At 60.8% G+C, this 57,671-nt stretch carries 46 protein-coding genes (2 of these 46 cut by a window edge); 10 read left to right on the top strand and 36 right to left on the bottom strand.

Annotation, left to right across the window (positions count from 1 at the left end; translation table 11 throughout):
• The 20 genes from ureA to AC1DIS_RS00405 all read right to left on the bottom strand — a co-directional run.
• Window positions 1-136: the 5' portion of an urease subunit gamma gene (ureA, locus tag AC1DIS_RS00500; RefSeq protein WP_007937143.1), read on the bottom strand. 167 nt of this gene lie to the left of the window's left edge; the window shows 136 of its 303 coding nt (coding positions 1-136); the start codon lies at window positions 134-136; its stop codon lies beyond the left edge, outside the window.
• A gap of 48 nt (window positions 137-184) precedes the next feature.
• Window positions 185-1,024 carry an urease accessory protein UreD gene (locus AC1DIS_RS00495; protein WP_477780704.1) on the bottom strand — a complete coding sequence of 280 codons (840 nt, stop codon included), beginning with the start codon at window positions 1,022-1,024 and terminating at the stop codon, window positions 185-187.
• Between the two features lie 31 nt (window positions 1,025-1,055).
• Entirely contained in the window at window positions 1,056-1,754 is a 699-nt protein-coding gene (urtE, locus tag AC1DIS_RS00490; RefSeq protein WP_477780703.1) for an urea ABC transporter ATP-binding subunit UrtE, read from the bottom strand.
• A gap of 57 nt (window positions 1,755-1,811) precedes the next feature.
• Window positions 1,812-2,681: an urea ABC transporter ATP-binding protein UrtD gene (urtD, locus tag AC1DIS_RS00485; RefSeq protein WP_477744188.1), complete on the bottom strand. Its 870-nt coding sequence runs from the start codon at window positions 2,679-2,681 to the stop codon at window positions 1,812-1,814.
• On the bottom strand, window positions 2,678-3,757 hold the full coding sequence (gene urtC, locus AC1DIS_RS00480) for an urea ABC transporter permease subunit UrtC (protein ID WP_105340429.1): 1,080 nt from the start codon (window positions 3,755-3,757) through the stop codon (window positions 2,678-2,680). The genes urtD and urtC overlap by 4 nt, the downstream gene beginning before the upstream one ends.
• Window positions 3,757-5,259: an urea ABC transporter permease subunit UrtB gene (gene urtB / locus AC1DIS_RS00475; protein ID WP_230174522.1), complete on the bottom strand. Its 1,503-nt coding sequence runs from the start codon at window positions 5,257-5,259 to the stop codon at window positions 3,757-3,759. Before urtB ends, urtC begins: the two co-directional genes overlap by 1 nt.
• A 190-nt stretch (window positions 5,260-5,449) precedes the next feature.
• Window positions 5,450-6,715, bottom strand: a complete 1,266-nt coding sequence (urtA, locus tag AC1DIS_RS00470) for an urea ABC transporter substrate-binding protein (protein WP_007937152.1) — start codon at window positions 6,713-6,715, stop codon at window positions 5,450-5,452.
• Window positions 6,716-7,123: 408 nt separating this feature from the next.
• On the bottom strand, window positions 7,124-7,495 hold the full coding sequence (locus AC1DIS_RS00465; RefSeq protein ID WP_477744187.1) for a DUF6124 family protein: 372 nt from the start codon (window positions 7,493-7,495) through the stop codon (window positions 7,124-7,126).
• A 402-nt stretch (window positions 7,496-7,897) separates the two neighbouring features.
• Window positions 7,898-8,908 carry a FecCD family ABC transporter permease gene (locus AC1DIS_RS00460; protein WP_477744186.1) on the bottom strand — a complete coding sequence of 337 codons (1,011 nt, stop codon included), beginning with the start codon at window positions 8,906-8,908 and terminating at the stop codon, window positions 7,898-7,900.
• Window positions 8,905-9,852: an ABC transporter substrate-binding protein gene (locus AC1DIS_RS00455; protein WP_477780702.1), complete on the bottom strand. Its 948-nt coding sequence runs from the start codon at window positions 9,850-9,852 to the stop codon at window positions 8,905-8,907. The genes AC1DIS_RS00460 and AC1DIS_RS00455 overlap by 4 nt, the downstream gene beginning before the upstream one ends.
• Window positions 9,849-10,637 (bottom strand): ABC transporter ATP-binding protein, encoded by a 789-nt coding sequence (locus AC1DIS_RS00450; protein WP_064616049.1) that lies wholly within the window; start codon window positions 10,635-10,637, stop codon window positions 9,849-9,851. Before AC1DIS_RS00450 ends, AC1DIS_RS00455 begins: the two co-directional genes overlap by 4 nt.
• A gap of 245 nt (window positions 10,638-10,882) precedes the next feature.
• Window positions 10,883-12,262 carry a PepSY-associated TM helix domain-containing protein gene (locus tag AC1DIS_RS00445; protein ID WP_477748565.1) on the bottom strand — a complete coding sequence of 460 codons (1,380 nt, stop codon included), beginning with the start codon at window positions 12,260-12,262 and terminating at the stop codon, window positions 10,883-10,885.
• Window positions 12,263-12,415: 153 nt separating this feature from the next.
• On the bottom strand, window positions 12,416-14,533 hold the full coding sequence (locus AC1DIS_RS00440) for a TonB-dependent copper receptor (RefSeq protein WP_477744184.1): 2,118 nt from the start codon (window positions 14,531-14,533) through the stop codon (window positions 12,416-12,418).
• A 225-nt stretch (window positions 14,534-14,758) separates the two neighbouring features.
• Window positions 14,759-15,226, bottom strand: coding sequence for a DUF2946 domain-containing protein (locus AC1DIS_RS00435; protein ID WP_138866709.1), 468 nt, complete (start codon window positions 15,224-15,226; stop codon window positions 14,759-14,761).
• Between the two features lie 21 nt (window positions 15,227-15,247).
• Entirely contained in the window at window positions 15,248-15,727 is a 480-nt protein-coding gene (locus AC1DIS_RS00430) for a copper chaperone PCu(A)C (protein ID WP_477744183.1), read from the bottom strand.
• Window positions 15,728-15,775: 48 nt separating this feature from the next.
• Window positions 15,776-16,174 (bottom strand): DUF2946 domain-containing protein, encoded by a 399-nt coding sequence (locus tag AC1DIS_RS00425; RefSeq protein ID WP_018928437.1) that lies wholly within the window; start codon window positions 16,172-16,174, stop codon window positions 15,776-15,778.
• A 48-nt stretch (window positions 16,175-16,222) separates the two neighbouring features.
• On the bottom strand, window positions 16,223-16,534 hold the full coding sequence (locus AC1DIS_RS00420; RefSeq protein ID WP_018928436.1) for a hypothetical protein: 312 nt from the start codon (window positions 16,532-16,534) through the stop codon (window positions 16,223-16,225).
• Window positions 16,535-16,787: 253 nt separating this feature from the next.
• The gene (locus tag AC1DIS_RS00415) at window positions 16,788-17,510 is read right to left on the bottom strand and encodes a cobalt-precorrin-6A reductase (protein ID WP_064616053.1); all 723 of its coding nucleotides are present in this window, start codon (window positions 17,508-17,510) and stop codon (window positions 16,788-16,790) included.
• A complete protein-coding gene (locus AC1DIS_RS00410; protein ID WP_111455273.1) occupies window positions 17,507-18,604 on the bottom strand; it encodes a cobalt-precorrin-5B (C(1))-methyltransferase in 1,098 nt (365 codons plus the stop codon). Before AC1DIS_RS00410 ends, AC1DIS_RS00415 begins: the two co-directional genes overlap by 4 nt.
• Window positions 18,597-19,808: a bifunctional cobalt-precorrin-7 (C(5))-methyltransferase/cobalt-precorrin-6B (C(15))-methyltransferase gene (locus AC1DIS_RS00405; RefSeq protein WP_019582259.1), complete on the bottom strand. Its 1,212-nt coding sequence runs from the start codon at window positions 19,806-19,808 to the stop codon at window positions 18,597-18,599. The genes AC1DIS_RS00410 and AC1DIS_RS00405 overlap by 8 nt, the downstream gene beginning before the upstream one ends.
• Before the next feature lie 143 nt (window positions 19,809-19,951).
• Here AC1DIS_RS00405 and cobG point away from each other — a divergent pair, with 143 nt between their 5' ends.
• The 5 genes from cobG (at window position 19,952) to AC1DIS_RS00380 (ending at window position 31,846) form a co-directional block, all read left to right on the top strand.
• On the top strand, window positions 19,952-21,253 hold the full coding sequence (gene cobG / locus AC1DIS_RS00400) for a precorrin-3B synthase (protein WP_477744182.1): 1,302 nt from the start codon (window positions 19,952-19,954) through the stop codon (window positions 21,251-21,253).
• Complete coding sequence (locus tag AC1DIS_RS00395) at window positions 21,246-21,872, top strand: precorrin-8X methylmutase (protein WP_007937188.1); 627 nt, start codon at window positions 21,246-21,248, stop codon at window positions 21,870-21,872. Before cobG ends, AC1DIS_RS00395 begins: the two co-directional genes overlap by 8 nt.
• Window positions 21,872-22,603, top strand: coding sequence for a precorrin-2 C(20)-methyltransferase (locus AC1DIS_RS00390; RefSeq protein ID WP_018928431.1), 732 nt, complete (start codon window positions 21,872-21,874; stop codon window positions 22,601-22,603). Before AC1DIS_RS00395 ends, AC1DIS_RS00390 begins: the two co-directional genes overlap by 1 nt.
• A complete protein-coding gene (cobJ, locus tag AC1DIS_RS00385; protein WP_477744181.1) occupies window positions 22,603-24,303 on the top strand; it encodes a precorrin-3B C(17)-methyltransferase in 1,701 nt (566 codons plus the stop codon). Before AC1DIS_RS00390 ends, cobJ begins: the two co-directional genes overlap by 1 nt.
• Window positions 24,304-24,778: 475 nt before the next feature.
• Window positions 24,779-31,846, top strand: coding sequence for a TcdA/TcdB pore-forming domain-containing protein (locus tag AC1DIS_RS00380; protein ID WP_477748802.1), 7,068 nt, complete (start codon window positions 24,779-24,781; stop codon window positions 31,844-31,846).
• A 119-nt stretch (window positions 31,847-31,965) separates the two neighbouring features.
• Here AC1DIS_RS00380 and AC1DIS_RS00375 read toward each other — a convergent pair whose 3' ends face one another.
• From AC1DIS_RS00375 to gcbA, 16 genes are all read right to left on the bottom strand, one after another.
• Complete coding sequence (locus tag AC1DIS_RS00375) at window positions 31,966-32,562, bottom strand: MarC family protein (RefSeq protein ID WP_018928428.1); 597 nt, start codon at window positions 32,560-32,562, stop codon at window positions 31,966-31,968.
• An 82-nt stretch (window positions 32,563-32,644) separates the two neighbouring features.
• Entirely contained in the window at window positions 32,645-35,419 is a 2,775-nt protein-coding gene (locus AC1DIS_RS00370) for a hybrid sensor histidine kinase/response regulator (RefSeq protein WP_018928427.1), read from the bottom strand.
• Window positions 35,420-35,518: 99 nt separating this feature from the next.
• Window positions 35,519-36,814, bottom strand: coding sequence for a phosphoribosylamine--glycine ligase (gene purD / locus AC1DIS_RS00365; protein WP_064616059.1), 1,296 nt, complete (start codon window positions 36,812-36,814; stop codon window positions 35,519-35,521).
• Between the two features lie 189 nt (window positions 36,815-37,003).
• Window positions 37,004-38,611: a bifunctional phosphoribosylaminoimidazolecarboxamide formyltransferase/IMP cyclohydrolase gene (gene purH, locus AC1DIS_RS00360; protein ID WP_018928426.1), complete on the bottom strand. Its 1,608-nt coding sequence runs from the start codon at window positions 38,609-38,611 to the stop codon at window positions 37,004-37,006.
• An 81-nt stretch (window positions 38,612-38,692) separates the two neighbouring features.
• A complete protein-coding gene (fis, locus tag AC1DIS_RS00355; protein ID WP_007907419.1) occupies window positions 38,693-39,013 on the bottom strand; it encodes a DNA-binding transcriptional regulator Fis in 321 nt (106 codons plus the stop codon).
• Window positions 39,010-40,020: a tRNA dihydrouridine synthase DusB gene (gene dusB / locus AC1DIS_RS00350; protein ID WP_018928425.1), complete on the bottom strand. Its 1,011-nt coding sequence runs from the start codon at window positions 40,018-40,020 to the stop codon at window positions 39,010-39,012. Before dusB ends, fis begins: the two co-directional genes overlap by 4 nt.
• 185 nt (window positions 40,021-40,205) lie before the next feature.
• Window positions 40,206-41,444 carry a DUF3426 domain-containing protein gene (locus AC1DIS_RS00345; RefSeq protein WP_138866715.1) on the bottom strand — a complete coding sequence of 413 codons (1,239 nt, stop codon included), beginning with the start codon at window positions 41,442-41,444 and terminating at the stop codon, window positions 40,206-40,208.
• A gap of 30 nt (window positions 41,445-41,474) precedes the next feature.
• On the bottom strand, window positions 41,475-42,353 hold the full coding sequence (prmA, locus tag AC1DIS_RS00340; protein WP_018928423.1) for a 50S ribosomal protein L11 methyltransferase: 879 nt from the start codon (window positions 42,351-42,353) through the stop codon (window positions 41,475-41,477).
• 325 nt (window positions 42,354-42,678) lie between these two features.
• Window positions 42,679-44,037: an acetyl-CoA carboxylase biotin carboxylase subunit gene (gene accC / locus AC1DIS_RS00335; RefSeq protein ID WP_477780701.1), complete on the bottom strand. Its 1,359-nt coding sequence runs from the start codon at window positions 44,035-44,037 to the stop codon at window positions 42,679-42,681.
• Window positions 44,038-44,054: 17 nt separating this feature from the next.
• On the bottom strand, window positions 44,055-44,519 hold the full coding sequence (gene accB, locus AC1DIS_RS00330) for an acetyl-CoA carboxylase biotin carboxyl carrier protein (protein ID WP_111455267.1): 465 nt from the start codon (window positions 44,517-44,519) through the stop codon (window positions 44,055-44,057).
• Between the two features lie 48 nt (window positions 44,520-44,567).
• Window positions 44,568-45,020, bottom strand: coding sequence for a type II 3-dehydroquinate dehydratase (aroQ, locus tag AC1DIS_RS00325; protein ID WP_007937215.1), 453 nt, complete (start codon window positions 45,018-45,020; stop codon window positions 44,568-44,570).
• Between the two features lie 132 nt (window positions 45,021-45,152).
• Window positions 45,153-46,895, bottom strand: coding sequence for a protein-disulfide reductase DsbD (locus AC1DIS_RS00320; protein ID WP_477780700.1), 1,743 nt, complete (start codon window positions 46,893-46,895; stop codon window positions 45,153-45,155).
• A 200-nt stretch (window positions 46,896-47,095) separates the two neighbouring features.
• Window positions 47,096-47,560, bottom strand: coding sequence for a hypothetical protein (locus AC1DIS_RS00315; RefSeq protein WP_086944043.1), 465 nt, complete (start codon window positions 47,558-47,560; stop codon window positions 47,096-47,098).
• The gene (locus tag AC1DIS_RS00310; RefSeq protein WP_086944042.1) at window positions 47,538-47,876 is read right to left on the bottom strand and encodes a polymorphic toxin type 44 domain-containing protein; all 339 of its coding nucleotides are present in this window, start codon (window positions 47,874-47,876) and stop codon (window positions 47,538-47,540) included. The genes AC1DIS_RS00315 and AC1DIS_RS00310 overlap by 23 nt, the downstream gene beginning before the upstream one ends.
• A gap of 195 nt (window positions 47,877-48,071) precedes the next feature.
• A complete protein-coding gene (locus AC1DIS_RS00305) occupies window positions 48,072-50,018 on the bottom strand; it encodes a methyl-accepting chemotaxis protein (RefSeq protein WP_477779360.1) in 1,947 nt (648 codons plus the stop codon).
• 51 nt (window positions 50,019-50,069) lie between these two features.
• A complete protein-coding gene (gene gcbA / locus AC1DIS_RS00300; RefSeq protein ID WP_096481248.1) occupies window positions 50,070-51,740 on the bottom strand; it encodes a diguanylate cyclase GcbA in 1,671 nt (556 codons plus the stop codon).
• A gap of 290 nt (window positions 51,741-52,030) precedes the next feature.
• On the opposite strand from gcbA, the gene AC1DIS_RS00295 reads away from it, so the two are divergent.
• The 5 genes from AC1DIS_RS00295 to AC1DIS_RS00275 form a co-directional block, all read left to right on the top strand.
• Entirely contained in the window at window positions 52,031-53,098 is a 1,068-nt protein-coding gene (locus AC1DIS_RS00295) for a DUF2333 family protein (RefSeq protein ID WP_064616066.1), read from the top strand.
• Window positions 53,099-53,101: 3 nt separating this feature from the next.
• Complete coding sequence (locus AC1DIS_RS00290; protein WP_018928416.1) at window positions 53,102-53,659, top strand: NUDIX hydrolase; 558 nt, start codon at window positions 53,102-53,104, stop codon at window positions 53,657-53,659.
• 175 nt (window positions 53,660-53,834) lie between these two features.
• The gene (locus AC1DIS_RS00285) at window positions 53,835-54,206 is read left to right on the top strand and encodes a translation initiation factor Sui1 (protein WP_477780699.1); all 372 of its coding nucleotides are present in this window, start codon (window positions 53,835-53,837) and stop codon (window positions 54,204-54,206) included.
• 220 nt (window positions 54,207-54,426) lie between these two features.
• Entirely contained in the window at window positions 54,427-56,340 is a 1,914-nt protein-coding gene (gene speA / locus AC1DIS_RS00280; RefSeq protein ID WP_018928415.1) for an arginine decarboxylase, read from the top strand.
• Between the two features lie 233 nt (window positions 56,341-56,573).
• Window positions 56,574-57,671 carry the 5' portion of a contractile injection system protein, VgrG/Pvc8 family gene (locus AC1DIS_RS00275; protein WP_477744177.1) on the top strand. 225 nt of this gene lie beyond the right edge of the window, so the window shows 1,098 of its 1,323 coding nt (coding positions 1-1,098); its start codon is at window positions 56,574-56,576; the stop codon falls past the right edge of the window.

The following is a 57,671-nucleotide window of genomic DNA, read 5'->3' as shown; positions in this document are numbered from 1 at the left end:
CTTCGAGCAGCGCCGCGGAAATGTAGGCCATGGCCTCCGGGTAATTGAGTTTCACGCCGCGAGCCAAACGCCGCTCGGCCACGAGGCCGGCGGTGAAGATCAGCAGCTTGTCTTTTTCGCGTGGGGTCAGGTCCATCGTAGAAATCCATAATCGGCAGTTAAAAAGTCTTCTGTAGGAGCGTATTCAGGTGGCCCATATTCTGGGCGGAACGGCTTCGCGGCCGAGCAACGCAGGCCGGAGCAATCGCCACAATTCAATTAGCCAACCCCGTGCCAACAACGCCTCGCTGGCCAGGCACCGGGCGACCAACAGCCCCGGTAGCTGCGTCAGATCCCCGCGCACCTCATTGGGCAGCGAGCGGCACTTCTCCAGCAATTCACTATCAATCTCTCCGGTCACCAGCAACGTCGCAAACACCGGTTGCCCATCCAGCCCGATCGGCGAGTCCAGCAAACCGTCATCCCCGGTAATGCGCTGGCGTTCGTGCCAGAGCAACTGGCCGTCGCGGCGGATATCCAGGTGGGCCTGGAAGTGCCCGAGGTCGAAGCGCTCGCCACTGGCCGGACGCCCCAGCGCGACCACGTCCCAGTAGAACAACCGGGCATCGCCCTCAAGATCAATGCTCGTGCTGAGTTCAGCCTGAGCGGCGCTGAAGATAATCGTCTCTTGCGGCAGCCACTCCAACGTAGCACCGGCGGYAACGTGCAAGTCGAGTTTCTGATATGCCGGCCCGGCCGCGCGATACCACTTGGCGGCGCCGGGGCTGGTGATTTGCGCCCAGGCGTGCGTGCCGACGCTGGCCGATATATCCAGCCGATCACCGCCGGCAATCCCCCCCGGCGGGTGGACGATGATGTGCTGACACACCTCGGGGCCTTCGGCATACAAGTGCTTCTGCACCCGCAGCGGGCCTTGATGACGGCGCTGTACCGGGCGGGTGCTGGCGCCGAAACGGGCGTAGCCCAGCTCCAGCTCGGCATGCCAGCTCGGGGTAAACAGCGCAGTGGGGAGAGGTAAATTCATATCGTCTAATTTATCGTCAGAAGGCTGCAGGTTAGATCGTAACCAGCCCGCGCACACCTTCGGCTTCCATATTTTCGCCACGACCCTGCTGCACGATCTCGCCCCGGGACATCACCAGGTACTGATCGGCCAGCTCGGCGGCGAAATCGTAGAACTGCTCCACCAGCAAAATCGCCATGTCGCCACGGGCTGCGAGCTTTTTGATTACCGCGCCGATTTCCTTGATCACCGACGGCTGGATGCCTTCGGTGGGCTCATCGAGAATCAGCAGCCGTGGACGACTGGCCAATGCCCTGCCGATCGCCWGCTGCTGTTGCTGACCGCCGGACAAGTCACCGCCACGCCGTTGCTTCATTTGCAGCAGCACCGGGAACAGCTCGTAGATGAACGCCGGGACTTCCTTGGCCTCGGAGCCAGGAAACCGCGACAGGCCCATCAGCAGGTTTTCTTCCACGGTCAGCCGGCCGAAGATTTCCCGGCCCTGAGGCACGTAGGCGATACCGGCATGCACCCGTTGGTGCGGCTTGAACGTGGTGATCGGTTTACCTTCCCAGTTCACCGCGCCCTCCTTGGCCGGCAGCAAACCCATCAGGCATTTGAGCAAGGTGGTCTTGCCCACGCCGTTGCGCCCGAGCAGGCAGGTGACTTCGCCGACCTTCACCTCAAACGTCAGGCCCCGCAGGATGTGGCTACCGCCGTAGTACTGGTGCAGCTTGTCGACTTGCAGCATCTTCAAATTCCCCCTGTGATCGTTCCCACGCAGAGCGCGGAATCGATCAATTGCTCATCAGCGGCCGAGGTAGACCTCGATCACCCGCTCATTGTCCTGCACCTGCTCCAGCGACCCTTCGGCCAGCACGCTGCCCTGGTGCAACACGGTGACGTGGTCGGCGATCGAGCCGACGAAGCCCATGTCGTGTTCCACCACCATCAGCGAATGCTTGCCGGCCAGGCGCTTGAACAGCTCGGCGGTGAATTCGGTTTCGGCGTCGGTCATGCCCGCCACCGGCTCGTCGAGCAACAGCAGTTGCGGGTCTTGCATCAGCAGCATGCCGATTTCCAGAAACTGCTTCTGCCCGTGAGACAACAACCCTGCCGGGCGATTGACCGAACTGGTCAGGCGAATGGTTTCCAGCACTTCACTGATGCGATCTTTTTGTTCACCACTCAGGCGAGCCCGCAAACTGGCCCACACCGACTTGTCGGTTTTCTGCGCCAGCTCCAGGTTTTCGAACACGCTCAGGGCTTCGAACACGGTTGGTTTCTGGAACTTGCGACCGATACCAGCCTGGGCGATTTCCACTTCGCTCATCTGCGTCAGGTCCAGGGTTTCACCGAACCAGGCCTTGCCGTGACTGGGGCGAGTCTTGCCGGTGATCACGTCCATGAGCGTGGTTTTGCCCGCGCCGTTGGGGCCGATGATGCAGCGCAATTCGCCGACGCCGATGTACAGGTTCAGATTGTTGAGGGCCTTGAAACCATCGAAGCTGACGCTGATGTCTTCCAGGGTCAGGATGGTGCCGTGCCGCGTATTCAGGCCGGGGCCGACGCGTTGGCCGAGGCCAATGGCATCGCGGCTGCTGCCGGCATCCTTGTTGGGCTGCGGTGGGAAAAAGGCCGGTTCGAGCATGAATTCAGCCGTTGCAGTGATCCTCATTGTTCACCCCTTTTCTTCAGCAGCCCGATCACACCCTTAGGCAGGTACAGCGTCACGACGATGAACAGCGCGCCGAGGAAGAACAGCCAGTATTCCGGAAACGCCACGGTGAACCAGCTCTTCATCCCGTTGACCACACCGGCACCCAGCAGCGGGCCGATCAGCGTGCCGCGCCCCCCCAAGGCAACCCAGACCGCCGCTTCGATCGAGTTGGTCGGCGACATTTCGCTCGGGTTGATGATCCCGACTTGCGGCACATACAACGCCCCCGCCAGGCCACACAACACCGCACTCAACACCCAGACAAACAGCTTGAAGCCGCGCGGGTCGTAGCCGCAAAACATCAGGCGGTTCTCGGCATCGCGCAACGCGGTCAGCACCCGGCCGAACTTGCTTTGCGCCAGCCGCCAGCCGATGAACAGGCTCGCCACCAGCAACAGTACCGTGGCGAAAAACAACACCGCGCGAGTCCCCGGTTCCGTGATGCCAAACCCGAGAATGCTGCGGAAGTTGGTGAAGCCGTTGTTGCCGCCAAACCCGGTTTCGTTGCGGAAAAACAGCAGCATCCCGGCGAAGGTCAGGGCTTGGGTCATGATCGAGAAATACACGCCCTTGATCCGCGAGCGGAAGGCGAAGAAACCGAACACCAGCGCCAGCAATCCCGGCGCCAATACCACCAGGCACATGGCCCAGAGGAAGCTGCTGGTGCCGGTCCAGTACCACGGCAATTCGGTCCACGACAGGAACGTCATGAACGCCGGCAAGCCGTCACCCGAGGCTTGGCGCATCAGGTACATGCCCATCGCATAACCGCCGAGGGCGAAGAACAGACCGTGGCCCAGCGATAGCAAACCGGCGTAGCCCCAAACCAGATCGAGGGCCAGGGCGACGATGGCGTAGCAAAGGATTTTGCCCACCAGCGTCAATGTGTAGGCCGAGACGTGAAAAACGCTGACGGGCGATAACAGCGACAGCAGCGGCAACGCCAGCAGCAAAACGAGAATCACCGCGCCAACAGCGATGGTGACTTTGGGGCCGGCCTTTTGTGTAGCCGTGAGCATCAGGGGCTGATTCATCAGTCGATCACCCGTCCTTTCAGTGCGAAGAGGCCTTGCGGACGTTTCTGGATGAACAGAATGATCAACGCGAGGATCAGGATTTTGCCCAGCACCGCACCGATCTGCGGTTCGAGAATCTTGTTGGCGATGCCCAGGCCGAATGCAGCCAACACGCTGCCGGCCAATTGACCGACACCGCCGAGCACCACCACCAGGAACGAATCGATGATGTAGCTCTGGCCGAGGTCCGGGCCGACGTTGCCGATCTGGCTGAGCGCCACGCCACCGAGGCCGGCGATGCCCGAGCCTAAGCCGAAGGCGAGCATGTCGACACGCCCGGTCGGCACCCCGCAGCACGCCGCCATGTTGCGGTTCTGGGTGACGGCGCGCACGTTCAAGCCAAGGCGCGTCTTGTTCAACAGCAGCCAGGTCAGCACCACCACAAACAAGGCAAACGCGATGATCACGATGCGGTTGTATGGCAGCACCAGGTTGGGCAGTACCTGGATCCCGCCCGACAACCACGCCGGGTTGGCCACTTCGACGTTCTGCGCACCGAACACCAACCGCACCAACTGGATCAGCATCAGGCTGATGCCCCACGTGGCGAGCAGGGTTTCCAGCGGGCGGCCGTAGAGGTGGCGAATCACCGTGCGCTCCAGCGCCATGCCGATGGCGGCGGTAACGAAAAACGCCACCGGCAGCGCAATCAGCGGATAGAACTCGATGGCTTGTGGGGCGAAGCGCTGGAACATCAGCTGCACCACGTACGTCGAGTACGCGCCGAGCATCAGCATCTCGCCGTGGGCCATGTTGATCACCCCGAGCAGGCCGAAGGTGATCGCCAAGCCCAATGCCGCGAGCAGCAGAATCGAACCCAGGGACATGCCACTGAAGGCCTGGCCGAGCATCTCACCGATCAGCAGTTTGCGTTTGACCTGGGCCAGGCTGGTTTCGGCGGCGGTGTGCACACTGGCGTCGGCTTCGACGCCGGGTTCGAGCAAGCCTTCGAGGCGGGTGCGGGCCAGCGGGTCGCCGGTTTCGCCGAGCAAACGCACGGCGGCGAGGCGCACGGCGGGGTCACTGTCGACCAGTTGCAGATTGGCCAAGGCCAGGCTCAGGGCGGCGTGAACGGTTTCGTCTTGTTCGTTAGCCAGTTGCTGGTCGAGGAATTTCAGCTGCGCCGGTTTGGCGCTTTTCTGCAATTGCTGCGCGGCGGCCAGACGGGTTTTGGCGTCGGCGGCGAGCAATTGGTGGCTGGCCAAAGCGGTGTCGATCAGACCCCGCAGGCGATTGTTCAGGCGCAGGGTTTTCGGTTGGCCATCGATGGTCAGCTCGCCTTGTTGCAGGGCGTTGATCAGTTCGATACGGGCCGGATCGGGCTGCGCGGCCCAGGTTTCCAGAAGCTTGGCTTGCTGCACGGGATTGGCCGCGACGAAGTCTTCGGCGTCGCCGGCGTGGGTGACCATCGGCAGTAACAGTGCGATGGCAAGGATCAAGCGGTAAAAGGCAGTGGGCATGTCAGTGTCCTTGCGCGGACTAAGTGTGGGAGCAAACTTTGTGGCGAGGGAGCTTGCTCCCGCTGGACTACGCAGTAGTCCCGTTTTTTGGGGCCGCTTCGCAGCCCAACGGGGGCAAGCCCCCTCACCACAAAGCCCGCTCACACAGGAGTTGTGTCGGGCCTGAGCTCCATGCTCAGGCCCCAGTGGCTCAGTTGCTCTTCACCGCATACTCCGGCTTCTTGTCGTTACCCGGGATGAACGGGCTCCACGGTTGGGCGCGGATCGGCCCTTCGGTCTGCCACACCACGTTGAACTGACCGTCGGCCTGAATCTCGCCGATCATCACTGGCTTGTGCAGGTGGTGGTTGGTCTTGTCCATGGTCAGGGTGTAGCCGGACGGTGCGGCAAAGGTCTGGCCGGCCAGGGCTTCGCGGACTTTGTCGACGTCGGTGGATTTGGCCTTCTCGGCGGCTTGCGCCCACATGTGGATGCCGACGTAAGTGGCTTCCATCGGGTCGTTGGTCACCGCTTTGTCGGCGCCCGGCAGGTTGTGTTTCTTGGCGTAGGCTTTCCAGTCATCGACGAACTTCTTGTTCACCGGGTTTTCCACCGACTCAAAGTAGTTCCACGCCGCGAGGTTGCCCACCAGCGGTTTGGTGTCGATGCCGCGCAATTCCTCTTCACCCACGGAGAACGCCACGACCGGTACGTCGGTGGCTTTCAGGCCCTGGTTGGCCAGCTCTTTATAGAACGGCACGTTGGAGTCGCCGTTGACGGTGGAGATGACCGCCGTCTTGCCACCGGCKGAGAATTTTTTGATGCTGGCCACGATGGTCTGGTAATCGCTGTGGCCGAACGGGGTGTAGACCTCTTCGATATCCTTGTCCGCCACACCTTTGGAGTGCAGGAACGAGCGCAGAATCTTGTTGGTGGTGCGCGGGTAGACATAGTCGGTGCCGAGCAGGAAGTAGCGCTTGGCGCTGCCGCCTTCTTCGCTCATCAGGTATTCCACTGCCGGAATCGCCTGCTGGTTGGGCGCCGCGCCGGTGTAGAACACGTTCGGCGACATCTCTTCGCCTTCGTATTGCACCGGGTAGAACAGCAGGCCGTTGAGCTCTTCGAACACCGGCAGCACCGATTTACGCGACACCGAGGTCCAGCAACCGAACACCACCGCCACCTTGTCCTGGGTCAGCAGCTGCCGGCCCTTTTCGGCGAACAGCGGCCAGTTCGATGCCGGGTCCACGACCACAGGCTCCAGCATCTTGCCGTTCACGCCGCCCTTGGCGTTGATTTCGTCGATGGTCATCAACGCCATGTCTTTGAGCGAAGTTTCAGAGATCGCCATGGTCCCGGACAACGAATGCAGAATACCGACCTTGATGGTCTCGGCGGCCTGGACAGTCCAGGTCATGCCCATCGCGGCAATGCTTGCCGTGAGTGTGAAAGCCTTGATCAAACTGCGACGCTTCATTGTGCGATCTCCATGAACGTTAAAGTTTTTTATGGTTGGCAGATGCGGACGACTGAAGGCTGTTTTGCAAGGGCTGTGCCCGGTCGGGGACGGGCAAGGAAATGTCGTATTAGAGTGGTAGCGGGGTTTGCGTGACGCACCATGAAGGGACGGGGCTGGCGCGTTGGTGCGAGAAGATGCGCCACATTGGGGCGAAGAATTGCCCCAATGCCGGTCAGTTAAGGTAAAGGCGCTGTGAATACAAAACCTGTGGCGAGGGGGCTTGCCCCCGTTGGGTCGCGAAGCGGCCCCAAAACCTGCAACTGCGGTGTATCGGGTGCACCGCGTGCAATGGTTTTACGACTGCTTCGCAGCCGAACGGGGGCAAGCCCCCTCGCCACAAAGGCTCGTTCCCAAAGAGTGGGGGGGCTATGCCGGGTCGACGTTATCCAGCGCCCGGTTTACCGCCAGCTCCGCCAGCATGATGCTCTGTTGAATCGCCAGCGCCGTGTAGCGCTGCGGGGCGGTCAGGTCGTTGGCGAAGTCGCTGGCCAGGACACTCGCCGTGGCTAACGATTCACAGGCGTGGGCCAGCAGGCTTTCGGTATCCATATTCGGGGCGACGATGAACATGGTGCTGGGGCGGCGGGGTTTTTCGGTGTAGGGCGCCGGGGGATCGAGATAGTAGTCGAGGGCGCGTTTTATGGCTTCGCGGTCTTTGAGCAGGTCTTCAGCGCGCAAGGTTTCGGGGTCGGGAGTGCTGGTGTTGACGGGTGGATCGGGAACAATTTTTTTATTCATTAGGGGCACCAAATCAAATGGAGCCACCACTTATCGTTTCTCACGCGATGAAGGGGTGGCAGCTATGTGCGGAGTGAGAAACCGGTCGTACCCCAAACCCGGCCGGACCGAAGTCCGCCCGCACACAGCCGCCATAGAGCATTGCACGCAGCGGTAAGCTGGCGGCAATTATGGTGGTACTGATGTTGGATTAACAGGGCTACCGGGTTCTCACGCCCGATCGCTGAGTTGTCAGCGACAGCCAAAGACTAGAGAGCCCGCTTCCGACGGACAACCTGAAAGATGCGTGGGAAAGGTCTGAGTTCTGATACATCCGTTAAACATTCAAAGCGGAACGCGGAGCGTCCCTGGCGGCATTCCCACGCAGGAGCGTGGGAACGATCACCCTGTGGGAGCGGTGAGTCAGCGCCGGCGCATAAGACCGATGAAGAACAGCCCGCCAATCGCGGCGGTGGCGACGCCGATGGGCAGGTCTTCCGGGGCGATCAGGGTGCGTGCGGCCACGTCGACCCAGACGAGGAACAGGCTGCCCAACAACACGCACACCGGCAGCAACCGCCGATGCTCGGCACCCACCAATCGCCGGGCAATGTGCGGCACCATCAGCCCGACAAAACCAATCGAGCCGCTGATGGACACCAGCACCCCGGTCATCAGCGAGGCAATCAAAAACACCCGCAGCCGTACGGTGCGGGCATTGAGGCCCAGGGTCACGGCGGTCTGTTCACCGGCCATCAACGCATTCAACGGCCGGGCCATGCCCAGCAACAACACCAACCCGAGCAACACACTCGCGGCGGGCACGGCAAGCAATTCCCAACGCGCCAGCCCGAGGCCGCCGAGCATCCAGAACATCACCGCCGAACTGGCGCGATGGTCACCGAGAAACAGCAGCAGGTTGGCAATCGCCATCATCACGAACGACACCGCGACACCGCACAGCAGCAACCGATCACTGTCCAGCCGCCCATGACGGTTGGCGATCATCAGCACGATCAGCATGCTCAACAGCGCGCCGATAAACGCCGCGATGGGCAAGGTCAGCAGGCCGACGATTTCACCGACATGCAACACCACGATCACCGCGCCGAGGGTCGCGCCGGAGGTCACGCCCAACAAGTGCGGATCGGCCAATGGATTGCGCGTCACCGCTTGCAGCACCGCACCGATCAGCGCCAGGCCGGCGCCCACCAGCGCGCCGAGCAACATGCGCGGCACGCGGATCAGCCAGACGATGTGTTCCTGGCCGGCCGTCCAGTTCTGCTCGCCAACACCGAGCGCCTTGTGCAGCAGAATCCGCCACACCACGTCCACCGGCACCCGCGCCGGGCCAAAACCCAGCGACACCACACACGACATCAGCAACAGCACGCCGAGGCCGATCAGCAACAAGGCATAGCGACGGTCGATCATTCGCCGTGGAAACCCTTGGCCAGGGTTTCGACCGCCAGCACGTTGTCGATCCCCGGGGTGGCCTGTACGTAAGGAATGACGATGAAGCGCTGGTTCTTGATCGCGTCCACCGATTGCAGGGCCTGGTTGTTCAGCAAAAACTGCTCCTTCTGTTCAGCGGTGACTTCGCCGTAATCGACGATCACGATCACCTGCGGATTACGCTCGACCACGTTTTCCCAGTTGACCCGGGTCCAGCTCGCCTCGACGTCATCGAGAATGTTGCGCCCGCCGGCCGCGTCGATCAGCGCCTGCGGCATGCCCAGGCGCCCGGAGGTCATGGCCCGGTCTTCACCGCTGTCGTAGAGAAATACCMGAGGCTTGTCCGCTGGCAGATCCTGGCGCACCTCGGCGACTTGCGCCTGCATCCGGGCGATCACGGCGTTGGCGCGATCCTGCACGTCGAAGATTTTGCCGAGGTTGCGCAGGTCGTTATAGGTGTCATCCAGGCTGGCCGGTGGGCGCTTCATCACGAACGCGCAGGACTCGGTGAGTTCGTAGACGTTGATCCCCAGTGGTTGCAGGGTTTGCGGCGTGAGGTCACCACCGACGCGCATGCCGTAGTCCCAACCGGCGAAGAAGAAATCGACGTTGGCGTTGAGCAGGGTTTCCACCGACGGATACTTGGCTGCCAGCTCCGGCAAGCCATCGAGGATGGTCTGCATCTGGGGCGTCACCGATTTCCAGCCGGTCACGCCGCTGTAGCCGGCCATCCTGGGTTTGAGACCGAGGGCGAGCATCATCTGAGTCATGTTGATGTCATGGCTGACCGCGTGTTTCGGCGCTTGCTTGAAGGTCACTGCGCGGTTGCAACTCTGGACAGTCAGCGGGTATTTCGTGGCCTCGGCGAAGGCATGGGCACTGCCCAGCAACAACGCGACGCAAAGCAGGGAACGCAAAGTCATGGTTGGGTTATCCAGGTGATTCGTGGGTAGCCGTGCAAGGGATGGTCATCGATCAGGGCGTCGACGCCGAACACGTTGTGCAAAAGGTGTGTGGTCAGGACTTCTTTGGGGGTGCCACTGGCCACGATGCGACCGTGATGGATCACGTACAGCCGATCGCAGAAGGCTGCCGCCAGATTGAGGTCGTGGATGCTCGCCAATGTGCCGATCTGCAGGCGTTTGACCAGTTGCAGCAGTTCCAGTTGATAGCGCGGGTCGAGGTGGTTGGTCGGCTCATCGAGGATCAGCAATTGCGGTTGCTGGGCCAGGGCGCGGGCGAGGATCACGCGCTGCTTTTCACCGCCGGACAGGGTGGCGAAGGCGTGGTCTTCGAAGCCCTTGAGGCCGACTGATTCCAGGGCGTGGGCCGCGAGGTTGCGGTCGTGCACGGTGTCGCCGTCGAACAGTCCTTTGTGCGGCGTGCGGCCCATGGCGACCACTTCATCGACGGTCAGGCCGAAGGCGTCGGGAAATTCCTGCAACACCACGGCGATGCGTTGCGCACACCAGCGTGAGGACTGCTTCCAGACGTTGTGATGGTCGAGTTTTATCTCGCCATGTTCCGGTTTGCTGAAGCGATAAGCGCACCGCAGCAGGCTGGTTTTACCGCTGCCGTTGGGGCCGATCAACCCGACGAACTCACCGGCTGCCACGTGCAAGGAGGCGTCACGCAGCTGGAACTGGTGATGGCAGTGGCCGTGGCCCAGGGGTGTCCAGGCGAGGTTGGTGAGGTTCAGCGAGGTCATTTCATTCCTGATGATCGTTCAAGCCAGCACACACCTGTGGCGAGGGAGCTTGCTCCCGCTCGGCTGCGCAGCAGTCGTAAAACCCTACAACGCGGTATCCCCTCAGAAACCGCGGCGTCAGGTTTGGGGTCGCTGCGCAACCCAGCGGGAGCAAGCTCCCTCGCCACAAAAACTTGGCGGTTTGCCAAGGACTCAATGCTGGCCCGCATTGTATTGGCTTTACGCGTACGCGTATCTCGCCTGTTTCATGATGAAGGTGAGGTGGATTCAATTTGCCGGCCCAGGCGCGACAGCAGCCCCCAATCCAATAGCCACACGACAACCAGCGAAGCCCCCACCAACGGAAACATCACCGCCAGGGCGAGCATGATGACCATTGCGGTTTTCCATTTCGGCAGGTCGTGACGCAACGGTGGCACACCGAACTTGCCCTGTGGCCGACGCTTCCACCAGATCACCACGCCGCTGACGGCGCTGAGCAAAATCATCAGGCAGATCAGCAGCACGATGATCTGATTGAACGGGCCGAACATCTTGCCTTCGTGCAGCATCACGCCGACTTCCGTGGCGCGGGCGACGTTGCTGTAATGCTGCCAGCGCACGTCGGCGAGGACGTCGCCGGTGTACTGGTCGACGTGCAGGGTGGCGTCGTTGCGCGGGTCGTCGGCGAACACCGCGATGGTGAACACGCCGGTGGCGGTGGTCGGGAAGGTGATGCTGTAGCCGGGCTCGACCTTGCGCTGCACGGCAATGTTTTGCACGTCTTGCAGGCTGATGGTCGGCGCCGCCGGGCCGGCTTGCGTGCTGGCGTGAGCCATGTGTTCGGCATGGTCGCCAGACATTGGCATCGGCGTGTTTTCCATGGCCCACGGCACGGTCTGGCGTGTGGCGCTGTTGAGGCTGCGGGCCTCGACGTCGGACTTGGGCACGTCATTCCACATGGCGACCGGAAAGCGGTTCCAGAGGTCGGCGTATTGCTTGCCCCAGAAGCCGGTCCAGGTCATGCCGCTGAGCAGCATCACCAGCAAAAGCGCCGAGCCCCAGAACCCGGTCACTGCGTGCAAGTCACGCCACAGCACACGTCCGCGACGGCTGAGGCGCGGCCACAGCACGCCGGCGTACTGACCACGCGGCCACCACAAAAATACCCCGGAGACCACCAACACCACACCCCATCCGGCGGCCAGCTCCACCAGCCGATCACCGACGGTGCCGATCATCAACTCGCCGTGAATCGAGCGTGCGAGCGCCTGCAGATTGTTCTTCGCGTCTTGCTCGCCGAGGATATCGCCGTGGTACGGATCGATGAACACGTTCAGTTCATGACCTTCATTGATCACCACGAATTGCGCGCTGCGTTCGGCGTTGACCGGCGGCAGGTATTGTTTGATCCGGGCTTGTGGATACGCCTCTTTCACCCGTTTGAGCAGGTCGTCGGCGGCCACGGTGTGATGACCGGCCGGGATGTTCATCAGGCTGCCGTACATCAATGGATCGAGTTGCGGTTTGAACAGGTAGACGATGCCGGTCAGGGCCAGCATCACCATGAACGGCGCGACGAACAGGCCGGCGTAGAAATGCCAACGCCAGGCCAGGTTGTAGAAATTCGGTTTGGGCTGTTTCACTTCGAGTGCTCCGCTAGGCTTGGATCTTTTGTAATTGTCTGGTGACTGCTGCGCAGTCGTTCGCGGGCAAGCCTCGCTCCTACAGGTTCAGGTTGTTCGCAATAACCACATCCGACACAAACCCTGTAGGAGCGAGGCTCGCCCGCGATGCTCTTAGAAGCTCATGTCGACCTTGGTCCAGAGCGTGCGCCCCGGTTCGTTGATGGCTTGCGGATCATTGGCCGGGAAGCCGAAACCGGCGTTACCGGCCAGGTTCAGGTGTTCGGCGTAGGCCTTGCCGAACAAGTTGTCGACGCCGCTGCTGACCTTCCAGTTCTTGTTGATCCGGTACGCGCCGTTGAGCGAGAACACGCCGAACCCCGAGCTTTTGTCGAAGTCTTTGCCGACCACGTTGCCCTTGTTCCGGTCGATGCGGTTTTGCGCCGCGACCACCCGCCACAAGGCGCCGGCGCTCCAGTTGTCTTCGCTGTAGGTCAGGCCGAAACGTGCATCCAGCGGTGGCATTTGCGGCAGGGCAGTGCCGTCGCTGCTGTTCTTGCCCCAGGCATAGGCCAGGGTCGCATCGGCTTTCCAGTTGGCCGTCAGTTTGTAGGCTGCACCGAGTTCGCCGCCCATGATTCGCGCGTCGATGTTCTCGGCTTGCGAGGTCATGCCCATCATTCCCGGCGTGTAGTTGAACAGGATGTAGTCACGCACCTGCCCGACATATCCCGAGGCCCAGGCTTCGAGGTCGGCGGTCTTGTATTGCAGGCCGAAGTCGAGCTGGGTGGTTTTCTCCGGCTTGATCGCGTCGAACGCATTCACCGAACCGGCAGGGCCGGACTTGGGTGAAAACAGCTCCCAGTAATCCGGGAAACGCTGGGCATGGCCGAGGCCCGCATACAGCGTGGTCGGGCTGTCGGCCAGGTCATGCTCGTAACGCACGAAACCGCTGGGCAGGGTATCGGCGCGGGTGTCGTCGGCGGTCGGGTTGGGGCGGGCCATCATCCCGGAGCCGATGGTCTGCCGATAATCCTTGGCCGAAGCACGGTCCAGTCGTGCGCCAGTGATCAGCCGATCACGGTCGGCGGCGTACCAGGTCAGTTCGCTGAACACGCCGTAGTTGTGGAAGTCGGCGTCCTTGTTGCGCGGCACATCCTTGTAGGCGTCGACGCCCATGGCGCTGCGTTGGCGGTGTTCGTTGGTTTGCGCGTCCAGGCCACTGATCAGTTGCACATCGGCCCAGCGCCAGGTGGCTTTGATCCGCGCGCCGAGGGTTCGGCGATCGACATTGGAGGCCATGGGACCGGCCATCATCCCGGTGCCGGACGGCGTGCGCAGGGTGTAGTTGTCCATCACGTGGTCGGCGTAGTTGTAGTAGACCTGCGCCTCGACCTTATCCAGCACTTCACCGATGTTCGACTGCTCGAAGCGCAGGCCCAGGCTTTCGCGCAAGAACTGCGAACCGTCCATGCCACGCCCGGCGTAACGGGCTTCGCCGTCGCCTTTGCCGGCAGTCAATTCCAGCAGGGTGTCGGCGTTCGGCGTCCAGCCCAGCGCTATATCACCGTTCCATTTGTCGTAGCGCGAGGGCACGGTGTCGTTGTTGCCGTCCTTGTAGTCATCGGAGTGCGCGGTGTTGCCGATCACGCGCACGTAACCCAGCGGCCCGCCAGCGGCGGCATCCACCACTTTGTCGAAGCGGCCGTTGGAGCCGGCCAATACGCTGGCATTCACCCGGGTGCCGAGTTCGCCGAAGCTTTCCGGCTCCCGGTCGAACAGGATGGTGCCGGCGGAGGCGCCGGGGCCCCAGAGCACGGTTTGCGGGCCTTTGATCACGGTGAGTTTGTCGTAGGTTTCCGGTGAGATGTACGAGGTCGGAGCGTCCATCCGGCCGGGGCAGGCGCCGAGCATCATGCTGCCGTTGGTGAGGATATTCAGGCGCGAACCGAACATGCCGCGCAGCACCGGGTCGCCATTGGTGCCGCCGTTGCGCACCAGCGCGAAGCCGGGGATGGTCTTCAGATAATCACCACCGTCGCTGGCCGGCACCGGTTGGCGCGGGTCCTTGGGGTTGGTGACGACGGTCAGCGGCGAGCTCGGCGCGATGGCGGTGATCACCGTCGGGCTCAGTTCTTCGGTGTGGCCGGCGTGTTCATCGGCCAGCACCATTGGCGTCAGCAACAAGCCGCAAAGAACAGCGGTGGCGTGCCTGAAGCGAACGCGGGATGGGTTCAGGGCAAAAAAAGCCTGGGCAGCGCCCAAACGTGTGTCAGCAGAAAACCTGGACATGACAATTTCCATCGAACAGTCGTAAACGACACGGCCGGCAGCCGACGCAAATTCCTGTAGGAGCGAGCTTTTGTGGCGAGGGAGCTTGCTCCCGCTGGGCTGCGCAGCGGCCCCTTTTGTGAGTGCTGCGCACTCAGGCGGGAGCAAGCTCCCTCGCCACAAAAAAATCGCCCCCACAGGTTGCTTGGGTTGACTTGCGGACCGTGTGGGATCGGAGGTGGGTGTTTACGCGACGATGGGCGGGGCGCGGGTGCGGGCGCCAGGGAAGAAGGTTTGCCGGGCGTGGCCCAGGCGGGTGGCGGGTGTGGTGAAGGTGGTGGCGGACGGGGTGTCGAACGCGGTGAATGAAGTGCCACCGGTGAGTGCCGGGCAATTGAACAGCAGGCTGCAATAGCCGCATTTTTCCCACAGCGCGTGATGCTCGGCTGTCGGCCGGCAGTGTTCGGCAACCGGTTGTGCGTCGTGGTCGGCGTGCTCCATCGCCGACATGTCCGAGCCCATGTCCATCGACATGTTCATGGACATGCCTATCGCCATGCTCGAAGCAGCCGCGCGCGAATCCATCGGCATCGACTGAGAAATCAGTGGGCCGATAAAGATCATCAGCATGGCGAACAGGCTGATCCAGCTGCCGCGGGTCAGGCTCATTGGCTGACGGCGGCGCACGGATGGCCTGGCGCTATGCGGGCGCATAGGCGTTTTCAACGGGGGCGATTACTGGGCGTGCATGTGCGCTTGCATGCTGTCCGGTGCCTTTTTCTGCACCGAGACCTCGACCGTTACATCACCGGACTTCTCGAAGTGCAGGGTCAGCGGGAAGCGCTTGCCGTCGCTCAACAGGCTGCGGTCTCTGAGCTCCAGCAGCATCACGTGGTATGCCATCGGGGCGAAGGTGACATCGCCGCCAGCCGGAATCTCGACGCTGGGCACTTGCTGCATTTTCATCAGATCGTTTTGCATCACATGTTCGTGCAACTCGGCCTTGCCGGATATTGGCGATCCGACGCTAAGCAGCCGATCAGCGGTTTTGCCGCTGTTGTGAATCACGAAATACGCCGCGACGGTGGGCGCGTTGGGCGGCAACTCCTGCGACCACGGATGGGCGATCTCAAGTTCGCCAACCTTGTATTCGTGGGCATTGGCAAAACAGGCAGGCAGCAGCAACACAGCCAGGACGATGAGTTTGTTCAACATGGCAGTTCTCCAGAACGATTCAAAACGCAGGTCAATTGCGAGACGGAATCACACCAGAGGGGAAGCGCGGGGGTTGAGACTCGGCCATTGCTGGCGCGGTGTCGGTGTGTCGAGCGTGGCAGGCGGCACGCTTCGATTGGCCTCGAATCGCGCGTAATACAACTGCGGCGCATGCCCCGGCAACGCCACCAACGGCGCGGAGCCCGAGCAACACCAGCAATGCTGCATGTTGGAATGATCGTCGTTCTGCGGGGCTTTCTGCTCGATGTCACCCAGGGAAATCGCCACCAGCTTCGTGCCGCTGGAAGAGCAGAAACTGCCCCACAACAACTGCTCGGCAGGAGATTTCGCCGTTTGCGCCATCGCTCCGGACATCGGCATGGCGAGCATGTTGAACAGCACTGCAAAGCAGGCGATCCAGGCAAATGCGAGCCGTTGTCGGGACATGGGGCAGATCCGTTTGAGTGGGCGATCAGGCGCGGCTATTTAGCCTGATCAGGGGCGATAAGTAAAAAGACCGCGTGCGGTGTGGTGTCGCAGCGAGTCAGTCAGCATATCGAGCAGCCGGCGTGCAAGCTCAGCCTCGCCGTTTTGAAAGAGTGTAGCGACTTCGACTCTTAATGCCTGAGCGAATTGAGGGTCACTTTGGATTCTTGCCCGGATTGTGTGTTTGACATCTCTGAGCGCTACACGATTGAAGCTTCCATCGCCCGGGTCTTCCTCTTCGCAGGCCTTGATGTAGTGCCACATATCGGCAGACGTCAGGAGAAACTCAGTGATATCGAAGCGAGTGAATTTTTCAGTCATCCGCCATTTCCCGTTACATGGGTGGGGCTTGAAATATGGGGGTTGGGTTGTGAGCCCACAAGTCAGTCGATTTGGATGATGTTGTGCGTTAGGTCCGATGGATATGTAGGGGATTGCGCATTTTCTGTAGCAGCTGCCGAAGGCTGCGTTCGGCTGCGTAGCGGTCGTGATCCCATGCGCCGCAGTCAACCTGGCAGACCGTGGTGTTTGATTTTACGACTGCTGCGCAGCCGAACGCAGTCTTCGGCAGCTGCTACCAGTTTTGTGTGAGGGCCGTTAAAACCTCAGTCACCGCCCCAAACTCCCGCTCAACCCCCGGCAACACCGGCCGCTTCAACACCAGCACCGGCACTCCACGTTCCCGCGCCACTTCCAGCTTCGGCTCGGTGGCGGTGCTGCCACTGTTCTTGCTGATCAGCACATCGATCTGCCGCCGCTCGAACAGCGCGCGTTCATCCTCGATCAGAAACGGCCCACGGGCGCCGATCACTTCGCAGCGCGCGTTGCCCGGATAAACGTCCAGTGCACGCAACGTCCAGAATTGCTCCGACGGGATTTCGTGCAGGTGCTGCAATGGCTCGCGACCGAGGGTGAACAGCGGTCGGCGAAAGGGTTTCAGCGCTTCGATCAGCTCGCCCCAGTCGCTGACTTCGCGCCAGTCATCTGCGGCTTGTGGCTGCCAGGCCGGACGGCGCAAGGCCCAACAGGCAATGCCGCTCAACTTCGCGGCGGTGGCGGCGTTGTGGCTGATGCGGGCCGCGTAGGGGTGGGTCGCATCCAGCAGCAGGTCAATGCCTTCGTCACGAATGAACTGCGCCAGACCTTCGGCGCCGCCATAGCCGCCAACGCGGACCTGACAGTTCAGATCCGTCGGCACCCGACCGACACCGGCCAGGCTGTAGATGTGCTCCGGCCCCAGGGTTCGGGCGATGGCCAATGCCTCAGTGACGCCGCCGAGCAACAACACGCGCTTCATTGAAAAACTCCCGCATGGCCGACAATCCCGCCCTGGCGATCGATGGCGAACACTTCGACCTGAACCTGCGCCGGCACCACGCTGCGGGCAAAGTCGAGGGCGTGCTGGCACACCGCGTCGCCGAGGGCGATCCCGGCGGCGCTGGCCATGGCCAAGGCTTGTTGACTGGTATTGGCATCGCGGATCGCCTGTTGCAACGCCGCATCGGCACCGACCGCCGCGGCCCATTCGGCCAGTTGCGGCAGGTCGATGCTTGAATGCCGACTGTGCAAATCCATGTGCCCGGCCGCCAGTTTACTGATCTTGCCGAAGCCGCCGCACAGGCTGAGTTTTTCCACAGGTACTTTACGCAAGTGCTTGAGCACCGCGCCGACGAAGTCGCCCATTTCGATCAGGGCGATTTCCGGCAAGTCGTAGACCCGGCGCATGGTGTCTTCGCTGGCGTTGCCAGTGCACGCGGCGATGTGCAGGTAACCGTTGGTTTTGGCGACGTCGATGCCCTGGTGGATCGAGGCAATGTAGGCGGCGCAGGAGAATGGCCGGACGATGCCGCTGGTGCCGAGGATCGACAAGCCGCCGAGAATGCCCAGCCGCGGGTTCATGGTCTTCAGCGCCAGGGCTTCGCCGTCCTCGACGTTTACCGTAACCTCGAAGCCGCCCTGGTAATTCAGTTCCTCGGCCAGCAACGTCAGGTGATCAGTGATCATCTTGCGCGGCACCGGGTTGATCGCCGGTTCGCCGACGTTCAGCACCAGCCCGGGCCGGGTGACGGTGCCGACGCCACGGCCGGCGCTGAAGCGGATACCCGGTTCGCTGTGCAGGCGCACCTGGGAAAACAGCAGGGCGCCGTGGGTCACGTCGGGGTCGTCGCCAGCGTCCTTGATCGTTCCGGCTTCGGCGCCGTCGTCCGTCAGTCGACAGAACTCCAGGCGCATCTGTACCCGTTTGCCTTTGGGCAGAATGATCTCGACGGCGTCCGCTTCCACGCCGCCGAGCAGCAGGCGGGCGGCCGCGAGGCTGGTGGCGGTGGCGCAGCTGCCGGTGGTCAGGCCGCTGCGCAGCGGGGCGGGTTGTTCGGCGGTTTCGTCACGCATCGAGGGGTTTCGTCACGTCCAGCAAGGTAATCGGCAGCGCCTGACGCCAGGTATCGAACTCGCCCAACGGTTGCGCCTGGGCGACGTGAATGCGGGTCAGCTCACCGCCATGCCGTTCACGCCAGGCCATCAAGGTCACTTCGCTTTGCAGTGTCACAGCATTGGCGATCAACCGGCCGCCGGGTTTGAGTTGCGCCCAGCAAGTATCGAGCACGCCTTCACGAGTGACGCCACCGCCGATGAAAATCGCGTCCGGACGTTCGAGTCCGCTCAGGGCTTGCGGCGCACTGCCGCGAATCAATTGCAGGCCGGGAACGCCCAGGGCATCGCGGTTGTGTTCAATCAACGCTTGCCGTCCCTCATCCGCTTCGATGGCCAGCGCTCGGCAACTCGGGTGAGCGCGCATCCATTCGATGCCGATCGAGCCGCTGCCGGCGCCGACGTCCCACAGCAGTTCGCCGGGGATCGGGGCGAGGCGAGAAAGGGTGATGGCGCGCACGTCGCGTTTAGTCAGTTGGCCGTCGTGCTGGAAGGCCGAATCCGGCAGGCCGGCCAGGCGCGACAGGCGCGGTGTGTTGGGTTCAGCGATGCATTCGATGGCGATCAGGTTCAGATCGGCGATCGCCGGGTCGCTCCAGTCGTTGGCAGCGCCCTCGATGCGCCGTTCGGCTTCGCCGCCCAGATGTTCCAGCACGGTCAGGCGACTCGGCCCGAAACCGCGCTCACGCAGCAGCGCCGCAATGGCCGCTGGACTCTGGCCGTCGTTGCTCAGCACCAGCAAACGCACACCACTGAACAAATGAGCGTTGAGCGCGGCGACGGGACGGGCGACCACCGACAGCGTCACCACATCCTGCAACGGCCAGCCCAGGCGAGCGGCCGCCAGTGACACGGAGGATGGGGCGGGCAGGATCAGCATTTCTGCGCCGGGCAGTTGCCGCGCCAGGCTGGCACCGACGCCAAAGAACATCGGGTCGCCGCTGGCCAGCACGCAAACCGGCTCGCCCCGCAGCGCCAATAGGGGTTCAAGGGAGAATGGACTGGGCCAGAGCTGGCGCTCGCCGCGAATGCACACGGGCAACAAATCCAGTTGCCGTTGGCCGCCGAATATCCGCGAAGCGCCCAGAAGGGCGCGACGGGCGTTCTTGCCCAGGCCCTTGAAGCCGTCTTCACCGATACCTACTACTGTCAGCCAGGGCGACATCTGCAGTCCTCAAAAAATGCCTCAAACGGGGTGTTCCGACGGGCAGGCTTTTCATGCCGTCGGACAAAGCAGGCATAATACCGCGCCTTCGCCTGCGAAGCGCCTTTCCCACACAGCCGGTCGCCCCTTTGAACGAACGCCCGATGTCCACCGCCTTACGCCCCTCGGCCTGCCCGGGGTTGCTGCGTATCGTCCCGGCACTGGATGGCGGCATCTGCCGGATCAAATTGAACGGCGGCTCGATCAGCGCGGTCCAGGCTGAAGCGGTGGCCAGCGCGGCCGAACGGTTTGCCGGGGGCGTGATCGAGGCGACCAACCGGGCCAACCTGCAGATTCGCGGAATTGGCAGTCAGCAGACGGCTTTGATCGACAGTCTGCTCGCCGCAGGGTTGGGGCCGCGTACCGCGGCGGGCGACGATGTGCGCAATCTGATGCTCAGCCCGTCTGCCGGGGTTGACCGGCACATGCTCTTCGACACGCATGCGCTGGCGGAGCAGATCCTCACGACGCTGCAAAGCCACGAACGTTTCCACGAACTCAGCGCCAAGTTTGCCGTGCAACTCGATGGCGGCGAGGCGTTGGCGATGCTCGAACACCCGCATGATCTGTGGTTGTCTGCTGCTGAGCGAAACGGCGAGCTGTTACTGGCGTTCGGTCTGGCGGGTTGCCCTACGGACAGGCCCGCAGGCGCGGTGTCACGCGAGCAGGGGCACGCACTGGTGGTAGCGGTGCTGGAGTTGTTTCTCGACCTGGCGCGTCCGGATCAAACACGAATGCGTCATTTGCTGGCCGAGTATCCACTCGCAGAGTTTCTCGCTCGCCTGGCCGAGCGTGTGCCCTTGAAGTCGATTACCGATTGGCAGCGTTCACTGAACCTGGACACTCTGCACATCGGCGCTCATCCGCAACGTGAAGCCGAATACGTCTATGTCGGCGCCGTACCGCCTTTGGGGCGGCTCGATCCCGTCATGCTCAGGGGCGTGGCGCAACTGGCGTGCGAATTCGGCGACGCGAGTCTGCGTTTCACTCCATGGCAAAGTCTGTTGCTGCCCAACGTTCGAAAAGAGCGGGCGCCTGAAGTGATTAGGCGTCTGGAGCAACTGGGCCTGCTATGTGACGCTGATCAGCCTGTGTCGCGGTTGATCGCCTGCACCGGTTCCGCTGGCTGCGGCAAGGGCCTGGCCGATACCAAGAGCGACGCCATGCAGTTGGCCGCGCTGTTGCAACGTCACGATCAAGCAGTGCATTTATCCGGCTGCCAGCGTTCCTGCGCCGCGGCCCATGTAGCACCGGTCACGCTGCTGGCTGTCGCCCCCGGTCACTACGACCTCTATTTTCGCGATGCAGGGCATCCGGGTTTCGGCGCCCTGCACGCACACAACCTTACTATTGAAGCGGTCGCAGCCTTGCTCGACGCCCGCTCACGGAGTTCCCTTGATGCTTGATTACATCCGCGACGGTCAGGAGATCTATCGCAACTCCTTCGCGATCATTCGCGCCGAGGCCAACCTTGCGCGTATTCCGGCCGATCTGGAGAAACTCGCCGTGCGGGTGATCCACGCCTGCGGCATGGTCGAGGCCATCGATGGTCTGCAATTTTCCGAAGGCGCCGGCAAGGCCGGGCGCGATGCGCTGGCGGCCGGTGCGCCGATTCTGTGCGACGCGCGGATGGTCAGCGAAGGCGTGACCCGTGCGCGTTTGCCGGCCAACAACCCGGTGATCTGCACCCTGCGCGACGACAGCGTGCCGGAGCTTGCCCGCGAGTTGGGCAATACCCGTTCCGCCGCCGCGCTGGAGCTGTGGCGCCCGCATCTGGAAGGCAGCGTGGTGGTGATCGGCAACGCACCGACCGCACTGTTTTATCTGTTGGAAATGCTCGATGCCGGCGCGCCGAAGCCGGCGCTGATCCTCGGCTTCCCGGTGGGCTTCGTCGGCGCCGCCGAATCCAAGGCGATGCTCGCGGCGGACAGCCGTGGTGTGCCTTTCGTCATCATGCAAGGCCGGCTGGGCGGTAGCGCCATGGCCGCCGCCGCCGTCAATGCCCTCGCCACGGAGATCGAATGATGCAGCAACCTGGACGTTTGATTGGCCTGGGCGTCGGCCCCGGTGATCCGGAACTGATTACCGTCAAAGCCTTGCGCCTGCTGCGCGAATCGCCAGTGGTGGCGTACTTCGTCGCCAAGGGCAAGAAGGGCAATGCATTCGGCATCATCGAAGCGCATCTGCAAGATCCACAAACCCTGCTGCCGCTGGTTTATCCGGTGACCACCGAAGCGCTGCCGGCACCGTTGTCGTATGAACAAGTGATCAGCGATTTCTACGATACGGCCGCTGAACAACTCGCCGCGCATCTGGACGCCGGCCGTGATGTGGCGGTGATCTGCGAAGGCGATCCGTTCTTCTACGGCTCCTACATGTACCTGCACGATCGACTGGCCGAGCGTTACGAAGCCGAAGTCGTGCCGGGTGTCTGCTCGATGCTTGGTGGCGCCTCGGTACTCGGTGCGCCGCTGGTGTATCGCAATCAGAGCCTGTCGGTGTTGTCCGGCGTGCTGCCCCACGAAGACCTCAAGCGTCGCCTGGCCGATGCCGATGCGGCAGTGATCATGAAACTGGGGCGTAACTTTCCCAAGGTCCGTCAGGTGCTCGAAGAACTCGGTCTGGCAGAGCGTGCGCTGTATGTGGAGCGCGCGACCATGGCCAACCAGAAAATCGTGCCGCTGGATCAGGTCGAGCCGATGTCCTCGCCGTATTTCTCGCTGATCATCGTTCCCGGCGAGCGGTGGCAAGGCTGATGACTCATTCCACGCCCGCAATCGTCATTCTCGGTCAAGGCAGTCTGGCCACTGCCCGCCGCATTCAACAGGTGTATCCGGCTGCGTTGATCCACGGCCTGGCCGGACGGGTCGAGGGTGCCGACCGCACTTATCCCGAATTCGGCGCGACCCTGCGCGAGCTGTATCAGCAGGACACGCCGATCATTGCCCTGTGCGCGGCGGGGATCGTTATTCGCACCCTGGCTGCGCTGTTGCTGGAAAAGGGCGCCGAACCGCCGGTGCTGGCCGTGGCCGAAGACGGCAGCGCGGTGGTGCCCTTGCTCGGTGGCCTCGGTGGAGTGAACGTCATGGCGCGCGAGATCGCTAGCGGGTTGCAGGTCGCTGCGGCGATCACCACCAGCGGCGAACTGCGCTTTGGCACCTGCCTGCTCAATCCGCCAAGCGGTTACGCCCTTGGCGATCTGGAACTGGGCAAGCGTTTTGTCTCTGATTTGCTCGCCGGGCACAGCGTGCGCATCGAAGGCGCGGCGCCGTGGCTGGAGCAGGCGCAGTTGGTGGAAGATCCGCTGGCGCAGCGTTCGATCCATGTCGGCAGCAACGTCCGTGAGGCAAGTGCCAATGAGCTGGTGATTTATCCGCGCAGTGTTGCGGTGGCGATTGGCGCCGCCGCAGATTTGCCGAGCACTGTTCGCGCGGCGTTACAGCAGGCGAACGTCGCGGTGCAGGCGCTGGCCTGCCTGGTGGCGCCTGACACTGAAATGGCCAGCCCGGTGTTGCATGAAGCGGCCGTTGCGCTGGGTGTGCCGCTGCGTTTTGTCGCGCCGGCGAGCGATATCGGCGCGTTGGCCCGTAGCGCGGTGCCCGAGGCGACGATCATCGCAACGGCAAACAATGTGGCTGTGGCCGTGACCGAACAGCCACTGGACCTCACGCAAGTCGGCCGCCCACGCGGGCGTCTGGCCGTGATCGGCCTCGGCCCGGGCGCCGCCGAACTGATGGTGCCGGCCGTCAAGGCCGAATTGGCCCGGGCCACCGATGTGCTCGGCTACGAAACCTACGTGCGCATGGCCGGTCCCTTCCGCGCGGATCAGGTGCTGCATTGCACCGACAACCGCGAAGAAATGCAGCGTGCCCGCCACGCCTTCGAACTGGCGGCCCGGGGCCGTTCGGTGATCGTGGTGTCCTCAGGCGACCCGGGCGTGTTCGCGATGGCGGCGGCGGTGCTTGAAGCCTTGCACGAGTCGAGTGACCCGGCCTGGCACACTGTCGAGCTGGAGATCCTGCCGGGCGTCTCCGCGTCGCTCGCCACCGCTGCCCAGGCCGGTGCGCCGCTGGGGCATGACTTCTGCGTGATGTCCCTGTCGGACAATCTCAAGCCGTGGTCGATCATCGAAAAGCGTCTGGACCTGGCCGCCGAAGCGGACCTGGCCCTGGCGTTCTATAACCCGATCTCACGTTCACGGCCATGGCAGCTGGGGCGTGCGCTGGAGATCGTCGCGCAGCATCGCAAACCTGAAACGCCGGTGGTGCTGGGGCGGGATATCGGCCGACCGGGACAGACCTTACGCACGACCACCTTGGGGGCGTTGACCCCGGATCAAGTGGACATGCGCACCATGGTGCTCGTCGGCTCTTCCACTACCTGCGCATTCCCTCGCGCGGAGGGCGGCGATTGGGTGTATACGCCACGCTGGTACGGTGAAAAACCGGCGTCCTGATAGCCAGCGGCCCTTCGGGGCCGCGGTCTTTTCCGTCACTTCACAGCACTGGAATCCCAGTGGTCGGGTTGGTTTTTTCCACGTTCGAACGTGTCGTCCTTTTCAGCGGCTGTCATGGGATTTGGCGCGGTTGCCTGTGGTCTTTTTTCTGTCGCTAATGTCTTGTTTTATTTATTCGGAAATATTAAATATTTTGCATTGTTGAGTGTGTGACAGGTTTGTTTGAAGTGGCAGTAGTTTAATGTTTGTTCGTGGTGTGTTAAGTAACTTTTGGTGTCGTTAGAGTGTGTTGTTAAATTTTTTTGTTTCTGCTTTATTGAAATTAATTGAATTTCTTCCTGTTTGAGCTTGCCTGTTTCAAGGCGTAGTTTTCAACTTCCAGGCCAAGACTTTAGATGCCCTGTTGTTTGAGTGTCTGTGCTTATTGGCTGGCCTATTCGTTGATAATTAAACCGACACAGTAAACGGGATACGCATGCACGATATTGAGCGCCGAAACAAGGATGGTTATGTTGATTTTGTCAGTCTTTTCAAACTGGCGGATCTTGAGCGCGGATTGTCGTCGCATAAAGACAGTCCGCACTACGAGGAACTATTGCGTTATTACTTTGCCTGTGTGGGGCTGCTGGAGTCGCCAAGACTGCTCGAACCGTTAGGGTTATTCAAACACACGCTGACACTGTTGCTGGGCAACAAGCGAGTCAAACGCAATCTTGATTCGCAGACGCCGGGCAATGCTGACGACACCGCGATGCAACTATCGCAGATACATGACGAAGTCGAACGGTATGAGTCGCGTCTTCGGTTCAGTGTGGAGCAGATGAACACAGTGGCGACGGAAGTTCCCAAGGTGTTGCATTTTGTCTGGCTCGGTGGCGGTCTCGGCGCCATTCAGCGCGATTACCTCAACCTATGGAAACAGGTGTTGGCCGAGCATGGCTACACCCTCAATCTCTGGTATGACAGTGATGCGCTGCTGGCATATCAAACCAACAAACTGATTGTCGACGCCGCCAAGGCGCATGCCCTGACGCAGGTCGCAGACAAAAGTATCTCCGAAGATGAACTGGCAACCCTGTACGAGGAGCGCGCTATTGTTCTGAAGCAACAGATGTACGCACACATCAATGCGGCAGTGGCAAACGGTGAATCAGCCGATGAGGCACGGATGGATTTGCTGACTCGGGCCTACGGCCAGGATGCGGCGAAGCTGCAAGCGTTGAAGGAAAGCAATCACCGCAGTGTGCAGGACATGAACGGTTTCCAATTGCGCGATCTTGATGCGGCCGAGGTGCCGTTGCAATTACAGGGCATCTACGAACAGGAAATGCGATTACGCGGCAATCTGGCGGCGGCGTCCGATGTGGTGCGTGTTGAAGTTCTGTTTGGCGAAGGTGGCATCTATGCCGATGTGGATAACCTGCCGCCGTTATCGAGAACGCTGGGCGGAGTCGATATCCACGGTTTGGGTTCCGATGCGCATTTGGGGATTTTGCAGTTATTGCTCAATGACAATCCTGAATGGATGCCTGGGCGTCGGGCATCCTCCAGTTACATCGAGACGATTCCCCCTGAGCATTTGCCGGCACTGGAGGCTTTTGTAAAAAGCCGGCCGGGCCTGAGTGAGGTATTTCAGCCACCGGCAGATCGGTTGGCCCGACCCTTTATGCTGCGAGCGGCGTCGGAAGGCAGTTCGATAACGAATGCATTTCTGATGGCGCATCCCCGCTCGACGATTCTGCAAACCGTGCTCGAGCGTTTCCGGTTCAACTATGAGGTGATAGAGGCTTCGAACCGGTTGGCCGCCCGACGAGGCGTTGCTTTGAGCGATGTTGATGCCATGGCACCGCTGGTGCAGGAAGTGGTGGAAGGAACGTATGGGCCGCTGATTGAGCTGTCGATGGAAGAGGAAATATTTGCAGGGTTTCTGATCGATGCCATTGCGACCTACTTTCGCGACGGCATTCGGCTTCAGAGCGAAGGGACTATCTACCTGACCGGCCCTGGAGCCGTGCGTGATGGCATGGCCGATTACGCAAGAGCCCACTTTACCCCCTCGGTGGCTGAGGCCGTGCGCAAGGAGGCCGCCATTGCGCGCTACACGTCGGTCAACCGCGCGACCGAAGAAGAACTGGACCATTCCTGGAAGGACAATGAAACCGACCCTGATAAATGGGTCAGTAATGAGCAGAAACGCTGGCAGGAAGGCCAATACAAGACCCGTTATAGCGGCGATATCGCGCAATTGCTCAAAGGCCCGACGATTGAGTTCGAGCAGGGCTGGCCGGTGATCGAAGAGCGGCCGGTGCTGCTGACCCACGTGCTGGAGCGTTTGGTCGAAGGGCTGGGCGAGCCGTTCATGGCGGCGATGAGTCGGGGACACACTGGCGCTATCCGCTTCGAAGATCCACTGCCGCTGAGTTTTGATGATCGCCAGGCCATTCGTAATAAGCCCCTCGAATCGCAAGCCCCTGCTTTCCTGAACGATGGGAAAAGCCACAACCCGGGTGTCGATGAAGTGCTGAGCGACATCGCCAATGGCACCCGTCACTTCGTCGAGACGACCCCCTTGCAGAGGCTGTCGCTGGGGGTGTTGTTGGGGATGGACTCACTGCATAACCAACGCTTTGTGGAGTTCACCGGTGAGCTGGACAATCTGGCCAACAGCATGGTCGGGCAGGGCGCTTCAGGCCGTTACGCCGTCATTGAGCGGCAACTGTACAAGCGCGAGGCACCGGGATTCATCGCCAGTCTGAACAGTGATTCAGAACCGGCGCCGAGGGCGGCCGGCAGCGCACTTGAACTGAAAAAGGCTGCATTGACACTGGCGCGGACGGCGGGCCAGTGGGGGCGCCATGTGGCGCAAATCCAGCAGGTGGCGACCCTTGAACATCGCATGCAGATCGTCGAGAAGGTGGGGCAGATACTCGACGAGATCGAAGCCAGCAGCATCAAACTGGTTCCCCAGGATCTGCTGCTGCGCAGCGGTGGCGAGGCGGTTGGTGGTCGGTGCTACCCGTTGACCCTGGTGATGAGCGCGGCACTGCTGCAGGACGACGTGGCCTCCCGGCAGTTGCGTGAACGTTTCTATCTGTCCGCCATCGATCCCGAGCAAGCTGATTCGGCAACCTTCCTTCAAGCGCTGGAAGAGCTGCGGGATGTGCAATTGAACGATGTAGGGGCACCGCTTGACCGCGCGGACCTGGATCAGGTCACTGCCGCTCTCGAGCAACATGAAGGCAGCCGCGCACTGATGCTTAACTCCGACAATCATTCGATGCTGGTGGCCAAGACCGTAGAGGGCGATCACACCACTTATCATTTTTACGACCCCAACTTCGCGTTGTTCGAGTTCGAGCAACCGGCCATGTTCAAGCGGGCGCTGGAATACTTTTTTCTGAAGCAAGGCATGGCACGGCATTACGCGGCCTATGGTTCGCAAGCCCGGCCGGAGTTTGACCTGATTGACCTGCATGGGGGAAAGGTGTCTGACTTGAAGCTGTCTGCCGGATTTGCCGTGGAGCAGCTACTGAAGTCCGAACCGTTGCCGGGAGCACCGCTGCGTCCGATTCGCCAGCGCCTGAACAGTGCCCGTGGGCAATCGCTGGTCAACAATTGGCATCTGGGCAGCAGTTTGCTGGAGCTCGATAGCCACTGGTGGGGACAGCAGATCGCACACGCCAGCGTCGGTTTGCAGGAGTTGCATGCGTCGGTAACGCCGCTGGTGCCGTTGTTCGAAACGCTGGAAATTACGCCCGAGGGTAAATATCGGGTGAGTCTGATCAATCCGTCAGACCCGGAACACGAGGTTCAGGTGATCAGCGGCGATCACCGTCTGTTGCGGATCAAGAATTGGCTGTCGGAACAGTTTTCGACCCTGGCGCGTAAACCGGCCGGGACGGGCGGTGTCGTGGATCCGACCGAGATCGGCAGTGTTCACACCCTCAACGCAGGGTTCGCCATTCAGGCGTTGATGAACGCGTTGCGTGGCCGGGAAGGGGAGGGCCGGACATTGACCACCGCCGTGCGCCTGCACGCTTACGTCAACTATGCCCAGTTGGTGCATGGCTCCGTCGTGGATGTGGTTGGCCTGGTGCAGTTGGTTCGCACCGCGTTGAGAGAAGAGAAAATCATCGCTCGTACTTGCGCTCCGGTCGTCGGCGAAGCTTTGGGGCATGCAGCCGGTGAAGGCGTCGGCGCCGTATTGGGGCTGGCCAATGTCGGCTTTGATATTTATCAGTTGTCGACGGCGCAAAACGAAGTCGAGAAGGCCCAGTTCGGTACTCAATTGACATTCGATACCGCCAGCCTGGCGCTCACGGCAGGCGGTATCGGTGCAGGACTGGCCGGCGCATCGACCGCCGCTGCGGTGCTCGGTGGCGCCGGGGTGATTCTTGGTGGCCTGGCCATTGGTGTTGCTGCACTGGCCCAAGGGTTTGCCAGCATCTTGCGAGACGCCGAGGAGGTCGGCAAGTTCTTCGACGACATGGATCGGGGGTATCGCTCGCACGGCTACCGGTTCGATCACACCGTTGGCGCCTGGGTCGTGCGGCCTTCGCTGATCGTCCAGCGCATAGATCTGGGTGCTGGCAAGTTGCTGCTCGACAGCCCGAAGCTGTTTCCACTGCACGACCACTTTGGAGTGCCGGGTTTCGATGTTGATTACACGCGAGCGATCAATATCCGCCAGGAATTGAACCTGCCCGGTCAAAAAGAATTTGCACCGCCCACAGGGCATGCCATTGTGCTGCCATGCACACCGCAAACCTTTTACGGCTATGAGTACAAGGCGCTGCCGTTCGCCTCCGCATTTCACGACCCTGGTTTTGACACGGCCCGGCGCCTTGAAAAAAAGCAAGCGGATGGTCAGCGGCTATTTCTGTTTACGTTCTATTCCTTTCCGTCGCATTACATCCTCCACCGCCTGAATCCGGTGTATCGCGAAACAGTCATCGAGGTGCAACTGGATGCGGTGGATCGTTCACTGGTGGTCCCCGTTTTGCCGGATGCCTGGCACGGCAAGCTGTCGTATGAGCTGACAGGCGCGGGGGGGAGCTGTTCATTGATGCTCAATCCCGGTGCAAGTATCCGTCTTGTCTCTCCAAGCCTGAAGCAATGCCGCTGGGTGTTGCAGGCAAGCTGGGCGAGTGAAAGTGACATCCGCATCGAGCCTTACGGCGAACTGTACATCGGTACTGTCCATGTGAAAATTTCCGGCAAAGGTCGTCATGAGGTGCTGATCCAGGTGGCGGATAAACAGTTGTTCAGCGTTGACCCTGGCAAACGCCAATTGGACATTCTCCAGCAGACAGCGCCTGAAGGACTCGATGAACAGGCATTGCTGGCGCACTACAAAGGCCTCGCGCAGGAGCATCGACTGGTATTGCCGTACACGCAGATCCATCGTTACCTGATTCCGTACGAGGCGCCGGACGAGCCCCGTTACACCAATGCCTGGTATGACTGCGCTGAAGATCGTTTCCTGTATATCCGCAACGAGACCGTCCTTGAGGCCGACGAGGCGCAGCTGTCGATGGTGGTCGAGGGTTCTGCTTATTTCTACCAACCGGAGGGCCACCAGATCTGGCAAGTCGATGCCGCCACAGGCTTGCTCAAGAATCGCTATCGCTTACTGCTAGAGGACAGCAAAGGCTCCATTCGCAGTATCGAAGCGGATGCTCATGGTGTGATTCATGTCGTGCAGGAGTACGTCACGGGCAATCAGGCCGCCAGGCAGTACCGTTACCTGATTCATGAAGGTCGATTGCTGTTGAGTTCCGTGACTCACGATATGGCGCGGGAACTGCAGGCGTTGGTGTTTGCCAGCGAAACGCTGGCCGACTGGTCATCGGTGTTCGGCAAGTATGTGTCTTTCAATCCTGTTCCTCAGCGGGACGGCTTCACAACGGTCGACTGGCAGCCGGCGCCTTACGTTTCGATCTGTTGGAAGTTTGACCCGGATCGGCGAGACATGGCGTGGGTTCGCAGTCGCGATCAGTTGCTCATTCATCCGCTGCCCCGACCTCAACACACGCGTGGCTGGGCCGATTCGATCAAGCACCTGAACGATCTGATGCTGTTGCCGATGGCCGACGACAGCGACATATTCTTCATTTACGACCGGCTCGCCCAGACCCTTTGCCGACTGCAACGGACCGTGACAGAGGACAAGGGACAATGGGCCCACCAATGGGTGCAGCCCGCCGGGCTCAAGCAGGTCGTGGCCGTCGAGAGCGGCTATGTGGCACTCGATGAGGAGGGGCTGTTTTTCAACCTGACCGCGCAAGGCGAGGTGCAGCTGGGCGGCCTGAGCGAGCAGTGGCTCAACGGCCGCGCCCAGTGGTGGCAGGCGCTGGAGCCGATTGCCGAGCGTTACCCAGGCAAAAATATTGCCATTGTCGGCCTGCGCAATTTCGCCGATAACGGCAACGTGGGTGCCTGGTATGTGAGTAACCGCCTGGTGCTGTGCGATCCGGGACTCGACAAGGAAATTCGCCTGCTTGGCGTTACCCCGGACAATCAGGCGGTCTGGCTGTTCGATCTGTCCAGCGGTGAAATCTGGAATCAGACGTTCATCGATCCGCAGCAACTTGATCAGGCATTCGGCACGGGCTCGCGATTGTTACTGGGCGACAGGTTGCCGGCTCATCAACCAGAGTGGGCGGATTGGCGTTTTGCCGACGTGACCATCGAGGGCGCCGGCTTGCGTGGGACAACCGTTGACGGCGTACTGCTCGAACTCCGCCATCAAGAGGTGGAGATCATCACTGGCGTCAGCCACGACTGGGTGAGCGCCCATGGCGAACACTTTATCGAAAGTCTCCAGGCGTTACTGGAAACGACGGAACATGCCGAATTTGTATCTGTGGAGTCCGAACCCGGCAGCTTGCAGTGGTATGCCGTCCAAAGCGCCCGGTTGATCCGGATTACCGGTAAGGATCTGCCCGCAGATTATTCGCTGCTGGGCACTCAAGGCCGGGTCAATGTGTTGCTGCATGAGGCCCGGGAAGGACGGGTGCGTGTGTATCCGGACAGGCGAAGCATCGGGCCGTTCGATTATGTCCAGCGCAACGCCGAAGTGCTGGTTGTCGAAGGAGAAAAGCCCCTGGGTGATCTCCTGCCGCTGATTCCCGATGACGTCAATACGTTGATTCTGCGATTGGGGCAGGGTGCCGTGACTTATCACCTGACGAAGGCTGTCTGGCTGAGGCTCGACTCAGTCATCGTCGACTGCCGGCACGCACTGGGTGAAGTGCCGGCCATTCCAGGCAAATTGATCTGGGCCTTCGATGATCCGCAAAGATTGCTGTTCGAGATTGTTCAGGAACATCTGGTCATCGTTGACCCGGACAGTGAGCACAGTCTGATCTTCCGTGATGTGTGTTCCGTCGACCCGGCATTGCGCGGTGATGTGTTCCTCGCGTTTGAAAAGCTGCAATCCCATCCGGTATCGATGTTCGTGGCGCGGTTGCGCGACAGGAAAGAAAAAAACGGCAGTGCAACGCTGCAGGAGTTGTTGGCGGAGCCGGCAGTCGCAGGATAAGCAGCGACTGGCGCCGGGTTCATGAAAAAAGGCCGCGAACGATTCCGTTCGCGGCCTTTGACATGATGGGGTCGGTGTGGCGATCACCACGTTCACGGGATGACGGAGTTGTTCGCCTATCAGGGCACCAGATAGCCTTTTACGCCGGTAAAGATGATCTGTGCTGCCAGCGCACAGACAAAAAGTCCCATCAAGCGACTGACGATTTGCAGGCCCTGATCGCCAAGAATCCGCTCGATACGGTTCGACAAGTAAAGCACCACCCCCACCGTGAAACTGGCCAGGGCAATGCTGAGGATCGCGGTGAGTTTGTCGTCCCAGTGCGGTTGGCTGACACCCATTACCAACAGCGCACCGATGGTGCCCGGGCCGACGGTCAGGGGGATGGTCAGCGGGACGATGGTCACGTCTTGCTGCACGTTGTCGGTTTGCACCACCGACTTACCCTGGGCCATGCCCAGCGCCGAGATGAATAGCACGCTGCCGGCGCCGATGCGAAATGCATCCACGGTAATGCCGAACACGTCAAATATCACCCTCCCGAACAGGTACAGCAAGACGCTGGAAACCAGTGTGGCAATTGCCACTTTCCAGGCCAGGCGACGTTGTTCCTTGCGCGAATAACCGCGGCTCAGACTGATGAAACAGGACAACACGAAGAACGGGCTGTAGAGCACCAGCATCTTCAGATAAACGCTGAATAACACGTGGAGCATAATATCGGCTCGCGGCAGGAGATTGTTGGAGCGGAGTCTATCAGCCGGTTTAGAAAGTTGTCGGCGCGCGACGGGAGATTGCTCAGAATGTCGAAGCCGTACGATTCTGATGATCGCGCTGGGCAACCCAATGCTCGATCAGGTCGCGCAACTGCGACAGCTCGACCGGTTTGGCCATGTGCCCGTCCATGCCGGCCTGACGCGCGCGCTCTTTGTGCTCGGCGAGGATGTGCGCGGTCAACGCCACCACGGGGGTGCGAATCCGCTGGTTGCCGACTTCCCAGGCACGCAATTGCTGGGTGGCGGAGAAGCCGTCAAGGATTGGCATTTCGCAGTCCATCAGCACCAGGTCGTAACGCTGGGCCTTCATTGCCACCAAGGCTTCTTCGCCATTGCTGGCGGTATCCGGTTGCAGGTTGAGCTTGCCCAGCATGCCGCGGATGACCTTGGTCGAGATGCTGTTGTCTTCGGCCACCAGGATGCGGAAGTCGCTGGGCACCTTGACCGGAAGGGTGGGGCCGGTGGGCAGGTGCTGCGAGGTAGCCGGGCCGTTGTTGCGCTGGTTCAGTTCGTCCGCCAGGGTGGTCTTGAGGGTGTAGCCGGCCACTGGCTTGGCGAGGATGCGCTTGATCCCGGAGTTGCGCGCGATGATCTTGCTCGGCGCGTTGCTGATGCCGGTGAGCATGATCAGTAGAATGTCGTGGTTCAGGCTCGGGTCTTCCTTGATCTTGGCGGCCAGTTGCATGCCGGTCATACCGGGCATGTTCTGGTCCAGCAGGACCACGTCGAAATAATCGCGCAGGTGGGCCTTGGTGCGCAGCAGCGCCAGGGCCTCCTTGCCGGACGGTACGGCGCTGACGTTCAGGCCCCAGGCGCTGCACTGCTGCACCAGCACCTTGCGACAGGTGTCGTTGTCGTCCACGACCAGTACGCGTGCGCCTTGCAACGGACTGTCCAGGTCCGAGGTCGGATGCTCGAGACGGTCCGGGTCCAGTGGCAGGGTCAGCCACAATGTGCTGCCTTGGTTGGCGCCGCTCTTGATGCCGAATTCGCCCTGCATCAAACGGATCAGCTGACGGGCAATCACCAGCCCCAGATTGCCCCCCAGGCTGGTGGCCGAGAGGAAATGCTTGCTGTGCAGCTCGGCGTGCATCAGTGCGTCGCGCTCTTCAGCCTCCATCGGCTGGCCGCTGTCCTGCACGGCGATGCGCAGCCGCGGTTTGGCGCTGCGTTCATCCAGGGCGACAACGATCAGAATCTCGCCTTCGTCGGTTTTCTTCAGGGCGTTTTCCAGCAGGCTCAGCAGGGTCTGGCGCAGGCGCGTCGGATCGCCGCTGATGACGCGCGGTACCTGTGGCTGGATAAAGCTGATCAGCTCGATGTTCTGTTGTTCGGCCTTGGCGCGGAAGATGCTCAGGCAGTCTTCGATCAGGGCATTGAGGTCGAACTGCACATCGTCCAGCTCGATCTGTCCGGACTCGAGCTTGGAGATGTCGAGAATTTCGTTGATCAGTGTCAGCAGTTCGTTGCCGGCGCTATGGATGGTTTGCACATAGTCGCGCTGCTTGACCGACAGCGGTGTGCCCAGCAGCAGTTCGGTCATGCCCAGCACACCATTCATCGGGGTGCGGATTTCGTGGCTGATTTTCGCCAGGAATTCAGCTTTGGCGTTTATTTCGGCATTGCTGGCAGCCAGGTCGCGACTGACGCTGAAACGGTCTTCGGTGATGCTACGCTGTCGCTCGCCCAGGGCCACACTCATCAACAGGCCACTGATACAGATAAACACCAGCAGGGTGATGATCAGGCCTTGCGGGGCGACAAGGGTCAGCCCCTGCAGCGCCGGCAGGATAATCAACGTGCCAAGGTTGAACACCACCATGGCCGCCACGAACAGGCGAGCCGGGCGATAACCTTTTTGCCAGTGATGGGCGCTGACGAACAACATGCTCAGGCCGGCCAGGGCAACCAGTGCGTACGTGATCAGGTTCAGCGGCAGGGTGTTGACGAACAACAGCAGCAGGCCGCAGGCCACGATGAACAGGATGTCCCCCAGCAGCAGCTTGTTCAGCGGGTGCGGGCCGAGCGGGGCGAAAAAACGGTAGGCGAACATCAGGCCGCAAGGTGCGGTCAGCAGCAAGGCAAGATAGGCACCGGGTGTTTGTACGACGGACCAGTTCGGCAACCATGGTCGGGCCAGGTTCAGCAGCAGCACCAGGCTGAGCAGCAACAACCCTTCGCACGCTGCCAGCCAGAGGCTGCTGCGCGAGCGGGTGTAGGTGTAGCGGGTCAGGTTATGCAGGATCAGCATCCCGAGACAGCCAAAGAGCAGACCGTAGATCAACGTCTGGTTCTGAGTGGCTGCGCTCATGACCGCCGATTGCAGGGTGATGTAAGGCCGAAACTGGTGTTCGGAGACCAGTCGCATATAGACGTCGAGGGTTTTGTCGCTTTGCGGCAGCGGCAACATGAAGTCGTTGCCGGGCAGGGGGCGCTCAGCCTGAGGCTGCCCGGTGCCGGTATTCAATTGATCGATCAGCTGGTCGCCATCGAGCACATACAGATTGAGGTGCGACAGGTCGGGAGCGAACACCCTCAGCAACTGTTCGTGTTTGCCGGGTGCCAGCCTGAAACGCAGCCACAGCGCACCGTCAGGCCCGGCTGCGGTGAGGCGGTCGAGTTCAACGGGGCTGAATTGATTGGTGTAGCGGCCGGAGCGGATGTCGCTCAGCTGCAGATCGCCCTGTTCGTCGAGCAATACCGCCCAGCCACTGCCTTGCGAGGCCTGGGCCGGGAGCATGCAGAGCAAGGTCAGCAGAGTGACGGTGAAGCCTATGGCAATCCTGAGCCAGCGCACGGCGAAATCCCTTCGTAGGTTGATGCCAGAATATAACTATGCGCGGCGCCGGAATAGTCCGGCAAGGGCTGCAAGCCCTTGCCTGGCCGAATGGATGGCTTATTCCTGATTTTCGCCACGCTCGCGGGCAATGGCACGGTAGCCAATGTCCTTACGATAGAAGCAGCCTTCCCAGTCGATTTTAGCCGCCAGTTTGTAAGCCTGCTGCTGGGCTGTGTCGACGCTGGTGCCCATGGCGGTTGCGCACAGTACCCGACCACCGGCCGTCACCACCTGACCGTCCTTGAGTGCAGTGCCAGCGTGGAAGACTTTGCCTTCCAGTGCCGCGGCTGCATCCAGACCGTTGATGGCAACGCCTTTGGCGTAGTCACCCGGGTAACCGCCAGCGGCCAATACGATACCGACGCTCGGACGTGGATCCCACTGTGCTTCGACCTTGTCCAGCGCTTGCGCCAGGGCCGCTTCGACCAGCAACACCAGGCTCGACTGCAAACGCAGCATCACCGGTTGGGTCTCAGGATCGCCGAAACGGCAGTTGAACTCGATAACTTTTGGGTTACCAGCCTTGTCGATCATCAAGCCGGCATAGAGGAAACCGGTGTAAACATTGCCTTCCTCGGCCATGCCGCGCACGGTTGGCCAGATCACCAGGTCCATGACCCGCTGATGGACTTCGGCGGTGACGACCGGTGCCGGGGAGTAGGCGCCCATGCCGCCGGTGTTCGGACCGGTGTCGCCGTCGCCGACGCGTTTGTGGTCCTGGCTGGTGGCCATCGGCAGCACGTTCTTGCCGTCGACCATGACGATGAAGCTGGCTTCTTCGCCGTCCAGGAACTCCTCGATGACCACGCGGGAGCCGGCATCGCCAAACGCGTTGCCAGCGAGCATGTCGCGCACCGCGTCTTCAGCTTCAGCCAATGTCATGGCCACGATCACGCCTTTGCCGGCGGCCAGGCCATCGGCCTTGATCACGATCGGTGCGCCTTTTTCACGCAGATAAGCCAGGGCCGGCTCGATCTCGGTGAAGTTCTGGTAGTCGGCGGTCGGGATCTTGTGACGCGCCAGGAAATCCTTGGTAAAGGCTTTCGAGCCTTCCAGTTGCGCGGCACCTGCGGTCGGGCCGAAGCAATCCAGGCCACGGGAGCGGAACAGGTCGACAACGCCTGCAACCAGCGGCACTTCCGGGCCGACGATGGTCAGGGAAACGTTTTTCTCCGCGAAATCTGCAAGCTGCTCGAGGGCCAGCACGTCGATGGCGACGTTCTCGCACTTGGCTTCAATGGCGGTGCCTGCGTTGCCCGGGGCAACGAACACTTTTTGCACGCGCGGATCCTGAGCCACTTTCCAGGCCAGGGCGTGTTCACGGCCACCGCTGCCAATGATCAAAACATTCATTTCAAAAACCTCGGATGACGCTAATTCTGTTTTGGAACCTAAAGCGCTTCACGCCGTAGGAGGTCGCAATGAAGCCGGTAGATGCAAGGCGGAGTCGACCTCGATGAGCGGAGTTGCCTTTTGGCAATGAGCATCATCGAGGTCGGCTCCAACGCAGCAGGTACCGGGTTCAGTGCGGCCGTTGTCTTATTAGTGACGGAAGTGGCGCATGCCGGTGAAGACCATGGCGATGCCGGCTTCATCAGCTGCCGCAATCACTTCGTTATCACGCATCGAGCCACCTGGCTGGATCACCGCAGTGATACCGACCTTGGCTGCGTTGTCGATGCCGTCGCGGAACGGGAAGAACGCATCCGACGCCATGACCGCGCCCTGCACTTGCAAGCCGGCATGTTCAGCCTTGATCGCGGCGATACGCGCGGAGTTCACGCGGCTCATCTGGCCGGCGCCGACACCGATGGTCTGACGGTTCTTGGCGTAGACGATGGCGTTGGACTTGACGTACTTGGCGACTTTCCAGGCGAAGATCAGGTCGTTGATTTCCTGCTCGGTTGGCGCGCGCTTGGTCACCACTTTCAGGTCTTCGCTGCCGATCATGCCGATGTCGCGGCTCTGTACCAGCAAACCGCCGTTGACGCGTTTGTAGTCCCAGGCTGGAACGCGGTCAGCCGACCACTCGCCGCAGGCCAGCAGGCGTACGTTGGCTTTGGCGGCCACGATGGCGCGGGCTTCTGCGCTGACGGATGGGGCGATGATCACTTCGACGAACTGACGCTCGACGATGGCCTTGGCGGTTTCAGCATCCAGCTCGCGGTTGAACGCGATGATGCCGCCGAACGCCGACTCGGTGTCGGTGGCGTAGGCCAGTTCGTAGGCTTGACGGATGCCGCCTTCGGCGTCCGGGCTCACGGCCACGCCGCACGGGTTGGCGTGCTTGACGATCACGCAGGCCGGCTTGACGAAGCTCTTCACGCATTCCAGCGCGGCGTCGGTGTCGGCCACGTTGTTGTACGACAGCTCTTTGCCTTGCAGTTGGGTCGCGGTGGCGATGCCGACTTCGGCAGGCTTGGCTTCAACGTAGAACGCCGCGCTCTGGTGCGGGTTCTCGCCGTAGCGCATTTCCTGAGCCTTGATGAACTGGCTGTTGAAGGTGCGCGGGAATTCGCTGCGGCCGGAGGTCGAGAGGGTTTCAGCCGCCTGGTTCACGGTGCCCATGTAGTTGGCGATCATGCCGTCGTAGGCGGCGGTGTGTTCGAAGGCCTTGAGCATCAGGTCGAAACGCTGAGCGTAGGTCAGGCCGCCGGCCTTGAGGCTTTCCAGAACGTTGGCGTAATCGCTGGCATTCACCACGATGGCCACGTCTTTGTGGTTTTTTGCCGCCGAACGGACCATGGTCGGGCCGCCGATGTCGATGTTCTCGATGGCAGTCGGCAGGTCGCAGCCTGGCTTGTTGATGGTGGCTTCGAACGGGTACAGGTTGACCGCTACCAGATCGATCGGCTTGATGCCGTGCTCGCTCATGATGGCGTCGTCGATACCGCGACGACCAAGGATCCCGCCGTGGATTTTCGGGTGCAGGGTTTTCACCCGACCGTCCATCATTTCTGCGAAACCGGTGTAATCCGCGACTTCCACTGCGGCAACACCATTGTCGCGCAGCAGCTTGAACGTCCCGCCGGTGGAGAGGATCTCTACGCCCAGGGCTTCGAGCTCTTTGGCGAATTCAAGGATCCCGGTCTTGTCGGAAACGCTGATCAAGGCGCGGCGGATCGGCAGGCGGGTAGTCTGGTCGGTCATCTCAATTTCCATCAAAAGCAAAGGAGTCAGCAAAAAAGGCGACCGGTTTTACGTGGGCGCCTTTCTGGTTTGATTGAATGCTTACAGCAAATCGTACTGCTTGAGTTTCTTGCGCAGGGTGCCCCGGTTCAGTCCGAGCAGCTCACTGGCCTTGGTCTGGTTGCCCTTGACGTAGTTCATCACGCATTCGAGCAGGGGGGCCTCGACTTCGGAGAGCACCAGGTTGTACACATCCGTGACGGCAGCGCCCTCAAGGTGGGCGAAATAATTGTGCAGCGCCTTCTCGACACTCCCGCGAAGGGTCTGACCTTCTTCGCTCGGTGTATTGAGGTGCTGTTTCAAATTCACGTTGTCGCTCACGGGTGTTGTTCCACTCACTAAAGTCTCGGTCATCATCGTCATGCGGCCACCCCTTCTCCGTCCCCTGTCAGGCTCTTGTAACGTTCGGCGAAGAAGCCTCGAACGTAGGCGCATTGTGCTTCCGTATCTTCCAAACGATTGAAGTGGGCGCGAAACTCCCTGGCGCCCGGCAAGGTTGCGAGATACCAGCCCACATGCTTGCGAGCTATGCGCACGCCCATGACGTCGCCATAGAAGGCATGCAGCGCGGCCAGATGCTCAAGCAGAATACATTCCACCTCGATCAGTTCCGGTGCCGGGAGTTTTTCACCGGTACGCAGATAATGGTCGATTTCACGAAAAATCCATGGCTGCCCCTGGGCAGCCCGGCCCACCAACAGGCCATCGGCACCGGTCGCGTCGAGCACGTACCGGGCTTTCTCGGGCGAATCGATATCGCCATTGGCGAAGACCGGAATCGACACCGCCTGCTTGATCGCGGCAATGGTGTCGTACTCAGCTTCCCCGGTGTACAGGTCGGCACGCGTGCGGCCATGTACGGCCAACGCCGTGATGCCTGCCTGTTCGGCGATCTTCGCCACCGTCAGACCGTTCTTGTTCGCCCGGTCCCAGCCGGTGCGGATCTTCAGGGTGACCGGCACATCGACCGCAGCCACCACGGCCTGCAGGATCTCGGTCACCAATGCTTCATCTTTCAACAGTGCGGAACCGGCGGCCTTGTTGCAGACCTTCTTCGCCGGACAGCCCATGTTGATGTCAATAATCTGTGCGCCCAGCTCGACGTTGGCCCGGGCCGCATCCGCCAGCATCTGCGCATCTCCGCCGGCGATCTGTACCGAGCGGGGCTCGGGATCGCCTTCGTGGATCATGCGCATCCGCGATTTGCGGGTGTTCCACAAGCTCATGTCGCTGGTGACCATTTCCGAGACTACAAGTCCAGCGCCCAATCGTTTGCACAGCTGACGAAAGGGCTGGTCGGTGACGCCCGCCATGGGGGCGAGGATCAAGCCGTTGTGCAATGTATATGGACCGATGCGTACCGCCGACATAGGACTTCCCTGTTGTGGGGCCGGATCATGAGAGTTCGAAAAAGGGTTGGCATGATACCCGCYCTCGATGACTGGATAAAGGCTGAATTGAACAAAATCTGAACAACTAATTCGTTATCGCCAGCGGTTTGGTTTGAACGGTCAAAGTCAGGAAACCGCCGTCAAGCCTGCAACGCTTGAGTGTTTCACTCGGGCGAATGGAAGCTCAGGCTGTAGTTCACCGCTTTGGGGCCTGGGTCGAGAATGTCCAGCGCGATGTGGATCGGCGTTTGCGGCGGCATTTCGGCCAGGCCTTCGAGATCGCCGTTGAGGTACTCGCCGGGCTTGAAGCGACGACTGGCGATCAGGTGGCCGTTGAGGTCGGCAAAGCGCAGCTCCAGCAGCGGGAACGGCTGGGAGAAGGGCGCACGGTTATAAATGATGGCATCGACCACCAGCGCCCCGTTGAAGTCCGGGTGGCTGCGGACCACCAGATTGCTGCTTTTGACTTTCGCGATGTCGACCTTGGACGGCACTGTGCAACCGATGTGCGGGCAGAGTTGCTGGAACCACGGACGATACTGGTCCTGGCGCGCCAGTTCGTCGAAGTGGTAGGCGACGTACTGGCCAACGAGGCCGGCGGCGCCGAGCAGGATCAGCAGCAGCCAGAAAAAGCGCCGACCCCAGGGGGAGCGGCGTTTTTGCCAATCCAGTTGCAGCGGGTCGTCGGTCAGGTCCTGCAGCACTTCAGCGCGCATGGCCGGTTCGCTGCGTTCGCGTCGCTTGCGCAGGGGCTCGACGGAGGGCAGGTCATCGTCGATCTCGTCGTCATCGGTTTTCGCCGACAGGCTGCCAAAAGGGATCGGGGCGTCGAGCGGGTCGTGCAGGCGCAGCTGCTGTATCTCGGGCTCATCGTCCAGTGGCACGGGCTCCATGGACAGCGAAGGCTCGGTGCGCGAGTGTTTGCCTGGCTCGATCGTCGGTTCGACCATCGGTGATGGCGTCTGCACGTCGGCGGCTTGCGCACGATCGGCGGCCGACTCACTGAAGAGGCTGTCGGGCCAAGGGGCTTCGTCGTGTTCGGTGCTGTCGCGACGAGCACTGAGGCTGTCTTCGCGGGGGTGACCGAACTCCGTCGTCGGCTGGATTTCCCGCTGTTCGAGCCGGGCGAGCTCTTCGTCCAGGTCCAGGCTGTCCAGGTCCATCTCGGCCGCGGTCCATTGCTTTTGGCTGATGGCCCGCTGCACGGGCGGTTCTACGGGCGCCGATGCAGCCGGTTTTACCGCTTCCTTGCCGGCCCGTTGCTCAAGCAACTGCCTGGCGGCGTTGAACACCTGCAAGCACGAGCCGCAACGAACCACCCCACGGGCCACGCTCAACTGAGCGTGGCTGACGCGGAAGCTGGTTTGGCAATGCGGGCACTGGGTGACGAAGCTATCGGTCATGCGGCAATCCGGTTTATGCAGGCGCTCATTCTAGCGCCGACGGCCAGTGATGCGTACCCAGCCGTCGCGATTGGCGATCGGATCCAGATCGAAGTCCCGGGCATAGGCAGCGGCAACCTCTTCGCCCTGTTCGGCGAGGATGCCCGACAGTGCCAGGCGACCGCCGGACTTGACCAGGCTGGACAGTTGCGGCGCCAGGGAAACCAGCGGGCCGGCGAGGATATTGGCGACCAGTACGTCGGCTTGAACCTGCGGCAAATCTTCCGGCAGATAGAGCGGGAACAGCTCGTCGGCAATGTTGTTGCGTCCGGCGTTGTCGCGGGAGGCCTCCAGGGCTTGCACATCGATATCGGTGCCGACGGCTTGTTTGGCGCCCAGCAACAGGGCGGCAATCGCCAGAATCCCCGAGCCGCAGCCGAAATCCAGCACGTTGCAGTCTTTCAGGTCCTGGCCATCGAGCCATTCCAGGCACAGCGCGGTGGTCGGGTGAGTGCCGGTGCCGAACGCCAGGCCTGGGTCCAGCAGCAGGTTCACCGCGTCAGGCTCAGGGGCGGCGTGCCAGCTCGGGACAATCCACAGGCGCTGACCGAAGCGCATCGGCTGGAAGCCATCCATCCAGCTGCGTTCCCAGTCCTGGTCTTCGATCACTTCGCTGTGATGCTCGGGCAGCGGGCTGCCGGTCAGCAACTCCAGGTGGGCCAGCACGCTGGCGGCGTCAGTGCCGCCTTCGAACAAGGCCAGCAGGTGTGTGTGCGACCACAGCGGAGTGGTGTTGAGTTCCGGCTCGAAGATCGGCTGATCTTCGGCGTCCATGAAGGTCACCGACACGGCGCCCACTTCAAGGAAAGCGTCTTCGTAGGTTTCGGCTTGTTCTGGGCTGATGGCGAGACGGACTTGCAGCCAAGGCATGGCGGGCACCTTTGAAAAATATAGATTGCAGCCTAGCGGGCTGCGAGAAGCGCGCAAGTTTACGCGAGCGCGCGGCAGAAGACGACCGGGTTGCCATCCAATAGCGGAGACGTCGGTCTCTGTGGCGAGGGAGCTTGCTCCCGCTGGAGCGCGAAGCGGTCCCAAAATGGCAGATACGGCTCTGTCTGACACAACTCGGATGAATGGTCTTGCGGCTGCTGCGCAACCGAGCGGGAGCAAGCTCCCTCGCCACAAGGTTTCCGGGCGGCATCTCCAGAAACAACAAAGCCGCCCGAAGGCGGCCTTGTCATGTTCCGGCTGAAGCTTAGTGCTTCTCGCCAGCCAGCTTGTGCTCGAGGTAGTGAATGTTCACCCCCCCTTTGCAGAAGCCTTCGTCACGGGTCAGATCACGGTGCAGCGGGATGTTGGTCTTGATCCCGTCGACAACGATCTCGTCCAGCGCATTACGCATGCGCGCCATGGCTTCGTCACGGGTTGCGCCGTAGGTGATCAGCTTGCCGATCAACGAGTCGTAGTTCGGCGGAACGGCATAGCCACTGTACAGGTGCGAATCGACGCGAACGCCGTTGCCGCCTGGTGCGTGGAAATGCTTGACCGTGCCTGGGCTCGGCATGAACGTTTTCGGGTCTTCGGCGTTGATCCGGCATTCCAGCGCGTGACCGCGGATGACCACGTCATCCTGGGTGAACGACAGCTTGTTGCCGGCGGCGATGCTGAGCATCTCCTTGACGATGTCGATGCCGGTGACCATTTCCGATACCGGGTGCTCTACCTGGACACGAGTGTTCATCTCGATGAAGTAGAAGCGGCCGTTCTCGTACAGGAACTCGAAAGTGCCGGCGCCACGGTAGCCGATGTCGATGCAAGCCTTGACGCAACGGGCGAGGACTTCCTCGCGCGCGTTCTCGTCGATACCCGGTGCCGGCGCTTCTTCGAGAACCTTCTGGTGACGACGTTGCAGCGAGCAGTCGCGGTCGCCCAGATGGATGGCGTGGCCCTGACCGTCGGAAAGCACCTGAACTTCCACGTGACGTGGGTTGGTCAGGAATTTTTCCAGATAGACCATCGGGTTGCCGAACGCTGCGCCCGCTTCGGAGCGGGTCAGTTTCGCCGAGGAGATCAGGTCTTCTTCTTTGTGCACCACGCGCATGCCACGACCACCGCCGCCGCCAGCGGCTTTGATGATCACCGGATAACCGACTTCGCGACCAATGCGCAGAGCGGTTTCTTCGTCTTCAGGCAGTGGGCCGTCGGAGCCCGGAACGGTTGGAACGCCAGCGGCGATCATGGCGTGCTTGGCCGATACCTTGTCGCCCATCAGGCGGATGGTATCGGCTTTCGGGCCAATGAACGCGAAACCGGAGTTCTCGACCTGTTCGGCAAAGTCGGCGTTTTCCGCAAGGAAGCCGTAGCCTGGGTGAATGGCGGTAGCGCCGGTCACTTCAGCAGCGGCGATGATGGCCGGAATGTGCAGGTAGGAGTGAGYGGCGGAGGCCGGACCGATGCAGACGGATTCGTCTGCCAGGCCCAGGTGCATCAGCTCTTTGTCGGCCTTGGAGTAAACGGCGACGGTCTTGATGCCCATTTCCTTGCAGGCACGCAGAATCCGCAGGGCGATCTCACCGCGGTTGGCGATCAGAACTTTTTCCAACTTCGCAGTCATCAAAGGCTCTCCGCGATTCAAACGATGGTGAACAGCGGTTGGTCGAACTCAACCGGCTGGCCGTCTTCGACGAGGATGGATTCGATCACACCGCTGTGGTCAGCCTCAATGTGGTTCATCATCTTCATGGCTTCGACGATGCACAGGGTGTCGCCTTTCTTCACGGTCTGGCCGACTTCAACGAAGGAAGGCGAGCTTGGCGAAGATTTGCGATAGAACGTGCCGACCATCGGCGAGCGGGCAACATTGCCGTTCAGCGTTGGAGCCGCTGGAGCCGCAGGCGCAGCGGCAGCAACCGGAGCGGCGGCAGCAACTGGAGCCGGTGCCGGCGCATGCATCGGAGCCGGTGCGTAGTACTGCTGAGCCGGCGTCTTGCTGTGACGGCTGATGCGTACGGACTCTTCGCCTTCCTTGATCTCAAGCTCGTCGATGCCGGACTCTTCCAGCAATTCGATCAATTTCTTAACTTTACGGATATCCATGAATCATCAACTCCCAAGGGTCGGTCAGGGGCGTTTAACGCTTGTTGTTCAAGCCGTTGCCTGTCTTTCAAGCTGCTCTAGTGCGGCCTCCAGGGCCAGTCGATAACCGCTGGCGCCAAGGCCGCAGATCACTCCCACCGCTACATCGGAGAAGTAAGAGTGATGGCGGAAAGGTTCGCGTTTATGCACGTTAGACAAATGCACTTCGATGAATGGGATGCTCACCGCCAGCAGCGCGTCACGTAACGCGACACTTGTATGCGTAAAAGCTGCTGGATTGATCAGAATGAAGTCCACACCTTCGCCGCGAGCAGCGTGGATGCGGTCAATCAATTCGTACTCGGCGTTGCTTTGCAGGTAAAGCAAATGGTGGCCGGCATTGCGCGCCCGCTGTTCCAGGTCCTGGTTGATTTGTGCCAGGGTGGTTGCACCATAGACGCCCGGTTCCCGGGTGCCGAGCAGGTTCAGGTTAGGGCCGTGCAAAACCAATAGGGTCGCCATCTGCTGCTCCTTTGTGATCCGTGTGCAATTGTCAGAACCAGGCGACTATGCCGCAAAGACTTTGTGACTGTCCAGTTCTATGCAATAGGCAGCACGATGGCCGATGTTTGCGCGAAATATGTGACCGGGTGATTAAATCCGGTCATTTGCTTTCGCAACACGTTCGGCGAAGCCCGTGGCGTTTATCTCGCCGATCACTCGCACATCGGTGCGTTCGACGCCGTCCCTGCCGAAAAACATCAGCGCCGGAGGGCCGAACAGCTTGTAGCGGTCGAGCAGGGCGCGCTGTTCGGTGTTGCTGGCGGTGATGTCGAAACGGATCAGTCGATAGCCTTTAAGACGTTCGACGACGTTGGCATCGTTGAGCACTTCGTGTTCGATGACTTTGCAACTGATGCACCAGTCGGCGTACCAGTCGAGCAGCAGCGGCGTGCCGGAGGATTTGGCTTCGGCGAGGACACGATCCAGTTCTGCTGGAGAGGTTATGGTTTGCCAGGTGCTGGCGATTGGCGCTTGCTGCTCGTTGCTGGCGACGAGGCGCGTCTGGCCAATTGGGTTGAATGGATCGGACTGACCGCTGAACGCGCCGTACCAACAGGCCAGTGCATAAAACAGCAGAAACATCCCCAGCAATTGCCCCAGGCGTTTTCTCGGCGGCTTATAGACAAACTCCAGCGCGCCCATGAACAAACCGACGCCACCGGCGAGCAAGCCGATCAACAGTAAAGTGATCTGGCCTGGCAATACTCGGCTGAGCAAACCGATCGCCAGCCCCAGCAAGAGCACACCAATCGCGTTTTTCACGTAGATCAGCCACGGCCCGCTTTTCGGCAACCAGGCCGCGCCGCCAGTCGCCACCAGCAACAGCGGTGCGCCCATGCCCAGGCCAAGCATGAACAGTTTCAATCCGCCGCCCAAGGCATCGCCGCTGGCGCTGATGTACAGCAGCGCACCGGCCAGGGGAGCCGAGACGCAGGGCGAAACCAGCAGGCTCGACACCACGCCCAGCACCGCCGCGCCCCACAGTGAGCCACCTTCGGTGCGCCCGGCGATCCGGTCCAGGCGGCTGCTGATGGCGTAGGGAAGTTTCAGTTCGAACACCCCGAACATCGCCAAGGCAAACACTGCGAAAAACATCGCGAACGGCACCAGCACCCAGGCCRATTGCAAGCGCGCCTGAAGATTAAGCTGTGCGCCGAACATGCCCATCAATGCACCCAACAGGGCGAAGCAGATGGCCATCGGCAGCACATAAGCCAGCGACAGGTTGAAGCCACGTAAACCGCCGATCTGCCCGCGCAGGACTACCCCGGAGAGGATCGGCAGCATCGGCAGCACACAGGGGGTGAAGGTCAGGCCGAGGCCTGCGAGGAAGAACAGCGCCAGTTCGCGCCAGCCCCAGGCTGTGGTCGTGGCACCGCTGCCATCAATACTCAGGCGCTCGGTCTCGGGCGGGTAGCACAGGCCTTTGTCGGCGCAGCCTTGATAGGTCACGGCCAGCGTAAAGGCGCGGGAATCGGTGCGCGGCAGTTCTACATCGAGAATGCCGTGGTAAACCTCGACATCGCCGAAGTATTCATCGTGCTTTTGTTCGCCCTTGGGCAGTTGAGCCGCACCGAGGCCAACGTCGGCCGGATCTGCGCGAAACTGGAAGCGATGGCGGTAGAGGTAGTAACCCTCGGTGGCGACGAAACGCAGTTTGATCGATTGCGGCGTACTTTCTACCAGGCTCAACTGAAAGGCTTCGCGCACCGGCAGGAAGTCGGCGCTGTTGTTGATCGAACCCAGGGTGGAACTGGGGCGACTGTCCAGCAACCCGGCGGCGGAGGCCGGGAGGGCGAGCACTAAAAACAGCAGGCAGAGCAAACGGCGCATGACAATCTCGCGTATTGGAGGTGCGGGCATGATAGCTGAGTGTGCAATGTATGCGACTACGCCGATCTCCCGTAGGCGCTGCCAAAGGCTGCGATATTTTGACTTTGATCTTCAACGCTCGATCCACCGCCAGGATCAACATCAAATGATCGCAGCCTTCGGCAGCTCCTGCAGGGAGGTGTTTCAGTCAGGCTTCGGGCTTACTTTGTTGGTTGATCGCTGGAGTGTTTACACAAGTTGATTGTTACAGGGGTGTAGTGGTTACTGTTGGTATGTCGAAACAGCGTGCTGCTGTGATACTCGTAGACTTCCTGGTTGGTCGATACATTGATAGTTGAACCTTGGATATCGACCTTTATGGCTGGATCTCGGGTGACTAAAAACGGACCAGCGGTCTTGAGTTCAGACGCTATTTGCTCGTTGGATGTCAGTTCGCGATAGACATAGTATCGATAGCTGAACGGTACTGTTGCTCCGCCTCGATCATCCTTGACGCCGTAGATGAAGCCGTTTTCGCCAAGGGGCAGTTTGAGTACTACATCGGTCAGCACCGGGTTGCCGGAAGACATGAGCCATGTCCAGCCGATGTAAGCCAAGCATACAGCTAGCAGGGAGGAGGCGACGATTGTGTATGCAGTGTTTTTAGTAGTTCCTGAAACGGGCATACCTGACTCCCTTCTTGATCCATTCCTGATCCGCAGGATCATCGCCAAAAGGAGCCTCGCTCCACCAGCTTCCAAATTCTACTTTTGTCGTTTTTGCCTGTGTCTGGGCAAGGCCGGCGGCACGTAACAGAACATTCTCGGAAAACCCCGCAGCAATCCCGGTCGCGCCGTAATTGAAATTGCCAAAGGCTTCATAGTCAGGGGATAGCTTTTTGTAGTCCCAAGGGCCGCGATTTCTGACTTGGCTATAGAACCAGGAGTAAATGAATGCGGATCCCTCTTTCAAAACTTTTTTCTTGTGGAAGGCAATGGCCATGTTTTCCTCCACAGATACGCCTGGGGGCGACGTTGGAACTATCACGGGGCACTCCTGTGCACGCTCGATTGATTGAAGCGCTAAACTCTAGCATCAAAACGATGACTAAAAGCACCGTATAGATAAGCAGGAGTTTTCATACAAAAACTCAGGTGTCGATAATCTTGCTCGTTGGTAGCGTTCAGGCCCGAGCCCTTAAACCCGAAATGCCTGCACCGCTGTATGCAACTGCCCACCCAATGTCAGTAAATGTTCGCCTTGGCTGCGCCCTTCACCAATCCTCAGCAAGTTATCCCCACCCAATTGATGAATCCGCTCACTGTGATCGCGGATTTCGCTGACAGCGCCGCTCTGCTGGGCAGTGACATCGGCGATGCGCACGGCGGTGTCGGAAATGGTCTGGATCGCTCCGACGATTTTATCCAGCGCACCGTCGGCGGCCTGGGCCTGGTTGGCCGTGGCTTCGGCGTGTTCGACCTGGGCGCGCATGCCTTCGACCGATTGTCGCGCGGCGGTTTGCAGGCCGGCGATCAGTGTCTGAATCTCGGCGGTGGCACCGGCGGTGCGCTGCGCCAGTGAACGAACCTCTTCGGCCACCACCGCAAATCCCCGGCCCATCTCCCCGGCGCGGGCCGCCTCGATGGCGGCATTCAGCGCCAGCAGGTTGGTCTGATCGGCAATCGAGCGAATCACCGTCAGCACGCCGCCGATAGTCGCCGACTCTTCGGCCAGATGTTCGATCATCTGCGCGTTGCCTTGCACTTCACCCACCAGCGCATGCAGCCCGGTGAGGCTCAGGCCGATGACCTTCTGACCATGCTCCACCGCCAGCCCTGCATGACGACTGGCGTCCGCGGCCTGGCTGGCATCACCGGCGACTTGTTGAATCGTTGCTTCGAGTTCACCGAGAGAGTCGCGGATCAGCGCGGTGTCGCCGGCCTGATGCTCGGCGCCGCTGTGCAGGTCATTGCTCAATTCGGCCAGCGTCCGGCTGCTGCCGGCGACTTGCTCGGCATTGAGGCGAATGGTCCCCACCAGGTCGACCAGATAGGCACGCAAGCGATTGAGCGAAGCTTGAATGTCATGCAGTTCGCGGTTGGTCGCACCCAGTTGAATGTCGCGACTGAAGTCGCCCTCGGCCCAGATCGAAAGGGCTGGCGCCAGATTGGTCAGGGTTCGGGCCAGGCGTCGCTGTAAGGTATCGATGAGCAAGGCGATCAGCAGAATCAGCCCGATCATCACGCCCTGCATCAGCCGCACTTCGCCCTGGATTTGCCCGTGCTGGGCGCGCACTACCGGTTCCAGCCCGGCGATGGCCTGCTGCACGGCGGTGATTTTCAAGTGAGTCGCGGCGCCGAGGTCGGCGCGTTTCTGGATCTGTTCGCGGGTGTGTGCCAGTTCAGTCGGGTAGCGGGTGAGCAGGCTGTTGAGCTCACGCTTGAGGCTGACGCCGGCGTCTTCGGCGACGGCTTTCTCGGTGTTCTCCAGGCCCATCATGGCGGAGAAGTCATCGGTGTTCGATTCACTGCTGGCAGTCACCCCCAGCAGCGGCAAGCTGTTCAATTGTTCAGCCTGAACGCGGATGCTGGCGACTTCGCGCTCGACATCGGCGGCCAGTTCACTGCGCCCGCTGCTGACCAGTTTGTCCCGGGCCAAAGACAACTTGCCCAGATGCTGGGAAGCTGCGAGCAAAGGCGTCAGATACGCCGCGTTGCCGTTGGCGTATTGGCTGAGCTGATCGAGGCTGGCACCGAGCTCGCGCTCGGCTTGCAGCAGCAGGGCTTGTGGATCGCCGGCGAGTTTGCCGGCAGCCAGCAGGTCCGTCTTGCTGAACTCTTCCAGGCTCGACAGGCTGGGGTGCAAGGTATCGGCCAGGGGCGGAGGTAATTCGCCGAGCTCCTTTTGCAGGCTGTCGATGGCCTGGCTGGCGCTGCTCAGACGCAGGGCATCGCCGCTGGTCAGGTAATCCTCGACGTTGCGCGCCACTTCATTTTGAAACTGCTGGGACAGGCCCAGGTAACGCTCCATCAACAGATAGGGGCGTTCCAGGGCTTTTTGCGACCACCAGAGGGTCGCGCCGAGGGCCACGCACACGGCGACCAGAAGGAGGGTATTGAGATTGGTCAACAGCTTCAGGCGCATTGCGGACTACCAACGGCAGAATGGTAAGTGCCTGAAGTTATTGCGTTTCTGTTACAGCGTTATGACCGAATCGGTCGATTCCGATGAAAAAGTGGCACTTTGCTTTGACTCCCGCGCGGCTTGCACGCGGTTGCGTCCGGCGTCCTTGGCGCGGTACAGCGCCTCGTCTGCCTGTGTGGCCATCATCAGGCTGTCGGAGCCTTCGTGCAGTTCGACGACGCCGGCACTGAAGGTGCACCAGAGGTCCTGGGGCTGCGCGGGGTAGTGAATTTCGGCAAAGCGCTGACGGATTTCATCGAGCACCTTGTAGGCCGATTCAATATCGGTGTCCGGCATGACGATGGCGAACTCTTCACCGCCGTAACGGCCGATGAAGTCGCTCTTGCGCAACCGTTGCTTGAGGAACAGCGCCAGGCTCTTGATCACCCGGTCGCCCATGGGATGGCCGTGGCTGTCGTTGACCCGTTTGAAGTGGTCGATGTCGAGCATCGCAAAGCTCAGCGGCTTGTTTTCGCGACGGGCACGGAATGAACAGTCTTCGAGCAGCTGCAGGATATGGGTGTGGTTGTACAAGCCAGTCAGGCTGTCGCGCACCATCCGCGCTTTCAGATTGCGCGCCCGCGCCGCGCGGTTGCGCACGGTGGTGATCAGGTGGCGCGGCTTGATCGGTTTGGTCAGGAAGTCGTCGCCGCCCTCACTCATGGCGTCGAGCTGCTTGTCCAGATCGTCTTCGGCCGACAGATAAATGATCGGCACGCTGACATAGCGGTCGTTATGGCGGATCACCTTGGCCAGTTCCGTACCGGTGCAGGCCGGCATGTACATGTCGAGGATGATCAGGTCCGGCTGGAAATCCGCCAGCTCGGCCATGGCCTGGATCGGTTCGATCAAGGTCCGCGTGACGATCCCGGCGCTGTTGAGCAGGCGTTCGGTGTGCAAGGCCTGTGCGCGGGAGTCGTCGATGATCAGCACTTTATAAGGTTCGTACTGGGCGACGCAGGTCAGCACTTCGATCTTTTCCAGCAGGCTCGAGGCTTCGAGGGTGCCGGTGAGAAACTCCTGGCCGCCGGCGCGCACGGCGGCGAGGCGGGTCGGGGTGTCGGTTTCGTGCAGGCTGAAAAACAACAGCGGCAAGGGCTGCTCCAAGCCTTGCTGGGCTTCGGCCGCCAGTTTCAGGCCGATGCCGGCGCCGCTGAAGTCGACGTCCATGACAATCGCCGCCGGTAAGCGCTCGACCATCGAGGCGCGGAACGCGGCAACACTGCCCAGGGATTGGGCGCTGAGCCCGAAGAACTCAAGTTGCTTGGCCAGCCGTTCGGCCCGGTCGTGATCCTGCAGCATCACGTAGATCGGTTTGCGCAGCGGCGGCAGGAAGGTGTGTTCGAGCTGATCGCCATGGCGCAGGCCGGTGCGGGACAAGCGCTGCATCAGGCGGTTGAGGTCAGTGATCAATCCGCTGCTCAGGCGTCCGCGATTGGCGTCGACGGCCTCCAGCGACTGGCCGATATGACGGGCCAGCAGGGTGTGTTCCGGTTGTTCGAAACGTTCGGCAAAGCGCAGCAGGCGCAGATTGGCCTCGCTCAGCTCCGACAGGTCGGTGATGGACCATTCATTGCGTTGCAGACGTTGCCATATCTCAAGAATCTGACGTGCCTGATGAATTACCCGCTGGGCAAAGTGGTGCTTGAGGCGCTCACGGCTGGGGTCTTCTGGCTCGGTCATATCCTGACTACTAGTTAGGGTGCATGCTGAGATCGACTGGTGGCTCTATGCTAGCATCTCTTTTCAATTGCATGAGTGTCCTGCGTCAATAATCTGCAAAGCGACATCATTCAGTTCCCGACCGACTGGTCGCATAGGCTCAAGGCTGTGCTTCATTTATAGTGATGGCTTCGATTGCAGTCATTGTATGGCTCGCTGTGTCCCGCAGGATTTAATGCGCGGCAAATAAGGCACGATGGCGTAGGGTTGTAGTCGAACCGATGAACTCAAGTGATTGAAAGGATATCGCCATGCTGGACTGGAAGAACCGCACGGGCAGCGCGCCTGAGCGTGCCGCTGAACCGAAATCGGCCACCCGCAGTTATTTTGGTGGCCTGTTGTTCAGCCGGGCGCTGGCCACTCTGATTTGCCTTTACTTGTTGGTGGCTATCGCGCTGGGCTGGTACTGGAGCCAGGAACCCGCGCTGTTCCCGGTTCAGCAGAATGCCCAGATGGCAGCTGAGAAAGAAGGTAAGCAGATGGTGGTCGGGTACACCACGGTGGAAACCCTCAAGACCGTCGCCGGTACCTTGCTGACCAAACCGGGTGGCTATATTTCCAACGACCGTTTCCCGCCGGGCCTGTGGATGGACAATATGCCGAGCTGGGAATATGGCGTGCTGGTCCAGGTCCGCGACCTGAGCCGTGCGCTGCGTAAAGACTTCGCCCGTTCCCAGTCGCAGTCCGCCGAAGACGCCGACCTGGCCAAGGCCGAGCCGCGCTTCAACTTCGACAACAAGAGCTGGGTGTTGCCATCCAGTGAGTCCGAGTATCAGGAAGGCATCAACTCCCTGAGCCGCTATCAGGCACGCCTGTCGGGGCCTGACCAGAAGAGCGCGCTGTTCTACGCCCGCGCCGACAACCTGAACAACTGGCTGGGTGATGTAGGGACCCGTCTGGGCTCGCTGTCGCAACGGCTGTCGGCCAGCGTTGGTCGGGTCAAGCTCAACACTGCGCTGAAAACCGAAATCCCGGCGCTCGGCCAGGTGCCGCAGGTTGACGAAGAAGTCGTTGAAACCCCGTGGATGCAGATCGATAACGTGTTCTACGAAGCCCGTGGTCAGGCCTGGGCATTGTCCCATCTGCTGCGCGCCATCGAAGTCGACTTCGCCGATGTGCTGGCGAAGAAAAACGCTACGGTCAGCGTGCGCCAGATCATCCGTGAGCTGGAGGCTTCGCAAGAGCCGGTCTGGAGCCCGATGATCCTCAACGGCAGCGGCTTCGGTGTGCTGGCCAACCACTCGCTGGTCATGGCCAATTACATCTCCCGGGCCAACGCCGCGGTGATCGACTTGCGTCAACTGCTCAATCAGGGCTGAGTCATGGTAGATAGCGCTAAAGAGGCCGCCCACCGCGCGGCCTCCGATGCCGAACAGATCGCCTGGGTCGACGAGCGGGACAACCTGCTCGGCGCCCTGGTGCGCTCCGACCTGCGTGAGCGTGGGCTGATCGGGCGCGGCACCTACATCATGCTGTTCAATTCTGCCGGTGAGCTGTGCGTTCACCGGCGCACCCTGAGCAAGGCGATTTATCCCGGTTATTGGGACGTGGCGGCCGGCGGCATGGTGCTGGCCACCGAGACCTACGCCGAATCGGCGGCCCGTGAGCTGGAAGAAGAGCTGGGGGTGAGCGGTGTGGAACTGACCGCCCACGATCACTTTTTCTTCGAGGACACCGGCAACCGGCTCTGGTGTTCGGCGTTTTCGGCGGTGTGGGACGGCCCATTGATCCTGCAGCCGGAAGAGGTGCTGGAAGCGCGCTTTATCCCGATCGATCAGGTCCTGCTGGAAATTCAGCAAAAGCCGTACTGCCCGGACTCTTTGGCAGCCCTGAAGCGCTATCTTCGCGCCCAAGGGGATGACGTCGCAAAAGAGCTGTAAATTGGCGCCGATTGGCTCTTAGCAAGTCGGCTTTTTGCCGTTACACTGCGCGACCTTTTCAAGCTGAACCGGCAGTGCCCGGCTCAGTAGCGCTGCCCCTGCCTGAGTGGGGCTTCGCGGTCGATAACCTTGCCCAAGGTTGCGATCAGTCTTTGTCCTCCCAAGAGGATTGCCGGTGGCCAAAAAAGCCGCATCCTTCGCCGCCCTTGGTGGCCTGGTATTTTCCACCGACGCAGGTCGTCATTGCCCGGAATGCAGTAAACCGGTGGATGCCTGCATCTGCAAACAAACCGTTATCCCGGCCGGCGACGGCATCGCTCGCGTGCGTCGCGAAAGCAAGGGCCGTGGCGGCAAGACGGTGACGACCATCACCGGCGTGCCGTTGGCCGAAGACGCGCTCAAGGAACTGGCCACCACGTTGAAGAAACGTTGTGGGACCGGTGGGGCGTWGAAAGACGGGATCATCGAAATCCAGGGCGATCATGTCGAGCTACTCTTGGCTGAGCTGATCAAACACGGTTTCAAAGCGAAGAAGTCCGGCGGCTAGCAGCCTCTGTGAAAACCACCCGCGGCTTGATCCAGTCCTGATTTCATTCTGGTCTGGCGTCGTCTCCATGGTTTTCACAGAGCCTGTTCATGACCGGTTTCTAAACTCACTGCGGTCAGCGAGGTCTACCCCCTCGTTGACGAAACGTCATTTTCATTCTTTAGACTGCGCCGGCCTGAACTCAAGGCGACGCTCTATGACTTCTTTATAGGGGACTTCGATGTCCGTAAGACGCACACGCAAAGACGATGGCAGCCAATGGACAGTTGCGGACAGCCGCAGTGTTTACGGGATTCGCCATTGGGGGGCCGGGTATTTCGCGATCAATGACGCCGGTCGCGTCGAAGTTCGTCCGAACGGCCCGACCAGTTCGCCTATCGACCTGTTCGAGCAAGTCGACCAACTGCGCAAAAGCGGTTTGTCCTTGCCGCTGCTGGTGCGTTTCCCAGACATCCTGCAAGACCGCGTGCGTCAGCTGACCGGTGCGTTCGACGCCAACATCGAGCGCCTGGAATACCAGAGCAAGTACACCGCGCTGTACCCGATCAAGGTCAACCAGCAGGAAGCGGTGATCGAGAACATCATCGCCACCCAGAACGTATCGATCGGTCTGGAAGCCGGCTCCAAGCCTGAGCTGCTGGCGGTACTGGCGCTGGCGCCGAAGGGCGGCACCATTGTCTGCAACGGTTACAAGGACCGTGAGTTCATCCGTCTGGCGCTGATGGGCCAGAAGCTGGGCCACAACGTGTTCATCGTGATCGAGAAAGAATCCGAAGTCGGTCTGGTGATCGAAGAAGCGGCGTCGCTCAAGGTCAAGCCTCAGGTCGGCCTGCGTGTGCGTCTGTCGTCCCTGGCGTCGAGCAAGTGGGCAGACACCGGTGGCGAAAAATCCAAGTTCGGCCTGTCGGCGGCGCAACTGCTGTCGGTGGTCGAGCGTTTCCGTGCCGCTGGCCTGGACCAGGGCATTCGCCTGCTGCACTTCCACATGGGTTCGCAGATCGCCAACCTGGCGGACTACCAGCACGGCTTCAAGGAAGCGATTCGTTACTACGGCGAACTGCGCAACCTTGGCCTGCCGGTCGATCACATCGACGTCGGCGGCGGTTTGGGCGTGGACTACGACGGTACACACTCGCGTAACGCCAGTTCGATCAACTACGACATGGACGATTACGCCGGTGTCGTGGTCGGGATGCTCAAGGAATTCTGCGATGCGCAGAGCCTGCCGCACCCGAACATCTTCTCTGAAAGCGGCCGCTCCCTGACCGCCCACCACGCGATGCTGGTGGTGCAGGTGACCGACGTCGAGAAACACAACGACGACGTGCCGAAGATCGACAACAAGGAAGAACTGCCGGAAACCGTGCAGTGGCTGGTTGACCTGCTCGGCCCGACCGACATCGAAATGGTCACCGAGACCTACTGGCGCGCCACGCACTACATGAGTGACGTGGCCACCCAATACGCCGATGGCAAGCTGACCCTGGCGCAAAAAGCCCTGGCCGAGCAATGCTACTTCGCCGTTTGCCGCCGCCTGCACAACTCGTTGAAGGCCCGTCAGCGTTCCCACCGTCAGGTGCTCGACGAACTCAACGACAAGCTGGCCGACAAGTACATCTGCAACTTCTCGGTATTCCAGAGCCTGCCGGACACCTGGGCCATCGGCCAGGTCCTGCCGATCCTGCCGCTGCACCGTCTCGACGAAGAGCCGCTGCGCCGTGCAGTGCTGCAAGACTTGACCTGCGACTCCGACGGCAAGATCAAGCAGTACGTCGACGAGCAGAGCATCGAGACCAGCCTGCCGGTGCACGGTCTGAACGAGGGTGAAGACTACCTGCTGGGGATCTTCCTGGTCGGTGCCTACCAGGAAATTCTTGGCGACATGCACAACCTGTTCGGTGACACCGACTCGGTGAACATCTATCAGAATGCTGACGGCAGCGTGTACCACGCAGGTATCGAAACCCACGACACCATCGAAGACATGCTGCGTTACGTGCACTTGTCGCCGGAAGAGCTGATGACTCACTACCGCGACAAGTGCGCCAGTGCCCGCATCAGCGCCAGCGAGCGCACCCAGTTCCTTGATGCCTTGCGTCTGGGCCTGACCCGTTCGTCTTACCTGTCTTCTTGAGGTAGGGCACCGCGCCCATCAGGTTGTCTGAAATTTCTCCGTAGGTTGCGGAAATTTCAGATGACCTGGTGCGGGGCTTCTCTTTTGTCACGCGAAATAGCCCACATACCGAGCAATCCAAGCGATGTGGTCTTCTTTTCGCGTAGGTCATTTCCTAAGTTGTACTTCGGCACTCTACTCGGCCATGTCTCTCAGCGAGAATCCCCGGCCGCCCCTCCTGTAGAGAATCGCCGATGTTCGATTCAGTCAACGAGCCGTCATTTCGTCTGGATATAGCGGGTCTTGCCGACCCCTTTGAGGTCTTGACCTTTACCGGTAGTGAAGCGATCAGCGAGCCTTTTGCGTTCGACGTGGATCTACTGAACGATGACCCGACACTGGACCTTGCAAGCCTGCTGTACCGCTCGGCCTTTTTACACTTCGGGCCGCAGGGGGAGGGTATTCACGGACAGTTGCTTGGCCTCGTTCAACCCGGCCATGGCAATGAGCCCAGGCTTTGTCGTATGCGTCTGGGCCCCAGGCTTGCTTGCCTGGCCCAGCGCTTCAATCAGCGAATTTTCAGCGATCGCTCGGTGCCGGACATTCTCGCCCAGGTTCTCAAGGAGCACGGCATTGCCGGCAAGGATCGTCGTTTCGACCTGAACGGCGATTACCCGTCCCGTGATTTCTGCACGCAGTACCGGGAGTCGGACCTGCAGTTTTTCCAGCGTCTATGCGCCCAGGAGCGGCTTCATTACTACTTCGAGCACCGTACGCGCGGGCATTGTCTGGTCTTGGGCGACGGTCCGGGGCAGTTTCGCCGTGGCGAAGAGAGGGTCTTCGAGGATGTGAGCGAGCGACCGGGAGTGCATCAGTTCAAGCTTCATGGCTGCGGGCAGATTGCCGAGGGGCAGACGAACCTGCCAACGCTGCGCAGCGGTCAACTGATGCCGTTGTCCGGTCATCCGTATGCGGACTGGAATCGTCTCTGGCTAGTGACCCATGTCGAGCATCAGGGAGGACAACAGCCAGATTTTTTGTATCGCAACCAGCTGCGCGTCGTTGCGCAGGAGGTGCCTTACATCGCGGCTCATCCCGTTGTGAAACCCAGGATGCACAGCCTGCAAAGGGGATGGGTAGTCGACGTCGGTGAATCTCGCCCCGATCCCGGCAGATCGGTCGCCGTGCAGTTTGACTGGCTATATCAGGGCGAAGGCGCAGCCCCCAGCCACTGTTGGTTGCCGTTGTCTGGCGAGCTGGAAAGCGCGGGTGTCATGCCCTTGAGTGAGGGCACGCAAGTGCTGGTGAGCTTTATCGAAGGTGATCCTGATCAACCGTTGATCAGCGGATTT

Source organism: Pseudomonas sp. 05N433 (assembly GCF_056396925.1).
This window is presented reverse-complemented; position numbering and strand designations above follow the sequence as displayed.

What these genes read in the sequence shown, in the direction of transcription:
- purD (WP_064616059.1), bottom strand. Translation starts at nt 36,814, where the DNA reads ATGAATGTTTTGATCATTGGCAGCGGTGGCCGTGAACACGCCCTGGCC.
- AC1DIS_RS00440 (WP_477744184.1), bottom strand. Translation starts at nt 14,533, where the DNA reads ATGTCCAGGTTTTCTGCTGACACACGTTTGGGCGCTGCCCAGGCTTTT.
- AC1DIS_RS00375 (WP_018928428.1), bottom strand. Translation starts at nt 32,562, where the DNA reads ATGCTCCACGTGTTATTCAGCGTTTATCTGAAGATGCTGGTGCTCTAC.
- AC1DIS_RS00410 (WP_111455273.1), bottom strand. Translation starts at nt 18,604, where the DNA reads ATGCGTGACGAAACCGCCGAACAACCCGCCCCGCTGCGCAGCGGCCTG.
- AC1DIS_RS00390 (WP_018928431.1), top strand. Translation starts at nt 21,872, where the DNA reads ATGCAGCAACCTGGACGTTTGATTGGCCTGGGCGTCGGCCCCGGTGAT.
- AC1DIS_RS00460 (WP_477744186.1), bottom strand. Translation starts at nt 8,908, where the DNA reads ATGATCGACCGTCGCTATGCCTTGTTGCTGATCGGCCTCGGCGTGCTG.
- urtB (WP_230174522.1), bottom strand. Translation starts at nt 5,259, where the DNA reads ATGCCCACTGCCTTTTACCGCTTGATCCTTGCCATCGCACTGTTACTG.
- cobJ (WP_477744181.1), top strand. Translation starts at nt 22,603, where the DNA reads ATGACTCATTCCACGCCCGCAATCGTCATTCTCGGTCAAGGCAGTCTG.
- dusB (WP_018928425.1), bottom strand. Translation starts at nt 40,020, where the DNA reads ATGTCGGCGGTACGCATCGGTCCATATACATTGCACAACGGCTTGATC.
- prmA (WP_018928423.1), bottom strand. Translation starts at nt 42,353, where the DNA reads ATGCCTTGGCTGCAAGTCCGTCTCGCCATCAGCCCAGAACAAGCCGAA.
- urtC (WP_105340429.1), bottom strand. Translation starts at nt 3,757, where the DNA reads ATGAATCAGCCCCTGATGCTCACGGCTACACAAAAGGCCGGCCCCAAA.
- AC1DIS_RS00420 (WP_018928436.1), bottom strand. Translation starts at nt 16,534, where the DNA reads ATGACTGAAAAATTCACTCGCTTCGATATCACTGAGTTTCTCCTGACG.
- AC1DIS_RS00290 (WP_018928416.1), top strand. Translation starts at nt 53,102, where the DNA reads ATGGTAGATAGCGCTAAAGAGGCCGCCCACCGCGCGGCCTCCGATGCC.
- AC1DIS_RS00395 (WP_007937188.1), top strand. Translation starts at nt 21,246, where the DNA reads ATGCTTGATTACATCCGCGACGGTCAGGAGATCTATCGCAACTCCTTC.
- AC1DIS_RS00405 (WP_019582259.1), bottom strand. Translation starts at nt 19,808, where the DNA reads ATGTCGCCCTGGCTGACAGTAGTAGGTATCGGTGAAGACGGCTTCAAG.
- AC1DIS_RS00435 (WP_138866709.1), bottom strand. Translation starts at nt 15,226, where the DNA reads ATGCGCCCGCATAGCGCCAGGCCATCCGTGCGCCGCCGTCAGCCAATG.
- AC1DIS_RS00465 (WP_477744187.1), bottom strand. Translation starts at nt 7,495, where the DNA reads ATGAATAAAAAAATTGTTCCCGATCCACCCGTCAACACCAGCACTCCC.
- accB (WP_111455267.1), bottom strand. Translation starts at nt 44,519, where the DNA reads ATGGATATCCGTAAAGTTAAGAAATTGATCGAATTGCTGGAAGAGTCC.
- AC1DIS_RS00345 (WP_138866715.1), bottom strand. Translation starts at nt 41,444, where the DNA reads ATGACCGATAGCTTCGTCACCCAGTGCCCGCATTGCCAAACCAGCTTC.
- AC1DIS_RS00425 (WP_018928437.1), bottom strand. Translation starts at nt 16,174, where the DNA reads ATGTCCCGACAACGGCTCGCATTTGCCTGGATCGCCTGCTTTGCAGTG.
- AC1DIS_RS00415 (WP_064616053.1), bottom strand. Translation starts at nt 17,510, where the DNA reads ATGAAGCGCGTGTTGTTGCTCGGCGGCGTCACTGAGGCATTGGCCATC.
- AC1DIS_RS00295 (WP_064616066.1), top strand. Translation starts at nt 52,031, where the DNA reads ATGCTGGACTGGAAGAACCGCACGGGCAGCGCGCCTGAGCGTGCCGCT.
- urtD (WP_477744188.1), bottom strand. Translation starts at nt 2,681, where the DNA reads ATGAGGATCACTGCAACGGCTGAATTCATGCTCGAACCGGCCTTTTTC.
- aroQ (WP_007937215.1), bottom strand. Translation starts at nt 45,020, where the DNA reads ATGGCGACCCTATTGGTTTTGCACGGCCCTAACCTGAACCTGCTCGGC.
- AC1DIS_RS00310 (WP_086944042.1), bottom strand. Translation starts at nt 47,876, where the DNA reads ATGGCCATTGCCTTCCACAAGAAAAAAGTTTTGAAAGAGGGATCCGCA.
- gcbA (WP_096481248.1), bottom strand. Translation starts at nt 51,740, where the DNA reads ATGACCGAGCCAGAAGACCCCAGCCGTGAGCGCCTCAAGCACCACTTT.
- AC1DIS_RS00305 (WP_477779360.1), bottom strand. Translation starts at nt 50,018, where the DNA reads ATGCGCCTGAAGCTGTTGACCAATCTCAATACCCTCCTTCTGGTCGCC.
- purH (WP_018928426.1), bottom strand. Translation starts at nt 38,611, where the DNA reads ATGACCGACCAGACTACCCGCCTGCCGATCCGCCGCGCCTTGATCAGC.
- cobG (WP_477744182.1), top strand. Translation starts at nt 19,952, where the DNA reads ATGTCCACCGCCTTACGCCCCTCGGCCTGCCCGGGGTTGCTGCGTATC.
- AC1DIS_RS00315 (WP_086944043.1), bottom strand. Translation starts at nt 47,560, where the DNA reads ATGCCCGTTTCAGGAACTACTAAAAACACTGCATACACAATCGTCGCC.
- fis (WP_007907419.1), bottom strand. Translation starts at nt 39,013, where the DNA reads ATGACGATGATGACCGAGACTTTAGTGAGTGGAACAACACCCGTGAGC.
- AC1DIS_RS00430 (WP_477744183.1), bottom strand. Translation starts at nt 15,727, where the DNA reads ATGTTGAACAAACTCATCGTCCTGGCTGTGTTGCTGCTGCCTGCCTGT.
- AC1DIS_RS00380 (WP_477748802.1), top strand. Translation starts at nt 24,779, where the DNA reads ATGCACGATATTGAGCGCCGAAACAAGGATGGTTATGTTGATTTTGTC.
- AC1DIS_RS00450 (WP_064616049.1), bottom strand. Translation starts at nt 10,637, where the DNA reads ATGACCTCGCTGAACCTCACCAACCTCGCCTGGACACCCCTGGGCCAC.
- speA (WP_018928415.1), top strand. Translation starts at nt 54,427, where the DNA reads ATGTCCGTAAGACGCACACGCAAAGACGATGGCAGCCAATGGACAGTT.